This window comes from Rhodovulum sp. FJ3, assembly GCF_032918305.1.
In the GTDB taxonomy this organism is placed as follows: Bacteria; Pseudomonadota; Alphaproteobacteria; order Rhodobacterales; family Rhodobacteraceae; genus SAT37.
Window position 1 is genome coordinate 1 of sequence record NZ_JAWJUU010000003.1, and the last position, 57,671, is coordinate 57,671.

Annotated in this window: 54 protein-coding genes and 1 tRNA gene (1 of these 55 running past the window's edge); 25 read left to right on the forward strand and 30 right to left on the reverse strand. The window is 59.1% G+C overall.

Annotated features, from left to right (window positions below; translation table 11 throughout):
- Positions 1-213: 213 nt before the first annotated feature.
- Entirely contained in the window at positions 214-1,845 is a 1,632-nt protein-coding gene (locus R1W00_RS09025) for an alpha-D-glucose phosphate-specific phosphoglucomutase (RefSeq protein ID WP_317262415.1), read from the reverse strand.
- 309 nt (positions 1,846-2,154) lie between these two features.
- Between R1W00_RS09025 and R1W00_RS09030 the strand changes: the two genes are divergently transcribed.
- Entirely contained in the window at positions 2,155-2,793 is a 639-nt protein-coding gene (locus tag R1W00_RS09030) for a hypothetical protein (RefSeq protein WP_317262416.1), read from the forward strand.
- Positions 2,794-2,863: 70 nt separating this feature from the next.
- Here R1W00_RS09030 and R1W00_RS09035 read toward each other — a convergent pair whose 3' ends face one another.
- From R1W00_RS09035 to R1W00_RS09050, 4 genes are all read right to left on the reverse strand, one after another.
- Complete coding sequence (locus R1W00_RS09035; protein ID WP_317262417.1) at positions 2,864-3,121, reverse strand: acyl carrier protein; 258 nt, start codon at positions 3,119-3,121, stop codon at positions 2,864-2,866.
- A gap of 21 nt (positions 3,122-3,142) precedes the next feature.
- Positions 3,143-4,534, reverse strand: coding sequence for a fatty acid--CoA ligase family protein (locus R1W00_RS09040; RefSeq protein ID WP_317262418.1), 1,392 nt, complete (start codon positions 4,532-4,534; stop codon positions 3,143-3,145).
- Between the two features lie 196 nt (positions 4,535-4,730).
- Positions 4,731-5,924, reverse strand: coding sequence for a serine hydrolase domain-containing protein (locus R1W00_RS09045; RefSeq protein ID WP_317262419.1), 1,194 nt, complete (start codon positions 5,922-5,924; stop codon positions 4,731-4,733).
- A gap of 97 nt (positions 5,925-6,021) precedes the next feature.
- Complete coding sequence (locus R1W00_RS09050; protein WP_317262420.1) at positions 6,022-7,041, reverse strand: helix-turn-helix transcriptional regulator; 1,020 nt, start codon at positions 7,039-7,041, stop codon at positions 6,022-6,024.
- A gap of 183 nt (positions 7,042-7,224) precedes the next feature.
- Between R1W00_RS09050 and R1W00_RS09055 the strand changes: the two genes are divergently transcribed.
- From R1W00_RS09055 to R1W00_RS09085, 8 genes are all read left to right on the forward strand, one after another.
- Positions 7,225-7,710 carry a hypothetical protein gene (locus R1W00_RS09055; RefSeq protein ID WP_317262421.1) on the forward strand — a complete coding sequence of 162 codons (486 nt, stop codon included), beginning with the start codon at positions 7,225-7,227 and terminating at the stop codon, positions 7,708-7,710.
- Positions 7,711-8,029: 319 nt separating this feature from the next.
- Positions 8,030-8,884 (forward strand): hypothetical protein, encoded by an 855-nt coding sequence (locus tag R1W00_RS09060; RefSeq protein ID WP_317262422.1) that lies wholly within the window; start codon positions 8,030-8,032, stop codon positions 8,882-8,884.
- Complete coding sequence (locus R1W00_RS09065; protein ID WP_317262423.1) at positions 8,871-9,302, forward strand: hypothetical protein; 432 nt, start codon at positions 8,871-8,873, stop codon at positions 9,300-9,302. Before R1W00_RS09060 ends, R1W00_RS09065 begins: the two co-directional genes overlap by 14 nt.
- 1,078 nt (positions 9,303-10,380) lie before the next feature.
- Entirely contained in the window at positions 10,381-11,547 is a 1,167-nt protein-coding gene (locus R1W00_RS09070; protein ID WP_317262424.1) for a tyrosine-type recombinase/integrase, read from the forward strand.
- Complete coding sequence (locus R1W00_RS09075) at positions 11,547-12,284, forward strand: hypothetical protein (protein WP_317262425.1); 738 nt, start codon at positions 11,547-11,549, stop codon at positions 12,282-12,284. The genes R1W00_RS09070 and R1W00_RS09075 overlap by 1 nt, the downstream gene beginning before the upstream one ends.
- 72 nt (positions 12,285-12,356) lie before the next feature.
- Positions 12,357-12,536, forward strand: a complete 180-nt coding sequence (locus R1W00_RS18210; RefSeq protein ID WP_410901543.1) for a helix-turn-helix transcriptional regulator — start codon at positions 12,357-12,359, stop codon at positions 12,534-12,536.
- Between the two features lie 16 nt (positions 12,537-12,552).
- A complete protein-coding gene (locus tag R1W00_RS09080; RefSeq protein WP_317262426.1) occupies positions 12,553-12,918 on the forward strand; it encodes a hypothetical protein in 366 nt (121 codons plus the stop codon).
- Positions 12,915-15,200, forward strand: coding sequence for a phage/plasmid primase, P4 family (locus R1W00_RS09085; RefSeq protein WP_317262427.1), 2,286 nt, complete (start codon positions 12,915-12,917; stop codon positions 15,198-15,200). The genes R1W00_RS09080 and R1W00_RS09085 overlap by 4 nt, the downstream gene beginning before the upstream one ends.
- Positions 15,201-15,834: 634 nt before the next feature.
- On the opposite strand, the gene R1W00_RS09090 is transcribed toward R1W00_RS09085, so the two are convergent.
- The 3 genes from R1W00_RS09090 to R1W00_RS09100 form a co-directional block, all read right to left on the reverse strand.
- Positions 15,835-16,311: a YybH family protein gene (locus tag R1W00_RS09090; protein ID WP_317262428.1), complete on the reverse strand. Its 477-nt coding sequence runs from the start codon at positions 16,309-16,311 to the stop codon at positions 15,835-15,837.
- A 35-nt stretch (positions 16,312-16,346) separates the two neighbouring features.
- On the reverse strand, positions 16,347-17,156 hold the full coding sequence (locus R1W00_RS09095) for an RNA polymerase sigma factor (RefSeq protein ID WP_317262429.1): 810 nt from the start codon (positions 17,154-17,156) through the stop codon (positions 16,347-16,349).
- Between the two features lie 105 nt (positions 17,157-17,261).
- Complete coding sequence (locus R1W00_RS09100) at positions 17,262-18,158, reverse strand: LysR family transcriptional regulator (protein WP_317262430.1); 897 nt, start codon at positions 18,156-18,158, stop codon at positions 17,262-17,264.
- Between the two features lie 66 nt (positions 18,159-18,224).
- Between R1W00_RS09100 and R1W00_RS09105 the strand changes: the two genes are divergently transcribed.
- The gene (locus R1W00_RS09105) at positions 18,225-18,614 is read left to right on the forward strand and encodes an MAPEG family protein (protein ID WP_317262431.1); all 390 of its coding nucleotides are present in this window, start codon (positions 18,225-18,227) and stop codon (positions 18,612-18,614) included.
- A 54-nt stretch (positions 18,615-18,668) separates the two neighbouring features.
- Positions 18,669-19,181: a DinB family protein gene (locus tag R1W00_RS09110; RefSeq protein WP_317262432.1), complete on the forward strand. Its 513-nt coding sequence runs from the start codon at positions 18,669-18,671 to the stop codon at positions 19,179-19,181.
- 194 nt (positions 19,182-19,375) lie between these two features.
- Here R1W00_RS09110 and R1W00_RS09115 read toward each other — a convergent pair whose 3' ends face one another.
- The 6 genes from R1W00_RS09115 to R1W00_RS09140 form a co-directional block, all read right to left on the reverse strand.
- On the reverse strand, positions 19,376-19,837 hold the full coding sequence (locus R1W00_RS09115) for a DUF6194 family protein (protein ID WP_317262433.1): 462 nt from the start codon (positions 19,835-19,837) through the stop codon (positions 19,376-19,378).
- Positions 19,827-20,513 (reverse strand): YafY family protein, encoded by a 687-nt coding sequence (locus R1W00_RS09120; RefSeq protein WP_317262434.1) that lies wholly within the window; start codon positions 20,511-20,513, stop codon positions 19,827-19,829. Before R1W00_RS09120 ends, R1W00_RS09115 begins: the two co-directional genes overlap by 11 nt.
- Positions 20,514-20,516: 3 nt before the next feature.
- Positions 20,517-20,906 (reverse strand): hypothetical protein, encoded by a 390-nt coding sequence (locus tag R1W00_RS09125; protein ID WP_317262435.1) that lies wholly within the window; start codon positions 20,904-20,906, stop codon positions 20,517-20,519.
- Between the two features lie 298 nt (positions 20,907-21,204).
- On the reverse strand, positions 21,205-22,269 hold the full coding sequence (locus R1W00_RS09130; protein ID WP_317262436.1) for a hypothetical protein: 1,065 nt from the start codon (positions 22,267-22,269) through the stop codon (positions 21,205-21,207).
- Between the two features lie 715 nt (positions 22,270-22,984).
- A complete protein-coding gene (locus R1W00_RS09135) occupies positions 22,985-24,592 on the reverse strand; it encodes an FRG domain-containing protein (RefSeq protein WP_317262437.1) in 1,608 nt (535 codons plus the stop codon).
- A 680-nt stretch (positions 24,593-25,272) separates the two neighbouring features.
- Positions 25,273-25,359: transfer RNA gene (locus R1W00_RS09140), tRNA-Leu, on the reverse strand.
- Between the two features lie 120 nt (positions 25,360-25,479).
- Here R1W00_RS09140 and lipB point away from each other — a divergent pair.
- The 6 genes from lipB to R1W00_RS09170 all read left to right on the forward strand — a co-directional run bounded on the left by lipB (position 25,480) and on the right by R1W00_RS09170 (position 31,096).
- Positions 25,480-26,172: a lipoyl(octanoyl) transferase LipB gene (gene lipB / locus R1W00_RS09145; protein ID WP_317262913.1), complete on the forward strand. Its 693-nt coding sequence runs from the start codon at positions 25,480-25,482 to the stop codon at positions 26,170-26,172.
- A gap of 222 nt (positions 26,173-26,394) precedes the next feature.
- Positions 26,395-28,065 carry a cytochrome c oxidase subunit I gene (gene ctaD, locus R1W00_RS09150; RefSeq protein WP_317262438.1) on the forward strand — a complete coding sequence of 557 codons (1,671 nt, stop codon included), beginning with the start codon at positions 26,395-26,397 and terminating at the stop codon, positions 28,063-28,065.
- Between the two features lie 68 nt (positions 28,066-28,133).
- Positions 28,134-28,637: a hypothetical protein gene (locus tag R1W00_RS09155; RefSeq protein ID WP_317262439.1), complete on the forward strand. Its 504-nt coding sequence runs from the start codon at positions 28,134-28,136 to the stop codon at positions 28,635-28,637.
- Positions 28,638-28,646: 9 nt separating this feature from the next.
- Complete coding sequence (locus tag R1W00_RS09160; protein ID WP_317262440.1) at positions 28,647-29,159, forward strand: DUF2244 domain-containing protein; 513 nt, start codon at positions 28,647-28,649, stop codon at positions 29,157-29,159.
- 108 nt (positions 29,160-29,267) lie between these two features.
- The gene (locus R1W00_RS09165) at positions 29,268-30,092 is read left to right on the forward strand and encodes a hypothetical protein (protein WP_317262441.1); all 825 of its coding nucleotides are present in this window, start codon (positions 29,268-29,270) and stop codon (positions 30,090-30,092) included.
- Positions 30,093-30,301: 209 nt separating this feature from the next.
- Positions 30,302-31,096 (forward strand): SDR family oxidoreductase, encoded by a 795-nt coding sequence (locus tag R1W00_RS09170; protein ID WP_317262442.1) that lies wholly within the window; start codon positions 30,302-30,304, stop codon positions 31,094-31,096.
- Positions 31,097-31,166: 70 nt separating this feature from the next.
- Here the strand turns inward: R1W00_RS09170 and R1W00_RS09175 are convergent, their stop codons facing one another.
- Positions 31,167-31,622: a GatB/YqeY domain-containing protein gene (locus tag R1W00_RS09175; RefSeq protein WP_317262443.1), complete on the reverse strand. Its 456-nt coding sequence runs from the start codon at positions 31,620-31,622 to the stop codon at positions 31,167-31,169.
- A gap of 172 nt (positions 31,623-31,794) precedes the next feature.
- Between R1W00_RS09175 and carA the strand changes: the two genes are divergently transcribed.
- Positions 31,795-32,946 carry a glutamine-hydrolyzing carbamoyl-phosphate synthase small subunit gene (gene carA, locus R1W00_RS09180; protein ID WP_317262444.1) on the forward strand — a complete coding sequence of 384 codons (1,152 nt, stop codon included), beginning with the start codon at positions 31,795-31,797 and terminating at the stop codon, positions 32,944-32,946.
- A 186-nt stretch (positions 32,947-33,132) separates the two neighbouring features.
- Positions 33,133-34,956, forward strand: a complete 1,824-nt coding sequence (locus R1W00_RS09185) for a glycosyltransferase family 2 protein (protein ID WP_317262445.1) — start codon at positions 33,133-33,135, stop codon at positions 34,954-34,956.
- A 3-nt stretch (positions 34,957-34,959) separates the two neighbouring features.
- Here the strand turns inward: R1W00_RS09185 and R1W00_RS09190 are convergent, their stop codons facing one another.
- The gene (locus R1W00_RS09190) at positions 34,960-35,613 is read right to left on the reverse strand and encodes a GntR family transcriptional regulator (protein WP_317262446.1); all 654 of its coding nucleotides are present in this window, start codon (positions 35,611-35,613) and stop codon (positions 34,960-34,962) included.
- Between the two features lie 110 nt (positions 35,614-35,723).
- On the opposite strand from R1W00_RS09190, the gene R1W00_RS09195 reads away from it, so the two are divergent.
- The 3 genes from R1W00_RS09195 to R1W00_RS09205 all read left to right on the forward strand — a co-directional run bounded on the left by R1W00_RS09195 (position 35,724) and on the right by R1W00_RS09205 (position 37,980).
- Positions 35,724-36,368, forward strand: coding sequence for a pyrimidine 5'-nucleotidase (locus R1W00_RS09195; RefSeq protein ID WP_317262447.1), 645 nt, complete (start codon positions 35,724-35,726; stop codon positions 36,366-36,368).
- A gap of 127 nt (positions 36,369-36,495) precedes the next feature.
- On the forward strand, positions 36,496-36,708 hold the full coding sequence (locus tag R1W00_RS09200) for a hypothetical protein (RefSeq protein ID WP_317262448.1): 213 nt from the start codon (positions 36,496-36,498) through the stop codon (positions 36,706-36,708).
- 72 nt (positions 36,709-36,780) lie between these two features.
- Complete coding sequence (locus R1W00_RS09205; protein WP_317262449.1) at positions 36,781-37,980, forward strand: UbiH/UbiF family hydroxylase; 1,200 nt, start codon at positions 36,781-36,783, stop codon at positions 37,978-37,980.
- Here the strand turns inward: R1W00_RS09205 and R1W00_RS09210 are convergent.
- On the reverse strand, positions 37,977-38,441 hold the full coding sequence (locus tag R1W00_RS09210) for an Lrp/AsnC family transcriptional regulator (RefSeq protein WP_317262450.1): 465 nt from the start codon (positions 38,439-38,441) through the stop codon (positions 37,977-37,979). The genes R1W00_RS09205 and R1W00_RS09210 overlap by 4 nt on opposite strands.
- On the reverse strand, positions 38,438-38,896 hold the full coding sequence (locus tag R1W00_RS09215; RefSeq protein ID WP_317262451.1) for an Lrp/AsnC family transcriptional regulator: 459 nt from the start codon (positions 38,894-38,896) through the stop codon (positions 38,438-38,440). The genes R1W00_RS09210 and R1W00_RS09215 overlap by 4 nt, the downstream gene beginning before the upstream one ends.
- A gap of 147 nt (positions 38,897-39,043) precedes the next feature.
- Here R1W00_RS09215 and ilvC point away from each other — a divergent pair, with 147 nt between their 5' ends.
- Positions 39,044-40,066, forward strand: coding sequence for a ketol-acid reductoisomerase (gene ilvC / locus R1W00_RS09220; RefSeq protein WP_317262452.1), 1,023 nt, complete (start codon positions 39,044-39,046; stop codon positions 40,064-40,066).
- A 77-nt stretch (positions 40,067-40,143) separates the two neighbouring features.
- Complete coding sequence (locus tag R1W00_RS09225; RefSeq protein WP_317262453.1) at positions 40,144-41,067, forward strand: DMT family transporter; 924 nt, start codon at positions 40,144-40,146, stop codon at positions 41,065-41,067.
- A gap of 122 nt (positions 41,068-41,189) precedes the next feature.
- On the opposite strand, the gene glmM is transcribed toward R1W00_RS09225, so the two are convergent.
- From glmM to R1W00_RS09270, 9 genes are all read right to left on the reverse strand, one after another.
- Positions 41,190-42,533, reverse strand: coding sequence for a phosphoglucosamine mutase (gene glmM / locus R1W00_RS09230; protein ID WP_317262454.1), 1,344 nt, complete (start codon positions 42,531-42,533; stop codon positions 41,190-41,192).
- 4 nt (positions 42,534-42,537) lie between these two features.
- Positions 42,538-43,542 (reverse strand): dihydropteroate synthase, encoded by a 1,005-nt coding sequence (folP, locus tag R1W00_RS09235; RefSeq protein ID WP_317262455.1) that lies wholly within the window; start codon positions 43,540-43,542, stop codon positions 42,538-42,540.
- Positions 43,543-43,582: 40 nt separating this feature from the next.
- Positions 43,583-44,515, reverse strand: coding sequence for a dihydroneopterin aldolase (locus tag R1W00_RS09240; RefSeq protein WP_317262456.1), 933 nt, complete (start codon positions 44,513-44,515; stop codon positions 43,583-43,585).
- Positions 44,516-44,609: 94 nt separating this feature from the next.
- Complete coding sequence (locus R1W00_RS09245) at positions 44,610-45,281, reverse strand: cell wall hydrolase (RefSeq protein ID WP_317262457.1); 672 nt, start codon at positions 45,279-45,281, stop codon at positions 44,610-44,612.
- Positions 45,282-45,443: 162 nt separating this feature from the next.
- Entirely contained in the window at positions 45,444-48,014 is a 2,571-nt protein-coding gene (locus tag R1W00_RS09250; protein ID WP_410901544.1) for a putative PEP-binding protein, read from the reverse strand.
- Between the two features lie 87 nt (positions 48,015-48,101).
- Positions 48,102-50,306, reverse strand: coding sequence for a glycine--tRNA ligase subunit beta (gene glyS / locus R1W00_RS09255; protein WP_317262458.1), 2,205 nt, complete (start codon positions 50,304-50,306; stop codon positions 48,102-48,104).
- 12 nt (positions 50,307-50,318) lie between these two features.
- Positions 50,319-51,110, reverse strand: coding sequence for an FkbM family methyltransferase (locus tag R1W00_RS09260; protein WP_317262459.1), 792 nt, complete (start codon positions 51,108-51,110; stop codon positions 50,319-50,321).
- Positions 51,111-51,122: 12 nt separating this feature from the next.
- Positions 51,123-51,656: a DUF6446 family protein gene (locus tag R1W00_RS09265; RefSeq protein WP_317262460.1), complete on the reverse strand. Its 534-nt coding sequence runs from the start codon at positions 51,654-51,656 to the stop codon at positions 51,123-51,125.
- Complete coding sequence (locus R1W00_RS09270; RefSeq protein ID WP_317262461.1) at positions 51,653-52,597, reverse strand: glycine--tRNA ligase subunit alpha; 945 nt, start codon at positions 52,595-52,597, stop codon at positions 51,653-51,655. The genes R1W00_RS09265 and R1W00_RS09270 overlap by 4 nt, the downstream gene beginning before the upstream one ends.
- 171 nt (positions 52,598-52,768) lie before the next feature.
- On the opposite strand from R1W00_RS09270, the gene R1W00_RS09275 reads away from it, so the two are divergent.
- Positions 52,769-54,532, forward strand: coding sequence for a serine protease (locus R1W00_RS09275; protein WP_317262462.1), 1,764 nt, complete (start codon positions 52,769-52,771; stop codon positions 54,530-54,532).
- 84 nt (positions 54,533-54,616) lie between these two features.
- On the opposite strand, the gene R1W00_RS09280 is transcribed toward R1W00_RS09275, so the two are convergent.
- The 3 genes from R1W00_RS09280 to metZ form a co-directional block, all read right to left on the reverse strand.
- Entirely contained in the window at positions 54,617-56,065 is a 1,449-nt protein-coding gene (locus R1W00_RS09280; protein WP_317262463.1) for a TrkH family potassium uptake protein, read from the reverse strand.
- 63 nt (positions 56,066-56,128) lie between these two features.
- Positions 56,129-57,211, reverse strand: a complete 1,083-nt coding sequence (gene folE2, locus R1W00_RS09285; RefSeq protein WP_317262464.1) for a GTP cyclohydrolase FolE2 — start codon at positions 57,209-57,211, stop codon at positions 56,129-56,131.
- 98 nt (positions 57,212-57,309) lie between these two features.
- On the reverse strand, positions 57,310-57,671 hold the final stretch of the coding sequence (gene metZ / locus R1W00_RS09290) for an O-succinylhomoserine sulfhydrylase (protein WP_317262465.1). 817 nt of this gene lie beyond the right edge of the window; 362 of the gene's 1,179 nt are visible here — the last part of the coding sequence; the start codon falls outside the window, past its right edge; its stop codon occupies positions 57,310-57,312.

Sequence of the window (57,671 nt, forward strand, 5' to 3'; positions counted from 1 at the left end):
CCGCCGTGCGCCTCAGCGCCGCCGGTGAAGGGGTATCTACGGCCACAAACAAACACCCGCAACCCCTTTTTGCACATTTCGACAAAAAAAATGCCGGTCCAGCGCGGAATGCCTGTTTTTTAAGGGCATTCGACCTGAACTTTTGGGGGTATGCCCCCTGCCTCTCTGCGCAGGTTCTCGGTCATGGCCCTGCGCAGCGGTATAGCGTTACCGTCAGGTGATCACATCGGGCGATTCACGCCCTGTTCGCACCGTGATTCCGGCCAATTCACCGGCGGCCTGAATGACTTTTTGCAGCTGAACCTGCGGATCGACGTCAAACTTCCCCGAGTCGGTCTCATATGATTCCAGATAGACCCGCAGAGTCGCCCCATCCGTGCCGGTTCCAGACAGACGGAACACCACACGAGCCCCGCCCTCAAAGAACACGCGGATCCCCTGCCCCGCCGAATGGGACCCGTCGACCGGATCGTCATAGGCAAATTCATCCGCCGCCGTGACGGTCAGACCCGCCGCCGTGGTGCCCGCCAGATCGGACAGGCGGCCACGCAGATCATCCATCAATTCATTGGCGGCATCACTATCGACACCCTCATAGTCATGGCGACTATAGTAGTTGCGCCCATAGCGGCCCCAGTGGTCCGCCATGATCTCGGCCACCGACACCTTGCGCACGGCCAGAATGTTCAGCCACAACAGAACCGCCCAGAGCCCATCCTTTTCCCGAACATGGTTCGAACCGGTGCCCGCGCTTTCCTCACCACAAAGGGTGGCGCGCCCATCGTCGAGCAGGTTGCCAAAGAACTTCCACCCTGTGGGTGTCTCATAACAGGTGACGCCCAGCGCCTCGGCCACACGGTCCGCCGCGCCCGATGTCGGCATGGACCGCGCGATACCGGCCAGACCGTCCTTATAGGCGGGGGCAAGATGCGCATTCGCGGCCAGCACGGCCAGACTGTCGGACGGGGTGACATAGCAGCCCTTGCCCACGATCATATTGCGATCCCCGTCCCCATCGGACGCGGCCCCGAAATCGGGACCATCGGGCGACATCATAATGTCCATCAGGTCCTTGGCCCAGATCGGGTTCGGATCGGGATGGCCGCCACCGAAATCGGGGCTGGGCACGGCATTCACCACACTGTCCTCTGGCGCGCCCAGCGTATCGACAAGGATATGGCGCGCATAGGGGCCGGTCACCGCGTGCATCGCATCGAACCGCAAGGTAAAGCCTCCCGCGAACAGGTCGCGGATCGCATCGAAATCAAACAGCTCGGCCATGAGGTCGGCGTAATCCGAAACGGGATCGACAACCTCGACCACCATATCGCCCAGCGTCGTTTCCCCGATCACCGACAGATCGACATCCTGTGCCTCTAGGATCTGGTATTCGGAGATGGTTTTGGTCGCCTCGAACATCCGCGCGGTCACGGATTCCGGTGCGGGGCCACCATTGGCCACGTTATACTTAACCCCAAAATCGGCCTTGGGGCCGCCAGGATTGTGGCTGGCCGACATGATAATGCCCCCATCCGCACCCCGCAGGCGGATCATATGCGACGCGGCGGGCGTCGACAGGATCGCGCCCTGCCCCACGATCACCTTGGCCGCACCGGATGCGGCGGCCATGCGCAAAATCACCTGCGCCGCGCGATCCCCGAAATAGCGCCCATCGCCCCCCAGAACCAAGGTCTTGCCCTCCACACCATCAATGGCGGTCCAGATGGATTGAACAAAGTTCTCTAGATAGTGGGGCTGCATGAAAACGGCTGTCTTCTTGCGCAAACCTGACGTTCCGGGTTTCTGACCTTCAATCGGCGAGGTCGGCACGGTGGTCACGGTCATGGGGGCTCCTTTAATTGCCATGTCCCAACTATGGCCTTTGCGACGGGACAGCCAAGGCAAACACGCACAAAAAATGCCCATTTGCAAAAAATTCACACAAACCCGCCTGTTTTTTGATCAAGCCAGAAACCACGCCTGCGCAAATCAAATCCCGCCCCGTTTTGCGCCGTAGGTGACAGTTTCCGCGCGTTTTCGCGCAACGCTCATGTACAAAAGGCCACATCCCCCACCCTGCCCCTTGTCAGCCTCAGAAACGCTGGGTTAACGTCCGATCAACTACGCGTGAACATGATTTAGTGGAGTACTCTTATGGACGGCTCAGAAGCCAAAAAACCCTCGCACGAAGGCAATATTTCCAGTTTGGTGCGCAAGAACTGCTCACAGCTGTTCTTGGTCTATGCGGGTCTGTGGCGCGATTTCATGCCGTCGGCACCGGATTTCCTGCGCCAATGTGGCCTCGGCGATCGCAACATGACGATCCTGCGCGACCCGTCGAACTCGTTTTTTGAGAACGGCGTCAGTTCGGACATCAACTCGGTCGAGGCGCTGCTGAAATGGCATTATGACTTCCTGACCGAGCAATCCCACATCGACGAAGTCTACAGCATGGGCAACTCGGCAGGTGGCTATGGCGCGATCCTTTATGGCTGCATGTTGGGCATCGACAAGGTCTATGCCTTCTCGCCCTCGGGTCCGCTGCGCCTTGAACACCTCCAAGGCATCATCAACCACGCCGATGGCCGGACCGAGGTCAACGTCTTCTACGACCCCAAACACCGCCGCGACGCGTTTTTCGCCGAGGCTCTGGGCGAATGCAAAGGCGTGATCCTGCACCCCTCGCCCGAACACATCGACGATGGCCACTATGTCTTCATGGGCATGATGGAGCGCGGCGAACTGCCCAACATCTTCCCGCCGTTCAAGGGGTCTGGCGACGCTGCCGCCTGAGACCCACACAGGTAAAACAACAAACGCCGCCCACGGGGCGGCGTTTTCATTTTAACAACGGGCGCCGCGATCAGGCAGTGCGCAGACGCTCGATCACCTCGGCCAGCTTTTCCATCGAGGCAAAGTTCTCGGGCATAAAGTCCATCTCGGAAAACTCGATCCCGTAGGCCTGCTCGACATTGCCGACCATTTCCACCACGGCGAAACTGTCCATCTCCAGACCGCCATCGAAAAACGGCGTCTGCGGCGTCAGGGTCGCGGTATCCACGTTGATCCCCTGATGGTTGCTCAGGATCTCTTTGAGCTTCTCGATAATCTCGTCTTTCATCTGTCTCTCGTCTCTTTGAAATTACAACGCGGCCAGTTCGGCGGCCTGCGCGGCCAGCGCCATCCGGTCGCTTTTCCCGTTGTCCAAGCGCGGCAGGGTCTCGACCACCTTGATCACATCGGGCACGGCGCGCGACGGCAGGGCGTTGATGCAATGGGCTCGGATGTCGTCCTCGCTCAGCGCGGCGGATTTGGCGATCACGCAAAACGCGGTGATCCCCACCCCGCGGCGCGTTTCACCCGCGGTCACGACAACGGCCTCGGCCACGGCGTCGATACCGGCAAGGCATCCCTCAACCTCGGACAGGTGCACAAACAGACCATCGCGTTTGATCGCGTGATCCGCGCGGCCCATCACACGGACATACCCGTCCTCGGAGATATAGCCGACATCGCCGGTCGCGTAACATTGCGGGGCCACGTCGGTGGGCGCGCCGGTCTCATCCGCATAGCCGATGAAATTGCCCGTCGCCTTGAACGCCAAGGGGGTCGGTTCCTCTGCGGTGCCCTTTTCCGGCGCGCAATAGCGCACGCCGTCGATCAAGGGGCCGGTGAATTCATGGCGCGTTTCGGCGTCCATCGACGGGCGCGCGGCGGCAATCGCGCCCAGTTCGGTACAGCCATAGAGGTTCAGAACCGGACCATGCAGCCCCTCGAACTTCGCGGCCTCTTCAGCGGACAGACGATCCCCTGCCACAACGATCTGACGATAGGCGCGCGGCTTACGGCGCATCGCCATCAGGGACCGGCACTGGCTCGGCACCATAAAGGCCATGTTGGGTTCGAAATCCCGCTCGGCCTGAAACACGTCCAGCGGATTGCCCCGCGACACAAGATGGATTGCGGCCCCGCCAAGAATGCTGGGCAACAGACCCGCGCCCAGACCATACATATGGTTGATCGGCACGGGGATCATGACGCGGTCGTCCTCGGCGATCTCCAGACGGTCGATACAGCTCTCCGAGGTCGCCACCAAAAGGTCGGCGTGATGCACACACCACTTGGGTTTACCCGTGCTGCCCGAGGTGCGCAGGTACACACGCGCCTGTTCCACGTCATGGGCCGTGCGCCCCGCGATCTTGGTGATCTCGACCTCGGGCGTATCACTATCTGGGGCGACGGTGACGCGTACGACCGTGTCCGCGAAATCAGGGCACGCGGCGTCAACATCAATCGCACCGGGCAACAGCGCACAGGCCAGACGCATATCGAGCGCCGCAAGCAGCGCGGCCAGCGACCCGATATCATTGTTCAACGGCAAAACTACGCATTTACCGGTCAGACCGGCGGCGGTCAGATGCTCTTTGACCTGATCGGCCAGATCGGCCACCCCGCCATGCGTGCGGGTCTGTGTGACGTCCGAAATTGTACCGCCCGGCGTCCGGTCGCGATAGCGCATCATTTTACAAAGCATGTACTCGTATTCCCATAGTCGTGTCGGGGCATCCCACTCCCGTTGTCACCATACACAATGGTGTGAAGACACCCAGCCCCAAAAGCGGAAAATTTGCCATTCCGCGACAGGTGTGACCACGATTTGCACAGGAAAACGAAAAACGCGGGGACCCGTTGCCAGATCCCCGCGCAGATTATGGTGTTTTCTGCGTGCCTTAGGCCGCTTTGGCCGCCGCAATGGCCTGATACACGGCGGTCTCTAGATCGATATAGCCGGGGAAGGACACGCCATCCGCAAAGGGCAGGATCTGCGTCGCCCAGTACCCGCCGATCCCGTTCTGACGGTCGATCCAGTAATAGCTGTTAGCCAGACCCGCCCAACCGATGGACCCCGCCGGACGCCCCGTCGGGGCCTCTTCGGCGTTGACCATAAAGGTATAGGACCAATCCTTGGCCAGACCCGGAAAGAATTCCGCGTCATTGGACAGGGACGGGATCACACCAGGCAGCATGGTGACCTTTTGCGGCGGAACCAGACCGCCCTTGACCGCCCATTCCACGGTTTCAGGCTTCAGAACACGACCGTTCGGACCGGCCCCATCGTTCAGCCACATGCGGATGAACTTCATATACTCGGGCACCGTGCCATAGAGGCCGTGACCGCCCATATCGACCTCGGGGTTATCGGGCAGCGCAAAGTCATCCAGCGGCGTCAGCGATCCGTCCTCACCGCGCGCGTGGATCGTGGCGGTGCGGGCCTTCATCGCATCGGTACGGGTAAAGGCGATCTCGTCCATGCCCAGCTGATCAAACACGCGTTCGCGCATGACCGCGCCAAGGCGCTTGCCACGGACGCCTTCGACCACCTGACCGACCCAGTCGATGTTGGTGCCGTATTCCCAACGCTCACCCGGATCGAACAGCAGCGGCGTTTCGATCGACGCGCGCGAGGCGGTCACGACCGAGGGCTGCCCGTGCTCTTCGGCCAGACGCTTGTAGACCTCGTTAAAGAAGTCATAGCCAAAGCCCGCCGTATGCAGCAGCAACTGACGCGTGGTGATATCGGATTTGGGTGCACGCAGACGCGGGTTGCCGTCGGCGTCAAAGCCTTCGATCACCTGTAGATTGCCAATGGCGGGGGCGTATTCCTTGGCCGGCGCGTCGAGATCCAACAGACCCTCTTCGACACATTGCAATGCGGTCGTGCCCGCAATCGCCTTGGTGGTCGAGAAAATCGCGAACACCGTGTCTTCGGTCATCGGGTCGCCACCGATGCGACGTTCCCCGGCGGCACCACTATAGATGTCGCCGTCGCGGTCGGTGACCATGGCCACCACACCCGGCACGCGCGACGTGCCCGAGACCAGCCCGTTCAGGACCGCGTCGAGGTTTGCTTTGATATCTTTCATGTGATCCTCCCTTGATCGTATCAAGAGAGACTAGCGATCCCGCCCGCCCCGATCTGTCCGCGATCGGCACGCCCTATCCGCAATCGGTAGGAAAATGTCAGATGCGCGCGGACTTGGCACGGGCCAGCGTGTGCGACGGCAACTCGCCATAGCGTTCGCGATAGCGCCCCGCCAGCGCGCCAAAGTTCACAAAGCCCCAGTCGGCGGCGATCTCGGCCACGGTCAGATCGCCCCGCGCCGCCAACAGATCGGCCCGAAACCCGTCCAGACGACGCGCCGCCAGAAAATCCCGCGGGGACTGGCCACGGAACCGTTGAAACCCACCCGACAGGGTGCGCGCAGACACGCCCACGCGCGCCGCGACCTCGCCAATCGTCGGGGCCTCACGCGCCTCATCGGACAGGATTTCCTCGGCGCGACGCACGTACCCCGGCGCCGCCGCCCGCGCACCCTCGTTCAGGCGCAGACCCGCCGCCCCCGCCCATTGGCGCAGCAACTCAACACAGATCGTTTCGCCCAGATGACGCGCCATGGCCGCATCGGCAGGCACCTGCCCCGCGCGGGTCAGAGACCGCGCCGCATAATCCAGCAGCGACAGCCACGCGGAATTCGGCCCGCCAAATTTCACCCGCTTGGTCCAGAGCGTATCGTCCGGCACAAACCCGAACCAGCGCTCTGCGGTTTCGGCCATCGTCTGGTGCGAAATCGTCAGGTTCAACTGCATATGGTCGCGCGCACCTTCCAGCCAATAGTCGGCCCGCGAACAATCAACGACGAAACTCTCGCCCGCGCCCGTCCCGACCGACCCGCCATCCGTCTGATGGTCCAGCGACCCCGCCAAGGTGTTCAGCACCAATATATTGCCCGCCTCGGGGTCGAACTGATCCAGAAAAATCTCGGTCCCATAAGAAAACCGCGTCATGGTCACGGGGCCCGCATCGGCGGAAATCATCGTCGCATCGGGGCGCGCATGTCGATCCATCGGGCGCACCCGATAGGGCATGTACACCGCGCTGCAAAAGGCCTGAACCTCATCCCAGTCCTGCGACTTGGTAAACGTATGATCACGGTGAACCGGCGTCCCCCCCGCATCCACCAAGAGTGCGTCCTGCCACAAACCTCGCTCCTCCCTGCGATGTCCGACGGCGGCAGGTTAGCACGTTTTGCGCGAAAATCGCCATATTTTGCACGCTGCCAGCGCGCGTGAAGGATCACATGGATTTGACCCGTCGCCCTCTGGCGCAGGATTGGGGAATTTGCACACTGCGCCAGAACCTTGGGCAATTCCGGACGAAAACAGATGGCATTTACGAACCTCACCACGGCGACATTGGCCCTTGGCGTGCTTGCGACACCCGCGCTGGCCTTTGACATCAACGTATCACAATACGACTTGGTGCGTTCCAGCGGCCATGACATGGTCATCGACCTACAGGTTGGTGAGAGCACAACGATCGAAGAAGGCTGGCTGTGCCACAAAGATGGCGGCATGTATCTGGACATGTTGGCGATCTATGAATGGCAATCGGAGGAGCTTATTTCGGTCACCCGCCAAAGCGCGGATACCGTCGCACTCGAATTTACTGTCAAAGGAACGCCGGCGAATAAGACGGATTTTTACACGATCCTGCCGCGCTTTACCTATATCCGCACTTGTGAGGACTACATCCAGTCCTACGCCGTCGCCCCCGATCAACTGGCCAAGGTCACAACGATAAACGACGCACCCGACCTGAAAACCCTGATCGCGCCCGTGGCCAAGGTCTTTGGCCCCGACGCCCAATAGGCGAAACGGCGTCACCCGCAACACGGGGGCGCCAAACACATCTGTCTGTTGGGAAGGTTACACCGCAGTGGTGTAAATGGTGCGGTCGAGATGACACTTTAAATAAATGTATTTCATACATTTAGTCGAACACATGCGTAGTAATTCTATTGCATGAACAGCCCGGAAAATTAGCCATAATTAGACGCTAAAGCCCCGAATCTACGCAAGATGGACGAATTATTTGAAACTTTCAGGACAGGTTCGCTCCCAAGGCTTATAGGGTTGCCGAATCTCCCTATAGTTGCAAAAATCTGCCGTCACTTCAGTAGGGGTTATCATGGGTAAAGAACACCGCTTCGATCTTTTTCGGCTTAGTCTTCGAAAGCGAGAACAGATTGATATATTCGAGGCAATCGACCCCATAAGTAGAGAGGAGTGGATACGTAACCTTTTCACACAGAAAACATCGTTCCGTCACCATGGTACGAACTACGTTTACGTTCCTCTCGATCCTAGGCACACCACACCGTACATCGTTGGAAGAATTGGACGCGAAGTATCGGAAATCGAGAATACTTCCCCCGAAGACGGATACAGGGAATACGTTCATGACGCATGGAAAGCCGCTGTGGTGGTTGTCGACCCTTCAGAGCATCAAGATGGACAGAAACTCGCCATCCAGTTCCATCCCAATGTTGGGAAACCTTCAACTCTGGCTCCGCGACTCCTTCAGGCAATGGAAGCTCAGCAGGATTGGCCCCAATATCTTACCGCCGTTCATCCGATCACCAACACCGAAGCGTTTTGGGAGTTCGTCAAGAGAAATGAAGGTAAAATCACCTACATACGTTTTGAACTTGAAGTCCCGAACATGTTCGGCGGTGACGATCAATATGCAGAAGACATGAAAGCCTATCGGGACAAAGAGAAAGCTCAAAACGTCGCAATCGAAATCAGAAGCCCAGATGGCATTGATGCCGACACAGATCGGGTTCGCTATACAGCGGAAAAGGCAATGGGACAGGGAACCGGGAACGTTCGGGCCAGGGCTGTCGGAAAAAATAATAAGTTTTCCTCGAAAAAACAACAGGAAAGCGCTAGGATTCCAACAGAAGAGGAAGGTGAACGCAGGCCGCTCATTGAGCGGGCCGCAGATCTGGCAAGCAGGATATTAGGACGTGAGCAAGATTGATTCATGGATGTTTTTTTTACTCGCCTGTTCCTTCATGTTCGGGACTGCCTTTATGTATCCGGAGTCCGTCGGCGATGAAAACGCTTTCCTTAAAGGCTTTGTGAACCACGAGTTTCTGAACTTTATGGGGGTGATCGTAACGATCACTCTAGCTTCGACTGCGAACATCCACATTGAGCTTCGCAAAAAGGAACGTGAAGCTGAAGAGGAGTTCCTAGACAACACCCGTAGATCAGTAAAACAATCGGCGTTTTCGCTGATCTGGGCGCTTTTTTTGGCTTTGGTTTTGGTCGTGGTGAAACCGATACTGCCAGAAGCAGAAGTTTGGCAAGCAATAGCAAACACTTGTTCAATCGCAATAATCCTTTGGGGCATCTTGGTGATCCTAGACATTACGAAACTCGCGTTCAGGATGTAGTAAATACCTAACCCCAAAAGGAGCCGAAAGAACGTCAGCCGTACAGTTTTCACTATGGAACATGCGACTGCCCAACTGGAAACACCGACAAGCTCGACGCACTCCTACAACTATGAGCTTCGGGCAATGCCTCGCCAGCTCTTGCAACATCTGCTTGGCAATCCTTCCGGCAGCTAAAGCGACGCTCAAATTCTTTGTTTCGACGACCCAAAGATTTGCACGGTTCTCCGACGTGAGCGACCTCACCGGGTGATTTTAGGTAAAGTCGACGACTTTGGTGGAATCCACATCATCACCGCGCGAGCCAACGCATGACCGTTTGACCTAGTTTCCGAACTTCAGCGTGCCCTCTTTTTCCCTATTGTATTAAGCAGTACGGTCCTCAGCATGGGCTTCCGATCCAGCTTCCAAGTTGTAGATGATATGCGCCCTTTCGCCACCAATACATTTACCGACGGCCTAGAGTTCACTTTATAGAAAACGCTTAACGGTTGTCTTGCGGATAAGGTGAGTCGCCTGTCGTATCCAATAGAGCATATATTTTGGCGTAAAACGGTCTCTCGCCCGAGACTATATGAACCAGGACCAGGGGCCAGGCTGACGATTGAAAGAAAACCGAAAGCAGCAGTCCGCTCGCAAGCCTAGCGACGAGGGCTCACGTACATACCTGGTCACGTGCACCGAAGACCCGGACGCATAGATCGATCGAAATGACGAGGACACGATGCACCGCGCCAAAGCAGTCGGCCGGAGCGAGCGGCTTAAGTCTCTAACTTGTGCGTAGTTTGTGCGTAATTTGTGCGTAGCGAAAAGCTCGCCGTTTCAAAAAGCCACTGAAAGCCTTGAACTTTTGGAACACCAAACCACACACAACAAGGCAAAAAGCCTGCGCAAGTCATTGTTTTTAAACATAAAGAAATTTGGTGCGGTCGAGATGCATTGAATGGCTGTTTCGTTGAGTTTCAACACGCGTCAAAATTCATTAATTTCAGCATATTACAAGCTACCACCTGTGTCACCTTGTTGCATTTAGCTCCACCACATCCCACATCTTGGGGTGGATAGAGAGGTGGATTGAATGACAAGGGCATTGAACAAGCTTTCCGCAGCTTTTGTGCGAACGGCCCCGCAAGGGAAACACTCTGACGGTGGCGGCCTGTGGCTCCACCAGCGGCCTGATGGGGGAGCGCAGTGGTTTCTCAGGGTCACAGTGCATGGCAGACGCCGGGAGATGGGCTTGGGACCACTATCGCAGGTCTCCCTCAAACAAGCCCGCTTAGAAGCCGAGAGATGGCGTGCGGTGGCACGTGAGGGCAAAGACCCTATCAAAGAGCGTGAGAAGGAGCAGCGCCACCGCGAACGCAATATGCACCTGCTGGAAGACGTGGCCCGCGATTGCTTTGAAACGCGCAAAGCGGAACTCAAGGGCGATGGCAAAGCCGGGCGTTGGTTTTCACCTCTGGAGCTTCACGTTCTCCCCAAACTGGGCAAGGTGCCGATTGCAGAGATAGATCAGCACGACATTCGCAACACGCTTGCACCGATTTGGCATTCCAAGGCCGCAACGGCAAAGAAAGCGATTGAACGCCTATCTGTGTGCATCCAGCACGGGGCGGCTCTGGATCTCAATGTAGACATGCAAGCCGTGGCCAAGGCGAAAGCCTTGCTGGGTGCCCAGCGCCACAAGGTCGAGCATACGGCTTTCCTGCCGTGGCAGGAGGTTCCAGCGTTCTACGCCTCTTTACAGCCCGATACAGTGACGCATCTGGCGTTGCGTCTGCTTATCCTGACAATCGGCACACGTTCAGGCCCGTTAAGACAAATCCACATAGATCAGATCGAAGGGGATATTTGGACGGTTCCCGCTGCACAGATGAAAGGGAGGCGCGACTCTGGCCAAGATTTTCGTGTCCCGCTTTCTCGCCAAGCGCTGGATGTGATCGAACGGGCGAAACCCTATGCACGCGATGGGTTCCTGTTTCCCAGTGTGCGAAAGGGCGTGATTTCCGATGCAACCATGGCGCGGCTGATGGAACGGCGCGGGATGGAAGCAAGGCCACATGGGTTTAGGTCCAGTTTCAGAACGTGGTGCTCTGAGGAAGCCAATGCACAGTGGGAGGTTGCCGAAGCCTGTTTGGCGCATAGCACAGGGGGCAAAGTCGAGCGGTCATACAAGCGGACAGATTTTTTAGAGCAGCGGCGCGAACTGATGCAGCGCTGGGCGGATTTCGTGGGGGCGGGTTAATGGCAAAACGAGGCCCGAAAGGGCGCTATATGCCCACATACGGTAGTCAAGGTGGCTGGCTACCTCCGGATGACAAGGAAAGCATCGAGGATATTTTTGATAAGGAGATCACGCCAGAAACGTGGAAAAGGCTTCAAGACGCTAACGGAAATTTGAATAGCCGTCCGGCTATCTTTCTGACGATTAGAGAGTGGAAGAGGCGTAACAGTGATCTGAAAAAGAGAAGCAGAGAAAACCAAGATCCTATCCTGCGCGACGAGATCGACAAGCAAGTCTACGATGTCGCGAGAGCTTACTGTGGTCACCTCGCGGAAACGGACTGGGACGTCATAAATCAAATGCAGAAGCTAATTCTAAGAGACGAAAAAAAGTATAAAGAATTGAAATCCCAAGGATTGCATGAAGAGTTCGATGATTTAGGGAATCCGGTGAATGATTTTTGTTGGTTAGAGGGCATGCATCCGGAAACCGAAGCAATTTTGTCATTTTATTACATATTCGAAGATGCTGGTTTCAGCCCGACAATCTCCGACCTAAACGAACGCGAGAAACCCGACGAAGAAATAATGCCCACCGCATTTGAGAATTTCTGTTTCGTATATGTTTTTTCTAAGTCAGTAAGGGAAGTGTTCGACGAGAAAGTAAAAGATGGCGAACGTGGGAACCTAAGCTTCAAATATTTCCAGAGGATTAGAGCCGCCCTCGAATGGCGCGGGCGAGTGCCACCAAAAAGTTGACAAATATCCTTCTGCCGTTAGCGCCTTTGTTTTGCGATGCTCTGAGTCACAACACGGAACACGGAGCACAACATGGCACAATATCTCACGAGTAGAGACGTTCAGAAACGCTACAAACTCAGCCGGTCTTCATTGTACAGATATAAAGAAGATCCCCAAATCCGCTTTCCAAAACCAATAAAAATCGGCCACCGCATCCTCTGGCGTGAGGCCGACCTAGACGCGTTCGACCAGCGTATCGCAGCAAAATAATCAAAAGGACAATCTAATGGCTAAAGAAACAGGCTTGCCTGAACAATCCCGCTATGTCTTCGAACGGCAGACCGGCGTTCTAGAGACATTACTCCCCTACTGCCTGCAACGACAGAAAGATGGGCGCTGGCTCGTTCTGAACAGGAACTATCAGCCGATTTGTCATCTTAATAACGATCGCACAGAGGTACGAACCCTGTTCTGCCTCAAGGGCCTCGGGCCCAAAACCCGGCAAAAACTGTGCGTTCACGGATCCGGCGGGGTTATAATTCACCTCTACAACGGCGGATGCCATCCAATGGACAGCCGAGACAACCGGGATAAATACCTGAAAAAGCTGGAAATTCTTGCGCGATTCGAGACACGGGAGGAACGATATTGATCCTTCCGGACAGATTTATTTTGTATCGTCGCGAGTTCATCACTGACAAAGCCAAATGGCAAAAGATCCCTTGTGACACGCAAGGCGACAACATTGACCCTCACAAGCCCCAGCACTGGATGACCTACGCCGAAGCGCAGCGACATGCCACTTGGGACGAAAACAAGCCCAGCGCCCCTTATGGCGTCGGGTTCGTCCTAAACGGGGATGGCTGGTGGTTCCATGACCTCGATAATTGCTTGGGTAAGGACGGACAGTGGGAGCCTTGGGCAGAGGCCGCTTTCTTATCCTTCAAGGGTGCGCTGGGCGAAATTTCCACAAGTGGGAATGGACTGCATATTCTTGGGCGCTGTGACCCCAAGCAATTGGCAGACCGAAAACGCAAGTGGGGAAAGAGCCAAGGCCAGGAGCAAGAGTGGTATCACGACAAACGGTTTGTAGCGTTGTCCAAAGCTGGGTTGACTGTCATTGGTGGCGGCGACTACGTGGACAAAGACTGGACAGATCAGCTCTTGAAGATTGTTCCGCAGCGTGACCACATCGGGGAACTCGCCGAAGAGATTGACCCTGCTTACACAGGGCCAGAGGACGACGATCAGCTTATTGCAATGATGCTCCGCAGTAGAAGCGCAAAAAATGCATTCGGGGCCGGTGTAAGCCTCAAAAACCTCTGGGAAGCCGACACAGAAGCGCTTGCGCAAAAATATCCTGCATTTGATGGGAATGGCGGTTTCGATCATAGCAGCGCCGATGCGGCGCTCATGACGCACCTCGCATTTTGGACGGGCAGAGACATGCCCCGCATGGATCGACTATTCAGGCGGTCTGCGCTGATGCGTGACAAATACGAAAAACGCGCAGACTATCGGCGCAACACAATCCAAAATGCAGCGCGGCGTTGCGAAAAAGTCTATGACCGTGCGCCGCGCAACGTGTCGAGTTTGGATCAATGTCACGCGGATATGGGCCACGACGACCTTGCACACCATATCTTCGCCCAGCGCTGGGCGGGCAATATGCTCTACGTGCCGGAACGCAACCGCTGGGCCGGGTGGAATGGAAAGCGATGGCAGCTGGCCAAAGACCCAAATGAGCAGATCACACGTTTGCGGCAAGACCTGCGTGAGGTTCCCGGTGCCGAAGATCCGTCAAAACGAAAACGCCTTGGCGACAACAAAAACATCATGGCTGTGAATGCACTGATGAAAACCAATGAGGGCGCTGCAAGGAGTATTAAAGACTGGGACACCGATCCTTTCCTATTAGGGACGCCAACGAAAATCGTGGATCTACACACCGGCGAAGTTCGGCCCCGCACGTCAAGCGACTACCTTCTGTGTTCCTCAAGGTTTGATCCGGCGGAAAAGGGGTCCATTCCGCTGAACTGGATCAGTTTTCTTAGAACGATCACAGGTGGGGATGACGCGCTTGTGGATTTTCTACAAAGGCTTTGCGGGTACGCTGCAACCGGCTCGACGAAAGAACATAAGCTGTTCTTTGCGTTTGGAACGGGGCGGAACGGTAAGAGCACATTGCTGAACACGCTCGATGCTGTTCTGTCGGACGACTATGCGCGGGTTATCCCACCAAAGTTGCTTCTGGACAAAAAGACGGATCAGCATTCCACGGATCTGGCGCATTTGGCGAACGCAAGATTTGCGAGAGCTTCTGAGTTACCTGTCGGTAAAGTTTGGGACGAAGGGCTGTTAAAGCAAATCACCGGGGGCGACCAGATCACAGCGCGGCTCATGCGGCAGGATAACTTCACGTTCAAACCGCAATGCACGTTGATTGTTGATGCAAATAACGCCCCATCGATACGTGGCATTGACGAAGCATTCAGACGGCGCATGTGCGTGATCCCCTTCAATGTTACTATCACAGAGCAACAGGTCGATCCCGATTTGCCCGACAAGCTGCTAGCAGAAGGCCCAGCCATAACCCGCTGGATCATCGAAGGAGCTGCAAAATGGAACAAAGACGGATTGTGCATTCCGCCTTGTGTTAAGGCAGCGACGGCAGACTACCTAGACCAAGAGGACACCTTTGGGGCTTTCTTGAATGAGCACTTTGAGGATGATCCCAATGGAGTTGTTCTCAACGCAGAACTTCATCAGAAGTTCAAAAACTACATGGAGAGTTTAGGATTACCGCCATGGGGTGCAGCGTCGATCAGTAAAGAAATGAAAAAGCGCGGATACGAATCTTTCAAATCGGGCTCATCAAGAGGGTTTCGCGGCATTTCGGCAAGGAAAAGCTCACAGTTGGCGGTGTTGCCTTAATAATAGGGACACATGGGACGGTGCTTTCCTTATAGAGCACATAGGGATTTTGTTCTTATGTGCTCTATAGTCTTGCCAGTGTCCCACCTGCCCCATGTTCGTAAAATTACTCTATCGCTAGAAGATCCGCGAGGTCGCGCGTTACCCGCATATGATTATGCTTTGGGAGGACCCGAAAGCAAAGTGGCAGCGCGTTCGATCTATAACAGCGTTTCCTGTGAAGCATTTTTGATGACCGGTTTCACCCCCAAGCGGACATGATCTGTGCAGCCGCAGCAACAGAGGCTTTCCGAAGAGAGGGCGGGAAGAAGACATTCGCTGCGGTTGGCCCTAAGGTCCGATTTGCGGACGAAGTGTGCATTCGCTGCGGGTGCTCGAATGGCAGCTCTTGGCTTGTCGCGTCGGCGATCTAATGCTGGCCGAGCGATTTCAGGACATTCAGCAACAATACGAGTCGGTCACTTTGGAGGTCGATCAGTCGGTATCCGAATTGAGGTGGACCCAGTTATCGTCGGCGTCTCCGCAAGTTCGGTGCAAACGATGCGCCCTGAGTCATAAAGAATGGGGTGAAGGTAGACAGGCGCATTGGATGCGCGTGCAAAAGGGCCCGACGAGATCGCCGGGCCCATTCGTATTAGTGGTCTTGTGCCAAGAGGCGCCCGCCGTGCGGGTTATCGATCACCATCTTCCATCCGCCATCGGGCTGCTTGCGCAGGACCGCTACGGACAGTCCCGATTGCTCGACAGTCTGGCCATCCGGGCTTTGGGCCTTCATCGCCCAAGGTGCGATGTGCACCGCGATATCGCCACTCACGATGACCTCATGCCCGGCGGGGTAGGTGAACTCCGGCCCTAACGCCGCCATTCCTGCGAACATCTGTTCAAGCTGAGCCGCATCCGAAACAGGGGCCTCGGGCTCGAACACCACGGTGGCCGCCGCTTCATAACTTTGCATGACGGTCGAAATATCGCCTGCCTGAAAGCCGGCCGTCATGGTTTCGATCGCGGCGAGCACGCCTTGTTGATCCTGCGTCATTTTTTGTCCTTCTGCGATTGAGATACTCGGGAACGTGACGGCAAGCGCTACCAGCCACGCAAATGCGTGTTTCATGTCTTCTCCTTTGGTTGGTTTGGGTTACTTGGGGCCTAGCCGGGTGGGTTCACGATCTTCAGAACCTCAGCGGCGTAGTCGTTGAGTGGCGTCAAAGGGCCGGTGGCCCGCTGCAGTTTGGCGGCATTCAGATTTGTCTGCGTGCGCAGTGCCTGCTTTTCGACCTCGGCGAACGCAGGGGCCTCTGCAAACTCGGCAGAGGGCGCGGTGCCGATCCGCCTCATCTCCATCGCCGCGGGCAGACGTTTTCGGCAGGTGCAGCGGGCGCCTTTGCCCGCAAGGCCACAATGCGCGGCGGTAAAATCCTGAACCAACGCCCGCGCGCGCGACAGGCGTTTGCGAAAATTCGCGGGGGTAATGCCAAGCGCCTCCGCTGCCTCTGCATGATCGAACTCGATGATTTCGCCCAGAACATAGGCCGCGCGATGCGGCAGATCGAGGCAGAGCAACATGGCCATCGTGCAGCGCAGCCGCAATTCGTTGAGCATGATGTGGTCTTCGGGCGCCGCCTGCGCCTCGTCGGCCAATCCGCCCAGCAAGTCGTCACCAAACATCTGAAATGAAAGGCCGGGATCATTGGCGATGACCTTGCGGGCGGTCAGCAGGTAGTTTGTCGCGACCCGATAAACCCAGGTCTCAAACTGACTGTCCTCACGGAACGTCGAGAGCTTAGTCACAATCCGAATAAGAATTTCCTGCGTGGCGTCTTGCGCAGCCGAGGGGTTGGCCAACATCCGCAGAGCCAATCTATACACCCGGTCCTGGATACGACGCACGAGCGTTTCAAGGGCTTTCGCGTCGCCCTGCTTTGCGGCGGCGATGTCGGCTGTTTGTACACGGTCCATCTGTCGGTTTGCGCCTCTCGTTGTCTTGATACTTCGTTAGACAACTGCCCAAGGCAATGTGTGACAAGAAATTTTGCCTATGATCGAACGAATTGAAACCGACACTCAACCTGCGTTCAATATTTTGCTTGCGTGATCGTGGATTGCCGCCGCGACCGCCGCGATCACTTTCGCCCCACGACTGTCCTGATTGCGAAGCAGCCAGACAGATCGCCCGGCGCTGAGCGGGGTCTTCTGGCTGGGCACAGCGCCGCGCAACCGGTCGCCCACAACTCTTGGCAGGGCCGCCACCCCGATCCCGTTATCCACGGCGCACGCCAGAGTCGAGAAATCATCAACGACAACAACTGATTGAAACCTATCCGGATCCACCGGCCATATCTGACCGTGGCGCTGCGCCCTCATCCGAATAAGGCTAAGCGCGTCGTACTCGCCATGATCCAATGCCGCGATTTGGTCCGGATGACCAAAGACCCCTACGGACAGGGCACCTACCTGTCGACCCAAAAGATCTTCTGGCGGAGCATCGGTAAAGCGTAGAGCAATATCCGCCTTGCCGCTCTGAACGTCCACCGGATCGTCGCCAGAGATCAGATCGAAGGACAATGCGGGGAACCGGCGGCGAACGGCGGCCAAGGCCGGAAGAACCAACAGATCGAACCCCCAGGTATTACAGGCGATGGACACGCGGTCGATGACATCGGGGTGTTCGCGGCGCGCGAACTGCGCCATCTCGTCAACCACAGCGCTCATCCGGTCCGCATGATCGCAGATGACTTTTCCCTTCTCGGTCAAGGTCCAAGGGTGGCGCTCCCGATTGACAAGTCGCAGCCCCAAAGCACGTTCCAGCGCGGTGATGCGGCGCGACACCGTTTGATGGCTGAGCCCGAGCGCGCGCGCGGCCGAGGTCGCACCACCATAGGCGCGCAGCACAAGAAGGACGCGCAGATCGGACCAGTTGAGACCGTTTAGAACGTCCATTTTTGCACCTTCTTTGTTCATTCTATTCCATTTTTGCACCAAAGGCACAGTGATAGACAGAGAAAAAGAAAAGGAGCTGCTATGTGTATGTCAGTTGTTTTGATAATCGCAGGTCTGTTTCACCTGATCCTCTTGATCGGTCATGGCTCTCAGATCGCATTGAGCCATGGGGTGTCTTGGGGCACGGGGCGGCGCACGACCGCACCTATTCTAAGCGATCTTGACCGGCGGTTTGACAGAACAGTCACGAACAATACTGAAAGCATGATCGCCTTTGTGCCCGTGACCGTTGCGGCCCTGTACCTTGGCGCCGATACGGTCGTCGCTTTGTTTGCAGCGCAGGCTTTCATAGCCGCGCGTGTTGCGTTTGCCGGGCTGTATCTTCTCAACATTCCTTATGTACGAACTTTGGTCTGGTTTATCGGAAATCTGTGCATCGCAACCATCGCGTATGAAACAGTCGCCGTTGTGGGCTAGTGATGGCAAATGAGCGTCATTGCGAAACCCAAACCGCAAAGGAGGGAATAAAACATGATTTCAACCCGCTATGTAGATGAAATGTCAAAATACGCGCGCTGGCAAAATGACATTATCTACCAGCTATGCGAAGACATTGGGCAAAGTCAGCGTGAGCGGGATCGCGGATTGTACTTCGGCTCAATCCACAACACATTGGACCACATATGCGTGGTAAATCGCGCGATCCTGACGTTCCTGAATGGCGCTCTGCCAATCCAGAACCCGCCTGGCCATGTCGTTTGGCCAAACTGGGAAGACCTGAAATCTGTTCGGCTCGCGCAAGACAATGAACTGTCGGCGGGCGCCGGTGAATGGACAAAAGCATGGCTGGCAGAAGAAACTGTAACGTACGACCGGAGCGCGCCCGACTTGCCCGCAGTTCCGCGCTGGATCATGGTCGTACAGCTATTCAACCACCAGACCCACCATCGAAGCCAAGTGACCAGTGCCCTTCACGCGATGGGGGTTGATTATGGAACAACGGACATTCCGTGGCGCCCCGGAGCGGGGTTCTTCGTCGCATGACACCAAGCGCTTCCGTCGCGGTCGGATCTACTGGTCACGGTAAAGTGCGGTTCACGATCTTATGCGCTTTCTGCAGGAATCGAGATTCTTGGGCTCATTTTTTTGAATTCGCAGCGGTTTGCACAAACTCTAACTATGCGGGACGAAGTGCGCTTTCGCTGCCGTTGCGCCAATGGCGGCCTAGCCGGGCCGCGTTATCGGGTTTTCTTCTCAAAGGATGCCTTAGCTTTACCGAACGCTGCTTCCACTATCTCCGACATGTCGGTCAAAGTCTCGTTTGACGGGTTCAAAACGGCGACCCAGCTCATCCAGCCATAGACAGGATGCGGAGTGAGCGTGTCGGCGGCGGTGAAGTCCCACTGACCATCGACCACCCCGCCCTTACCGGGGCGTGAAGGGGGCGGACCGAACCGTTTCAGAAACAGCGGCTTCGTTGTCCCAACGTTTAGGCGAAACACGCCCGCGCGGTCCAGGTGAGAGGCCTTGTCGTTCTCTCCGTCCTTTTCCTTGACGGTTGCAAAATAGACCCCGCGCGGCAGCATGAGGCTGGGGTTGTAAAAAATCGACCGTTCTCCCCAGGCCTCCACCACGCGGGTGCCCTCAAAACGATCCAGCAGATACGCGATGATGCTGTCGGGGGTAGGATCAGTGCTCATTCTCTGCGATCCTTTTCAAATAGTCCGTGAAGGTTTTGCCGGGTTCAAGACGGTATCCGTCCTCTGTGAGTTGGACGTTCTCCATGCGATCCAGCCGAAAGGCCCGAAAATCCTGCCGATCCTCGCACCAGACAGTAAGGGTCAAAACGCTTTCCCAAACTTGAACTTCCAAAGGGCGAACATAGCGCGTGGACCGCTCCTGTCGCAGCGACAGATAGTCAAACCGCACCTTCGTCCGAGCCAGTATGCCGCGCCGAACAACCTCAAGTGTTTCACGTTCGGCATCAGAGAACTTGGTATGGTAGACACCAATGCTCCCGCGATGCGGGTCGAGCATTTCAGGACGCGGCAGCACGGCACGCACCTTGTCGCCTAAGGTCTCGGCATCTGCTGAAATGACCTTGCCAAAGGACGCCTGAACCAGAGCGAGCCCGAGCTCAAGAACCTCAAGCTCGCCCTGGGTGATGTTGAGCGGGGGCAGAAACACCGGACCTTGCATCAGGTATCCCACGCCGCGTTCGCCCGTAATGGGGACGCCGGAGGCCACAAGCGTGTCAATGTCGCGGTAGATGGTCCTGAGAGAGACCTCCATTCGCTGCGCCAGTTCTTCGCCTTTATGGAGCTTTCCATCGCGAAAAACCTGAAGAATATCAAACAGTCGGTCCGTGCGTCTCATGCCTCATTCTAGCACAATCGGTACCTGATAGGTCAAAGTCATCGTTTCAGGATCGACGGACATCATGAAGGGAAGCAAAGCCTCATTCTCCATCGACGCGGCCATGGCAGCTTGCGCTGCTTCAGTATCTGTCCATCTCACATGATCAGTCCATGACTCATCTTCGCCCTCAGACAAAACCCGCCCTATGAAGCCATTCATGGTGCAGAGTATTGGCATGGTGCTCGCCGCTGCCGCAATGAATTGATCTCGGTCCACGCCGTCTGCCAAGCGGAATTGAACGATCTCGACAATGCCAACCTCGGCGTCGCCGGATGCAGTGCAGTCCTGCGCAACAGCGCCCGTTGCGAAGGTCGCGGTCATGACACCCGCCAAGAGAAAAGGTTTAGTCATATCTTGCTCCAGAGTTTCGATGGCACTCTGCTAGCAGAAGCCAACTGACACGGTCTGTCAGTTACGAGACGCAACCGAGTTCCACCTCCCGCAAGCCTCGACCAATTCAATGTCGGACATTGGTCGCGTTGCAGAAAGTTTGCCGTTTGGGCTCTGAGCAGTCGTTAGCGTAAAGTCGCTTCGACGTCGGCTATGGGCCGGGAGCGATGGCCGCCGCTGCCTGGCAGGCGCAAGGCCCGTTGCGCCGCCGCATGACCGGTTCGATCCCACCTAGACCTAAGCTATTTTTGAAACGCATCTATCTGTCGAGCATTCCACGTAGTAGTCGGTTCATCATCGCACCGTCGGGCATGGTTTCACTTCGGTATGGGATATTGAAGTTAATCAACTCATCGGACACGCGTGAAGCTTCGACGCCAATGCTCTCAGCCATGTCCTCTAAAATGTCACCAAGGGCCTCGAAGACATCCAAACCTTCCCACTTCCCAAAGTCACCCCAAAGCGCCTCATGCACCTTAACGAGGCGTTCGTAAAATGGAGAAAACCACTCAAAATCAGCCCCTTGAGTTAAATCGGCAGGATGCGTTTCCGGAGTTTCTCGCGCTGTAACCGCACCCAAGAAGTACGATGCATACTTCAGTAGCTCTCCAATACGTCCATACACTTCTTCTGCAACCTGTCCAACATCTCCGTGCGTCCGGTACGCCTTGATCATCTCGTAAACTTGACCTCTGGTAGTGCCCAACACCTTGACCAATGTCTCGAGGTAACCGTCTACGGGATCATACCCGAACGAGCCGACAATGCGGCATGCTGCGTACTCATCCCACGTTGCCAGAATTACCTGCCAGCGCATGTGGTCTAGGATGTTATTGTATTTTTTCTGTAGAAGAATTTTCGGGAAAGATCTGTCAAATGCAGCAGTCACCTCGACATGCGCACACTCGTGAGCAACCAAATGAAGTGATTGTCCAAAGTACTCGGTTTCCTCCCCTGGTTCCTCAAGAATGCTGAGTGCGTAGTTTGCGTTGAGTACAAGGTGGGTCTTGATCACACCGTCACGGATCACCGTCGGGGCCATTGCGACACCGATAGCGACGCCTTTCGTTGCGGAGAGCTTGTAGGTGGTCTCATATCCACGATCCAGCTCCGCTAGCGCTTCGTCATAGTCGAATGCAACTGTCACGCCATCCAGATTGGTCAGATCAATGGACTGGCTGATGACGCTGAGGACGGAGTGCAACTTGTAGATTGCCTCCTTTGCATAGTCCTCATTCGCGAACCCCCTAGCGAAGAACTGAAGATTGCTTGGGATCGAAACGTTATCTGGAAGTTTGTCGGCAGTACCCTCTTCACCCTGCATGTTACTCAACCTTCCGTTGTAAATCTCAAAATTACCGCCGCGAATCCATATATGGGTGAAGCCTGCCGAAACGCAACCGCATCTGGGGGGAGTGATTTGGCGGTTGCGCGGTCGCCCGCACTATAGAAATGCTACAAGATAACCACACGGACTAAGCCCGTTACCTTAAGCTGCTTAAAGGGCACTGAAGCAACCATTGGTGCAGGCTTAGCGAAGTGGCGCTTCGTCCGCACTGCAGACCTCGGGTCCCTGAACTATGCTGCGGCCTGTATGAATGGCCGGTTTGGTGAAGCTGCGCCGCAGTAGAGCCAACTTGGCGAATGTCCGGAGAGGGCCGTCCACTCATCGCGGATCCGGCTCAATTGGATGAGGAACCTGCTGCGCCGCCGCATGACCGTTTCTGAGCCAAACTGACCATGACCATGCCACGGCTTCGCTGCGGGTGCATACGTCCTCTCCAGCCCTCTTGCGACATTCCCGCCCGGCGAAACGCTCGACGAGGCGCTGACGCCCCGGCATGGCGAAGCCGCCGTTTGCTGCGCCGAGCACCGAGGGCCGGAGTGCTCACAAGCCGGACGCAACTCTTGGCACGCTGTGGCCCATACTCCTCGTACATCCGACCCGTTTGCCGCATATCAGGTTCGGAAAGCCGACTGCAGGAACGTTGCCCTTCGAAGAGACGCATGACTAAGCGGAATAGGGGAGCGCTTCAGTGTTAGATTCCGTAGAGTGGAAACTGATTGCCCGTGCCGATCTTAGAGATCTTCAGCAGTTCGCGATAAACGAGATCCGTATCGGCAGCTGGAAACAGATCCTCGATTGCGATTTTTGACTGACCCGCCAGGCTCGGATGAAGTCGCAACTTCAGACCGATGTAGCGCGCCGCATAGTTTCGGGCGAGAAGCCCGCCACCACCAAGTAGGCCGCAATGTTGACGCAGTACCCGGGTCGATACGTCGTCGGAATTCAGTCGAGTCGACTCGACGATCGGATGAAAGCGCGGCGAGAGAATGAAGCAGTAGATTGTCGGCCAACGGTTTAGATCGTCACCACCCCAGCTGTGGTCTCTGTACAGCGGCGATGAGCCCGCGCCCTCAAATTTGTGAGTCGCGAACCAATGCGCGATATCGATCGACGAGGTAACGTCGAGGAACGGCGTCGGGCAGCCATATTGCTGGAGAAGCAGGCCTCGCTGCCACGCGGACTTGGCAAATGTCGTATGACGCGTCCTGCCACCTACGACATTCCCATTTTTGTCATAAGCTAACTGTGTCGACGAGAGTTCCAGCCCGTCGCCGAATTCGGCTTCGGGGAAGTCACCATAGAGCGGCACATCGACCCATGCCGGTCCAAAAACTGTCTCTGCCGCACTTTCCCAAGCCATGATGTCGATCAGAAACTTGCGATAAGCCGCGCGCTCTCCACCAAACTGACCAGCGTTGCGATATAGCGACGTGACCAAAGACGCGTCTCGGACATTGGCATAGGGTAGGCATCCTTGCGCAAATGCCGCGCTCCGGTCGAGGGTCAGGTATTCGGACACCTGACCGCGGAACCAGACCTTACTGTTTCCGTTCGTGAGCGCGAGCTTCTGTGTGAGTGCAGTCGCAAGGTCACGGAGCTGGTCCATACTATCGATACGCAGTTCGGCCGGAGTCGCCTGCGCCAATGCCGTGCGCCCGAGGTCGTCGACCAAGTCCGACCAGAAGAGCCTGGCCGCTTCGGCACCATCACCCAAGATGCGCGATGGATCGCGGAGATAAGCTAGGATCTGGTCGCCGATTACGGCCTCTCTGCGCGGGAGCCAATCCATGGTGAATGAGGCATGGACCCAGCGTCCGCCAACCGGAACGATCGCCAACCCGTAAAACGGATCACAGAGGAATGGTCGTGCGAAAGCCTCGCCCAGACCCATCTCGGTAAAATAAGAAAGTCCAAAATGCTCGCGAAGGGCCTCTGGATCGATCCAGCATAGCCCGAGCTTGTCGATCCCGATCTCGGCGATCGGTTGAGGGCAGCCATGAGTGCGATCTTCGACACTCACCTCGCTCTCGGGCAGCATGATCGTGTCATACAACATGGCATGGGACTCGACCGGGTTCATCAAGCCTAGGGACTTGAGTTTATTGCGTGCAAACCGGCGATAGGATGCGTCGGAACTGAATTGATCGGATGTATATACCTCAAATACGCTGCGGCTAGAAAGCAAGCTCGCGCCTATCGGATCGGTTTCATTGATTTGAGACATGATTCCACCCACCATTTGATAACTGCCACGCCAAAAAGCTGAAAGCAGCTGAATTCCATATAGGCGACTATCCATGGCGTAGTTCGAGCGCTGATGGAAGCTGCATGTCGAAAGATCGGGTGGGGAGCGACTGCTTGTTCCTCAAGCCCTGCCTTTCCTGTGGGTCTGGGCTAGCCAGCCCCGACTGTCCGCTTCGAGGCGCGGCATTCTAGATGACGACAGTTAAAGGGCCCTTCGAGGCCTCCTGGGGCTACGGCCCCAAGGGCAGCTATCTGCGCATTACCGACGCACGACCCGCTGCAGGCTGCACGTGCAGCGAACGGCAGGAAAGTCCGCGCTGCTGACCATGGCGTGCCTGACATTGTTACACGATGCCATGGATGGCCGGTTTGGGGAAGCTGCGCTGCCGCGGAGCCAGCTTCGCCAATGTCCGGAGAGGGCCGTCCTGCCCATCACCGTAGTCCTGGCGCTAGGACTTTGCAAAGGTCGCTTCCTGCGCAAAGCAGCCTTTCGTAACCTTCCAAGGCGAACGGCAATAGGGACGGCAGTCAGAATAGATGGAGAGCGCCAATCGATCAGATGGCATTCTCCGGCGACCATCATGACGAAAAATATGGCACGGCCACACAACCGAACAGATCGGCGCACATCAACAAAGTTGCGCATGCCAAACACAAATAGGTGGATGAAAGGGTGGGTAAAAATATGCCGAAAACGCGCAAGACATTGATTTAAAATCAATTATCTTGATAAAATGGTGCGGTCGAGAAGACTCGAACTTCCACTCCGGTTAAGGAACAGCGACCTCAACGCTGCGCGTCTACCAATTCCGCCACGACCGCACGCCGTGTGTCGCGGTTCATAGCGAAACCCAAAACCGATGTGAAGCGGATTTTTCGTCTTTTTTCGCCCCCCTGCCCGTGCGGGACGCTGAACCCTTTAAATCCCTGACAAAGACCCGTATTTCGGGGGCAGAACCCACGCATGACAAAGGTGAGCCCATGGTGGAATGGCGGATTTCCGACGGACTGGTCGACTATGAGACAGCTTTGGCCGAAATGGAGGCCCGCGTGGCCGACATTGCCGAGGGCAAGGCGGAGGAGCTGATCTGGCTGCTGGAACACCCGCCCCTATATACGGCGGGCACATCTGCGCGGATTGAGGATCTGACCGACCCCGACCGTTTTCCCGTTTATGAGGCGCGGCGCGGCGGACAATATACCTATCACGGTCCGGGGCAGCGGGTGGCCTATGTCATGCTGGACATCGGCAAACGCGGACGCGACGTGCGTCAATTCGTTTGCGCGATGGAGGATTGGGTGATCAAGACCTTGGCCGAATTCAACGTCCGCGGCGAGCGGCGCGAAGGCCGCGTTGGGGTCTGGGTCACACGCGAGGACAAGCCCGCCAACATCGACGGCACCCCCCGTGAGGACAAGATCGCCGCCATCGGCGTGCGCCTGCGCAAATGGGTCAGCTTTCACGGCCTGTCGATCAACGTCGAACCGGATCTCGAACATTTTGAGGGAATCGTTCCCTGCGGCATCCGCGAACATGGCGTGACCAGTCTGGTCGATCTGGGCCTGCCAGTGACCATGGATGACGTCGACAACGCGCTGCGGCGCAGCTTTGACACCGTCTTTGGTGGTAAATAACCCCCCGCATGTCAGATACATGTTGCCTTTCGCGGGCGTAGATGTAGGTATCGCGCCGATTTAGTATGCGTCGGTATGCGGCAATCGGTCGTGGTTTAAATTCCAACTGCGGCATATCAGAGCATTGCTCTGGGCCAAGCGGCGCACTAAAACTGCCAAAGGGAACGTGCGGATGAATACCGTCGTATTCACCGCTTAGACTGTAATAACGGGAGGCATCAAATGGCCGACGCAGCCATTCATGGCCACGAACATGATACCCGCGGGTTCTTTACCCGTTGGTTTAAATCAACGAATCATAAAGACATTGGCATCCTGTACCTGTTCACTGCTGGTCTGGTAGGCTTCATCTCGGTCGCATTTACGGTGTACATGCGCCTCGAGCTGATGAACCCGGGCGTACAGTACATGTGCATGGAAGGCATGAGCCTCGTTGCTCAGTCTGCTGATGCTTGTACCCCGAACGGCCACCTGTGGAACGTTCTGATCACCGGCCACGGCATCCTGATGATGTTCTTTGTGGTTATTCCTGCCCTGTTCGGCGGGTTCGGTAACTTCTTCATGCCGCTTCAGATCGGCGCGCCGGACATGGCGTTTCCGCGTCTGAACAACCTGTCGTATTGGCTGTATGTCACCGGTACCACGCTGGCGGTTCTGTCGGTGTTCTCGCCGGGCGGTAACGACCAGCTGGGTTCGGGTGTTGGCTGGGTTCTGTACCCGCCGCTGTCCACGAACGAAGGCGGTTACTCGATGGATCTGGCGATCTTTGCTGTGCACGTCTCTGGTGCAAGCTCGATTCTGGGTGCGATCAACATCATCACCACCTTCCTGAACATGCGTGCGCCGGGCATGACCCTGCACAAGGTTCCGCTGTTTGCGTGGTCGGTGTTTGTGACTGCGTGGCTGATCCTTCTGTCGCTGCCGGTTCTGGCTGGTGCGATCACCATGCTGCTGACCGACCGTAACTTTGGCACCACCTTCTTCCAGCCTGCTGGTGGCGGTGACCCGGTTCTGTACCAGCACATCCTGTGGTTCTTTGGCCACCCCGAGGTGTACATCATCATCCTGCCGGGCTTTGGTATCATCAGCCACGTCATTGCGACCTTCTCGCGCAAGCCGATCTTCGGCTACCTGCCGATGGTTTACGCAATGGTTGCGATTGGTGTTCTGGGCTTTGTCGTATGGGCACACCACATGTACACCGTCGGCATGTCGCTGACCCAGCAGTCGTACTTTATGGTTGCGACGATGGTCATCGCGGTTCCGACCGGCGTTAAGGTGTTCAGCTGGATCGCCACCATGTGGGGCGGGTCGATCGAATTCAAAACCCCCATGCTGTGGGCCTTTGGTTTCCTCTTCCTGTTCACCGTTGGCGGTGTGACCGGTATCGTTCTGTCGCAGGCCGGTATCGACCGCGCGATGCACGACACCTACTACGTGGTTGCACACTTCCACTATGTGATGTCGCTGGGTGCGGTGTTCGCGATCTTTGCCGGTATCTACTACTACTTCGGCAAGATGTCGGGCCGTCAGTACCCGGAATGGGCGGGCAAGCTGCACTTCTGGATGATGTTCATCGGCGCCAACCTGACCTTCTTCCCCCAGCACTTCCTGGGCGCACAAGGTATGCCGCGTCGCTACATCGACTACTCCGAGCAGTTCGCGACCTGGAACTACTGGTCCTCGATCGGTGCTTTCATCTCGTTCGCTTCGTTTGTCTTCTTCATCGGCGTTGTTTTCTACAGCCTGTTCGCAGGTCGCCGCGTGAGCGAGGCCAACTACTGGAACGAGTATGCCGATACGCTGGAGTGGACCGTGGCCTCGCCGCCGCCGGAGCACACCTTTGAAATCCTGCCCAAGCAGGAAGAGTGGGATAAGGGCCACGCGCACTAATTTCCCCCTTGCCTAAAGACCCAAGGCCCCGGATATCTCCGGGGCCTTTTTTATGAGGAGAGCGCGCAATGTATATTTTCACCATCCTGCCCTTGGTCGTCATCCTGATCGTCATGATCGCCCAGTGGAAAGGCGCCAATATCACCGGCCTTCTGGGGGCTGCCACAATCGGGTTTGTCACTGTGGCCCTGTTCCAGTCGCTGGCGATGCAGGGCGTGGTGCCCGGCGCGATGGCCCTGCGCCACAGCCTGCGCGACGTGGCCTCGGGCCCCTTGGGGGGCGGGTCCATGGGTCCGGCGATCCTGTTCGGGTTGATCTGGGTCCTGCACATGGTCGAGGCGCGCTTTGCCACCCCCGTCGCCGCTAAAACCCGCGTTCTGATGTTCTGGGCGATGTTGATTGCCTTGCTCTTGCCGGGGATCATGTTGGGCCTATTTTCGACGAATAACCCCAACGCGCTGAATGACATTGTCTCGCTGGCGCGGGTGATGGGCATGATCGTTCTGACCGGCCTGCTGATTTTGGTCGGTCTACCGTTGGTGTCGCTGGCCCGCGCGGTGTCCAAATCCTGAGGCACGCCCATGCCCTATGAATGGTTGCCCCCTGAAACGCCGGACGGGCCCAAGGTGCTGCACCTCTGGCCCTACCGCTCCCTGCCCCGTCGCGGGTTTGTGGTGTTTATCGGGATCACCTGTGGGCTGCTGTTTCTGCCACTGATCGCCGTTCTGGGTTCGCCCATCCTGTGGGGGCTTTTGCCGTTTCTGGTGGGCGTGGTCGCCCTGACGTGGGTCATGATCGAACGCAGCTATAAGGACGGCAGTATCCTAGAGGAGCTGCGCCTCACCCATGACGAGGTCACCCTGACCCGCCACAACCCGCGCGCGCCGCGACAGAACTGGTCGGCGAACCCCTATTGGGTCAGTGTCGAGATGCACCCCCGTGGCGGTCCGGTCGAACAATATCTGACCCTGCGCGGCAGCGGGCGCGAGGTGGAAATCGGCGCTTTCTTGACACCTGACGAACGGTTGACGCTGCGAGATGAACTCCAACAAGAGCTGTTCGCCGTAAAAACCCAAGGCCCGCCTGCACTTTAGTACAGACTCGGCCAAATGCCCCAAAAAGGGCACAATTCCTGCATAGCAAATTGGGCGTATTACGATCTTTTGCGCCTTTTGTGGGCGCCGTTATGACAGGGATGGACCATGACACAGCATTTCAAAACCACACTCAGCGCGCTGGCCCTTTCGGTATTTGCCATTGGTGGCGTCGCAGCCGGCGTCACCCTGATGTCCGCAGACGCGGCCATCGCCAAAAGCGATAACGCCGGCGGTAACGGTGGCGGAAATGGCGGTGGAGACGGTGGCGGCAACGGCGGCGGGAACGGCGGCGGTAATTCTGGCGGCAACGGGAATGGCAATTCCGGTGGCAACGGCGGCGGCAATGCCGGTGGCAACGGTGGCGGCAACGCCGGTGGCAATGGCAACGGCAACGGCGGTCTGGCCTCGGAACTGGGTGGCCTGAACGCCGCCAAGGCAAACCCCAACGCCCTGAAGAACGCCAACCCCAACAGTCAGGTCGGCAAAATCGCCGCCTATCAAGAGGCCGCCTTTGAAACCAAGGACGCCTATTCGGAATGGCAGGACGCCTATGCCGATTACCTGGCCCACAAGGACAGCTATTCCGGCCCCTCGTCCGACGAAATCCAAGGTCAACTGGACGCGGCGAACGCCAAGAACGCCGATCTGGACGAGCAAATTTCGGATCTCGACCCTGCGGATCCCGATTACGAGGGCAAGAAATCCGCGCTTGAGGACCAAAAGGTCGACACCGCCGGTCTGGAATCCGATCTGGCCACCGCGACCGAATACGAGGACAAGCTGGACGAGCTGACCGAGGCCTCCAACGCTGCCGGTGAAGCCTATGAAGACGCGCAAGAGGCCGAGGCCGATGCGCTGGACACCGCCGCCGGTGGGCGCGATCTGTCCGACGCGGCGGTTGAGGAACTGCGCGACACGCTGGGCCTCTGATCCCCACAGAATACAAAAACAGGGCCGTCCATCTGGGCGGCCCTTTTCGTTTGCCCCTTGATCCGCGCGCGGGTTGCCCCCATGTCGGGTGGGTCAGACGGAGTAAAGACAATGGATCACAGCCGCCGGTAATCCGGACACCCTGCTGAACCACGGCGCCCGCAGATGCGGTTGGCGCCTTTGATCCATATTTACCCATAGGACATTCCATGCCCAAACTGACCGACAAAACCGCCCTGATCACGGGGGGCGCGCGTGGTATTGGCGCGGCCATCGCCCGCCTGTTCGCGCAAGAGGGGGCCAAGGTCATCCTGACCGACATCGACGTCGACACCGGAACCGCCACCGCCGCCGAGATCGGCGCGCTTTTTATCCCCCTCGACGTGTCACGAGAGGAAGACTGGGACGCTCTGGCCGCCCGCGTGCCCGTCCTCGACATCATGGTGAACAACGCAGGCATCACCGGATTGGAACCCCGCGACGATGCGCCCCTGCCCGCCCATGACCCCGAACACGCGACATTAGCCGATTGGCGCGCGGTGCATGCGGTGAATTTGGACGGCACGTTTTTAGGGTGCCGCTATGCCATCGGCGCGATGCGGGCGCGCGGCGCGGGATCGATCATCAACATCTCGTCGCGCTCGGGCCTTGTGGGGATACCGGCGGCGGCGGCCTATGCCGCGTCCAAGGCCGCGATCCGCAACCACACGAAATCGGTCGCCCTCTATTGTGCGGCGCAGGGGTTGAACATCCGGTGCAATTCCATCCACCCTGCCGCCATCCGCACGCCGATGTGGGACCCGATGCTGGGCGATGGGCCGGAACGCGCCGCGCGTGAGGCCGCAATCGTTGCGGGCACCCCCCTGCGCCGGTTTGGCGAACCCGAGGAGGTCGCAGCACTTGCCCTGCTGCTGGCATCCGACGATGCGCCCTATATCACCGGATCCGAGTTGAACATCGACGGCGGGTTGCTGGCCGGATCGGCGGCCACACCGGGCGATTAGGCAGAGAAAAACCGCCCGCACCATCACAGGCGCGGGCGGCTCTTTGTTCGAAATTCGGGCGGTTTGGCGCTTAGCTCAGCTTGTTGCGAACCATCGGGCCGACCAGAGAGAAGTCCATCTGACCGGTAAATTTGGATTTCAGCGCGCCCATAACCTTGCCCATATCGCGGATGGAATCGGAACCGGTTTCGGCAATGGCCGCCGAAATCGCGCCGTCGATTTCATCATCGCTCAGCTGTTTTGGCAGGAATTCCTCGATAATGGCGATCTCGGCCATCTCGCGCTCGGCCAGATCCAAACGACCGCCTTCCTCATAGGTGCGGGCGCTCTCTTTGCGCTGTTTTACCATACGTCCCAGAATTTGCAGGATTTCTTCGTCCGAGACGGGGATATCGGCCCCCTCGCCTCCGCGTTTGGAAATCTCCATGTCCTTGATCGCGGCATTGATCAGGCGCAGGGTCGACAGGCGCTCAGCCTCTTTGTTTTTCATGGCCTCTTTGAGGGCCGTAGCAATGCGGTTGCGCATGTAGTTTTCGCTTTCTTGTTCCCCAGATGCGAGAGCCCGCAACCTACTTGTTAGCGCCCAAAGGTGCAAGAGATCGCCCATCCGTGTAATATACGCAGAATCCGCATCTTTGGCCTTGAACCCAAAGGGAGCCGCGCGTAGTTTCGCGCCGATTTGAGCACCGGAGCCTGCCATGCCCTCGACCACGACCCGTCCCACCGCCTGTCTGACGCTTGCTGATGGAACCGTATTCTACGGCAAGGGCTTTGGGGCCGTTGGTGATACGGTGGCCGAGCTGTGTTTTAACACCGCGATGACCGGCTATCAGGAAATCATGACCGACCCGTCCTACGCCGGTCAGGTCGTGACCTTTACCTTCCCGCATATCGGCAACACCGGCGTCACCCCCGAGGATGACGAGACCGCCGATCCCGTTGCCGCCGGTATGGTGGTGAAATGGGACCCGACCACGCCCAGCAACTGGCGTTCGGTTGAATCGCTGCAGCCGTGGCTGGAACGCCGTGGCCGGATCGGCATCGGTGGCGTGGACACCCGCCGCCTGACCCGCGCGATCCGTCAGCAAGGCGCGCCGCACGTGGCCATCGCCCACAACCCCGACGGCGTGTTCGACGTTGAGGCCTTGGTCGCCAAGGCCCGCGCATTCAGCGGCCTTGAAGGTCTGGATCTGGCGAAGACCGTCACCTGCGCGCAATCCTATCGTTGGGACGAACAGCGTTGGGCATGGCCCGATGGCTATACGGCCCGCACCGAACCCGGTCGTCGCGTTGTGGCGATTGATTACGGCGCGAAACGCAACATCCTGCGCTGTTTGGCCAGTGCCGGTTGTGACGTCACCGTCCTGCCCGCCACCGCAACCGCTGAGGATGTTCTGGCCCTGAACCCCGAAGGTGTGTTCCTGTCCAACGGTCCGGGCGATCCCGCCGCGACCGGCGAATACGCCGTGCCGATGATCAAGGGCGTTCTGGAAAAGGACCTGCCGGTTTTCGGCATCTGCCTTGGTCACCAAATGCTGGCGCTGGCGCTTGGGGCCAAGACCATCAAGATGAACCACGGCCACCACGGCGCGAACCATCCGGTCAAGGATCTGGACACCGGCAAGGTCGAAATCACCAGCATGAACCACGGCTTTACCGTGGACAGCCAGACCCTGCCCGAGGGTGTCAAAGAGACCCACGTGTCGCTGTTTGACGGCAGCAACTGTGGCATCGCAATGACCGAACGCCCCGTGTTCTCGGTGCAATACCACCCCGAGGCCAGCCCGGGTCCGCAGGACAGCTTTTACCTGTTTGAGCGTTTTGTAGACGCGATGAACGCCCGCGCCTGATCGCGCGCCCAGCGACCATCGAAATTTACCTTTCGTTAACTATCCCTGCCTAACAGTGGGGATAGTTTTTTTATGGATATTTCGATGTCGGCGATTGTTGCGCAATTTCAGACATTTAAAAAACGACCTTTACCTGCTGGACCACGCCCGTCGAACAACGGACGTCGGCCGCTGGGGGAGATTTTGTTGGCCAGTGGGGCCTTGCGCCCTGACCATTTAGCCCGCGCGATTGCGCTCCAAACCCGTCAGAACCTGCGGCTTGGCGATATCCTGTTGGCGCATGACTGGATCACCGAGGGCGACTTGCTGGACGCGCTTTGTGTTCAGTTCGGCACCGATCCCATTGATCTGGAAACACAATCGCCCGATCCACGCCTGTTGGACCGTATCGGGGTCGAGGCCTGTTTGCGCCAAGGGATCCTGCCGATCAAACGCATCGGCGGCGGTGTCGTCATCGCCACCTGTCGCCCCGATCAGTTCGACAAGCTGACCCTGCCCGCCTCGTTTGGCCGTCCGATCATGGCGATTTGCAGCGAAAGCGCCCTGCACCACGCGATCCTGAACCTGCGCGACCGACAGCTGATCGAACGCGCCGAAACGCGGGTGCCGGACGAGATGGCGTCGCGTTATTGGTACAAGAACCGCCCGCGATTTATCCTGACGACGGCCTTGGTGATGCTGGCGGCCCTTGGCGTGGCGCGCCCCCTGTTGACCTTTAATCTGTTGGCGCTTTGGGCATTGGTGTCACTGGCCTTCTGGACGGCCCTGAAACTGGCCACGCTCTGCACCAAACCGCAGGAGCACGACCTAAGCCCGACTGCGGGGCCTGCGCAAAAGCTGCCCGTGGTGTCGATCCTTGTCCCCCTGTTTCGAGAAGAGGACATCGCCCAGCGTCTTGTCACGCGTTTGGGGCGGCTAAACTACCCCAAGGAATTGCTGGACGTCTGCCTGATCACCGAGGAAGAGGACGCCGACACCCGTGATCGCCTGATCGCGGCCCGCCTGCCCCATTGGATGCGCGTGATCACCGTTCCGGGTGGCAGCCTGAAAACCAAACCGCGGGCGATGAATTACACGTTGGATTTCTGCAAGGGGTCGATCATCGGGATTTACGACGCCGAGGACGCGCCGGACCCCGATCAAATCCACAAGGTCGTGCGCATCTTTAACACCGCGCCCGAGAACGTCGCCTGTCTGCAGGGCGCGCTGGATTTCTACAACACCTCTCGCAACTGGATGTCGCGCTGTTTCACGGTGGAATATGCCACGTGGTTTCGGGTTCTATTGCCGGGGATTTCGCAACTGGGTCTGGTGGTTCCCCTTGGCGGCACCACGTTGTTTTTCCGCCGCAAACCGCTTGAAGAGATCGGCGCGTGGGACGCCCACAACGTGACAGAGGACGCCGATCTGGGCGTGCGTCTGGCGCGGGCGGGATATCGCACGGAACTGGTCGACACCGTCACGGGCGAAGAGGCGAATTGCCGGATGGTGCCGTGGATCAAACAACGCTCACGCTGGGTCAAAGGGTTCATGATGACCTATGCGGTGCATATGCGCGACCCGATGCGGCTGTGGCGGGAACTGGGCCCGCGCCGGTTTCTGGGGTTCCAGATCCTGTTCGCGGGGTCCCTGTCGCAATCCCTGCTGGCGCCGCTGATGTGGTCGTTCTGGGTGGTCCCGTTTGGCATCGCCCATCCCGTCGTCACGGGGATGAGCACCCTGCAATTCGTCGCCATGTGCGCCCTATTCGCGCTTTGTGAGGGGTTGAATATCGCAACCGGCGTCATCGGCCTGAAACGCGCGGGAAAATCCGCCTATCGCTGGTGGGTGCCGACCCTGTACGCCTATCACCCGATGGCCAGTTTCGCAGCCTATAAGGCCCTTTATGAGATGGTCACATGTCCGTTCTATTGGGACAAAACCCAACACGGGATCGCCGACGACATGGATCACGACCCCCACGGCCCCGACATCATCCCAGGACCGGCGGGCCTGCGCCTCGTTCACTAAGGGTCAGAGTTCGTTGGCAAAACTCGTCGCGTCCAGACGCAAACGCGCCTCGAACGCGGTCGAGATATGGGATTTCAACGCCTGATAGGCCCGATCCCCGTCGTGATCAGCAATCGCCTCGACAATCGCAGCATGCTCTTCCAGCGCCTTTTCCCCGCGCCCTTCGGCGGCCAGAGACGTGGTCGCCATCAGGGCCATCGACCGGTGCACAAGGTCCAGCTGTTGAACCAGAAACACGTTATGGGACGCCAGATGCACCTGTTTGTGGAACCGGCGGTTCGCCCGCGACATGCCCGACGGATCGCCCAGCAACGCGCGATCCTCTTCGACCATGGCCCGCAGGACATTGATTTCCTCATCCGTGGCGTGACGCGCGGCCAGACGGGCCGCCAGCCCCTCAAGCTCTCCCCGCACGACGTATAGTTCGGCCAGTTGATTGTGGTTCAGCGAGGCAACAATCAAACTGCGCCCGTCGCGCACCAACAGGGACTGGGTCTCCAGACGCTGCAACGCCTCACGGATGGGCGTGCGCGAGACGCCGAACCGCTCGGCCAGTTCGCTTTCGACCAAGCGATCACCGGGGCGATACACACCCACATCGATCGCGTCCAAGATCAAAGCATAGGCGTCTTTTTGCGAGTTTTTCGCGTCTTTCATGAACTGTTCCCTAAAAATCCCGCTCTAACTATCCCTGTGAGCGCTCACGAATCAAGCCATTCTACACCACAGCCGTTGCGCCAAACGCCGCAGCCCGCTAGGGATTTCCCATGGTGAAACAAGATTTTGACGGGGTGCGGGACTGGATCTTTGATCTGGACAACACCCTTTATCCGCCCGCCGCGCGTCTGTTTGATCAGATTGAGGTGCGCATGACGGCCTATGTCATGGACGCGCTGAACGTGCCGCGCGATGAGGCGAACCGCCTGCGCAAACACTATTGGGCGGAATATGGCACGACACTGGCAGGGTTGATGGACCTGCACGGGGTCGATCCCGCGCCCTATCTGACCTCGGTGCATGACATTGATTTCAGCGCGCTGATCCCCGACGCCACGCTGGCCAACCGGATCAAGGCCCTGCCTGGACGCAAGTTCGTCTATACCAACGGCAGCGCACCCTATGCGCAAAACGTGCTGGCCGCGCGGGGTCTGGACGGGCTGTTTGACGGGATTTACGGGGTCGAGCACGCCAATTTCCGACCCAAGCCCGAGCACCGCGCCTTTGAAACCGTGTTCACCGCCGCCGGCATCGACACCTCCCGCGGCGCGATGTTTGAGGATGATCCCCGCAACCTGTCCGCGCCGCATGCCATGGGGATGCGCACGGTTCACGTCGCCCCCACGCCCGAACCCGCGCCCCATATCCACCATCATACCGACGATCTGTCCGGCTTTCTGGCCATTCTGATCTGAACAGATTGCCGCACCCCATGGAAATCGCGGCGTTTTCTGGGATGTTTTGACGCAGTGCGGCAACCTGTGCCCTGTTGCCCGCGCCCGCCCGTTTCTATGTCGCCTCCGACCAAAGCGGAGAGACACAATGGCAACCGACACCACCATCACCACCCCAACCCACGACGTAGCAGGCACGATTTCCAACAGCACCTTTGCCTTTACCCTGTTTCTGGTGGTGGCCCTGATCGCGCTGTGGGGAATTTCGTTCCTGACCTTTGGCGTGCCGGGCCTGTACATCCCCGCCGTGGCCTTTGTGCCGGTGATGTTCGTGATCTTGCTGGTCATCACGCGCGGATGATGCGGGGATGACGATTTGCCCCTTGGATCATCCGGCCGTTTCGCCCTATCTGATGATCCAAGGAGCATTGCCATGGACCACGTTCAAACCGACATCCTGATTTCCGGCGGCGGCGTTGCGGGGCTTGCCTCGGCGGCGGCTTTTGGCGCGGCGGGGTTTTCCGTTCTTGTCGTGGACCCTGCCCCGCCCGTGACCGACGAAGGCGCGGCCGGGGCCGATATGCGCACCACCGCGTTTTTGCAGCCCTCGGTCGATCTGTTGATCGCCGCCGGTTTGTGGGAGCGGCTAGCCCCCTTTGCCAGCGACCTACAGGTCATGCGCATTGCAGATGCCGGTGGCCCCGATCCCGTGGCCCGCATCACCAAGGATTTCGACGCCTCGGATATTTCCGACCGGCCCTTTGGCTGGAACCTGCCGAACTGGTTGTTGCGGCGGGAAATGGTGGCGCGTCTGGATGATCTGCCCAACGTCGAATTCCGCGCGGGCGTCGCGACGCGCAATGTCCTGACGCGTGAGCGTGAGGCGCGCGTGACCCTGTCCGATGGCACGCCGGTGCGCGCACGCCTGTTGATCGCCGCCGACGGGCGCAATTCGCCCGTGCGCAACGCAGTCGGGATCGACGTGAAAACAACGCGTTACGGGCAAAAGGCACTGGCCTTTGCCGTGACCCATCCCGAACCGCACAACAACGTCTCGACCGAGGTGCACCGCAGTGGCGGGCCCTTTACCCTTGTGCCGCTGCCCGACCGCGACGGGAAACCCTGTTCCGCCATCGTCTGGATGGAAAGCGGCCCCGAGGTGATCCGCCTGTCCAAACTACCGGTTGACGACTTCACCACCGAAATGAACGCCCGTTCTGCGGGTCTTTATGGGGAACTGACACTGGCCAGCCCCCTGTCCGTCTGGCCCATCATCAGCCAGATCGCCGAACGGTTTTACGCCGAACGTACCGCACTGATCGCCGAGGCCGCCCATGTGGTGCCCCCGATCGGCGCGCAGGGTCTGAACATGAGCCTTGGGGACACCCGTGTCCTGTTGGAACTGGCACAGGCCGATCCGGCGAACCTTGGCTCGGTCGAGATGCTGAGCACGTTTAACAAACGCCGCTGGCCCGAGGTGCGCGCGCGTGTGACCGGTATCGACATGCTGAACCGTGCGTCGATGATGGGGGCGCAGGGGCTGCGCGATATGCGGGCGAACGCGCTGAACGCGCTTTATTCCGTGTCGCCGGTGCGCAAAACCCTGATGAAGGCCGGTTTGGGCATGCGTTAACCGACGCCCAGCGGTCCGGGGCGATGTTCCTCGGACAACAGGACATTGGCCTCGACATTCCCGACACCTGGCAAGGTCATGATCCGGCGGCGCAGCACCCGTTCAAAGTCGCTTAGGTCCCGCGCAACGACCCGCAGACGGTAATCATACAGGCCCAGCACGTGCTGAACCGTCTGCACCTCGGGGATGGCCGTGGCCGCGCGTTCGAAATCCTCAAGGCTGACCCGTCCCTTGGTGGCCAGCTTGATCCCCAAAAACACCGTCACCCCGAACCCCAAGGCCTCGGCGTCCAGATCAATGCGGCGACCGGCGATGATGCCCGCGTCCTCCATCCGGCGAATCCGTCGCCACGTCGCCGGTTGCGACAGGCCCAGCGTCCGGCCAATCGCCCCCGCGCTTTGACCCGCATCGGCCAAAAGGGCGCGCAGAATCGCGCGGTCCTGGTCATCAAGGTCGATCATAACGGCAGGGCCTCGTGCTTTTTGATGTCGGACACATGCATCAGCGCCTCAATATCCGCGATATGGGGCAGCGTCAGAATGCGGTCGCGATAGATCGCCTGATAATGCGCCATATCCCGCGCCAGAATGTTCAGACGCACATCGACCTGCCCCAAAAACGTCTGTATTTCATAGGCTTCGGGCACATCGCGCGCGGCGGCCAGAAATTCGTCAAACGCGCGGGGGTTGGTTTTGTCCAGCGTGACGCGCAAACTGACCTCAACCTCATAGCCCAAGGCGCGCCAATCGATGCGCACGCGGGTCGCGCGGATCACCCCCGCCTGACGCAGCTTTTCCAGACGCCGCGTACAGGTCGCCGCCGTCATCCCCGCCCGCTCGGCAAGGGCGGCGTTGGAAATGTCCGGTTCCGCCTGAAGATGGCGCAACAACCGCCGGTCGGCATCGGTCACTTGCATGATTTCACCAAATATCCACTAGATCGCGAATTATATCTCCGACATTTGACGGAATTCTGCGCATTTTGCAACGCATCATCACGATGCACTTCGTATGTTGCCCCTCAGAATAATCGCCCGAACGGGCCTCAATGGAAGGACTGCGACATGCGCGTCTATTACGATCGCGATTGCGATGTGAACCTGATCAAAGAAACCAAAGTTGCCATTCTGGGCTATGGCTCGCAGGGCCACGCCCACGCGCTGAACCTGCGCGACTCGGGTGCGAAAAACGTTGTTGTCGCTCTGCGCGAAGGCTCGCCCTCGGCCAAGAAAGCCGAAGCCGAAGGCCTGCAAGTGATGGGCATCGCCGAAGCCGCTGCTTGGTGTGACGTGATCATGTTCACCATGCCCGACGAACTGCAGGCAGAAACCTACAAAAAATACGTCCACGACAACCTGAAAGACGGCGCAGCAATCGCGTTTGCTCACGGTCTGAACGTGCACTTTGGCCTGATCGAACCCAAGCCCGGCGTTGACGTCATCATGATGGCCCCCAAAGGCCCGGGTCACACCGTACGCGGCGAATACGTCAAAGGCGGCGGCGTGCCCTGCCTCGTAGCCGTCCACCAAGACGCAACCGGCAAGGCGCTGGACGTAGGTCTGTCCTACTGCTCGGCCATCGGTGGCGGTCGTTCGGGCATCATCGAAACCAACTTCCGTGAAGAGTGCGAAACCGACCTGTTCGGCGAACAAGCTGTTCTGTGCGGCGGTCTGGTTGAACTGATCCGTTGCGGCTTTGAGACCCTGGTCGAAGCTGGCTACGCACCGGAAATGGCTTACTTTGAGTGTCTGCACGAAGTGAAACTGATCGTTGACCTGATCTATGAAGGCGGCATCGCCAACATGGACTACTCGATCTCGAACACTGCAGAATACGGCCAGTACGTCACCGGCCCGCGCATCCTGCCCTACGAGCAAACCAAAGCTGCGATGAAGGCCGTTCTGACCGACATCCAACAGGGCAAGTTCGTTCGCGACTTCATGCTGGAAAACGCTGTTGGTCAGCCGACGCTGAAAGCATCGCGCCGCGCCAACGACGAGCACCTGATCGAAGCCACCGGCGAGAAACTGCGCGGCATGATGCCGTGGATCTCGGCTGGCAAGATGGTCGACAAAGCGAAAAACTAATCGCCCAGTTAAATAGCGATTGCACATTTCAACAGCCCCGCCATTGTCGCGGGGCTGTTTCTTTTTGCGGTGATGTGATGACCCCGACCCCCGAAATTACCCGTATGTCATGGCTGATGATTGCCGTCCTCGGCTTTACGTGGGGATCGACGTTTCTGGGCATTTCCATCGCGCTGGAGGGGATTCCGCCGTTCTGGCTGGCCACGTTGCGGCTGGCGATTGCGGCGGTGTTGCTCGGCGCGCTCTGGGCGCGGCGCGGGTTCCGCCTTGCGCTTGATCCGGACCGCAAGCCGACGCTGATCGCGCTGATCTGGACGGCCGCGGTGGCCTGTGGCGTGCCGTTCCTGTTGCTCAACTGGGGGCAACAGCACGTGACCTCGGGCTTTGCGGGCACGTCCATGGCGACCGTCCCCCTGATCGTTCTGCCGATGGCGCATTTCTTGGTCTCGGGTGAACGCCTGACCCCGCGATCCGTGATCGGCGTCGGGATGGGGTTTCTGGGGGTCTGGATCCTGCTCGGCCAAGACGCCCTGACCAGCAGCGGCAATGAATTGGAATTCTGGGGCCGCCTCGCCTGCGTCTCCGTCGCGGCGTGCTATGCGGTCAATTCAATCACCATCCGCCGCCTACCTCCGGTCGACACACTGGGTCTGGCGACCCTCATGATGGTATTCGGCGCGCTGATCACCTTGCCCGTCGCCCTGATCTCCGAGGGCCTCCCGCCGATGCCCGGACCACGCCCGATCCTCGCCCTGCTGTTCATTTCGATTTTCTCTACGGCGGCAATGAACATCTTGCGCGTGGCGGTCATCCGATCTGCCGGTCCGACCTTCATGACACTGGTCAACTATCAGGTGCCGGTCTGGTCAGTGGTGCTGGGCAGCATCGTTTTGAACGAACCCCTGCCACCCGGATTGCTGGGCGCGCTCGCCCTGATCCTCGCCGGTGTTGCCCTAGGTCAATGGGGCGCCCTGACACGGTTGTGGCGCAAAGCGGCATAGACGATTTCGACATAAACTTACTAAAAGCGCAAAATAGGCTGCATGAACAATGCGGCCTATTTTTCCGTTTAATAAAAGTTTTTCACGACAGCCCTGAAACAGGACCTATACAAATCGAACAATCAGGTGTTTTCCTGAATAACGGCGCAGATCCCATCGACCGTCTCGGTCAACATGCCCTCATCCTCACATTCGGCCATCACACGGATCAACGGTTCCGTCCCGGACTTGCGGATCAACAAACGTCCCTTGCCCACCAGACGCGCCTCGGCATCGGCAATCGCGGCCTGTACCGGCGCGCTGTCCAGCGGAGTTTGACCCGCCGTGAACCGCACGTTTTTGAGAAGCTGCGGAACCGGATCAAACCGGCGGGCCAACTCGGACGCGGTCTTGCCCGTTTCGACCATCGCGGCCAGAAACTGCAACCCCGCCAGCAACCCGTCCCCCGTGGTCGCGTAATCGGTCATCACGATATGGCCCGACTGTTCCCCGCCAAGGTTCCAATTCCCGCGCCGCATCGCCTCAACCACATAGCGGTCACCAACACCGGTCCGCTCCAGAGACAGGCCCTGTCCCTGCAAATACCGCTCTAGCCCAAGGTTCGACATCACCGTCGCGACCAAGGTGCCGCCGCGCAGACGATCCTGCTCGGCCCACCGCGATGCGAACAGGGCCATGATCTGATCCCCGTCGGCCACCACGCCGTTTTCGTCGATGATCATCACGCGGTCCGCATCGCCGTCCAGACAAATCCCCACATCCGCGCCATGGGCGACCACGGCGGCGGCGGCCTCTTCGGGGTGGGTCGAGCCGCATTTTTCGTTGATGTTCGTGCCATTGGGCGAGACGCCGAACGGGATCACCTCGGCGCCCAGTTCCCACAGGACCTCGGGCGCGGTACGATAGGCCGCGCCATTGGCGCAGTCGACCAGAACCTTGAGGCCTTCCAAACGCTTACCGGAACTCAACGTCGCCTTGACCCGCTCATAGTAGCGGAACCGGCCATCGTCGATCCGCTTGGCCCGACCGATGTTTTGCGCCTGTGCGGGCTCTACGCCCGACAGGGTCAGGGCCTCAATCTCGGCCTCGGCCTCATCAGACAGCTTAAACCCGTCAGGGCCAAAGAATTTGATGCCGTTGTCGTGGTGTGGATTGTGGCTGGCCGAGATCATCACGCCCACATCCGCGCGCATGGATGTGGTCAGCATCCCCACGGCGGGCGTCGGCACGGGCCCCAGCAGAAACACGTTCATCCCCGTCGAGGTGAACCCGGCCGTCAGCGCGTTTTCAAACATATAGCCCGACAGGCGCGTGTCCTTGCCGATCACCACACGGTGCGCGGCCGACCCGTCGCGACGGAAATACCGGCCCGCCGCCGCCCCAAGGCGCAGCGCCATTTCCGCCGTCATCGGATATTGGTTGGCCAGCCCCCGCACACCGTCGGTTCCAAACAGCTTGTCCGCCATAGCTCTACCCCCACATAGCCTGTGTCAGGCGCAGGGCCTGACGGGTTGCGGCCACATCATGCACCCGCAAAATCTGAACCCCTTGTGCCGCAGCCGCCATAGCGACCGCAACCGATCCCGGCATCCGGTCGGCGGCTTCTGGCACATCGCCGATCACGCCGATGAAACGTTTGCGCGACGCCCCAAGCAGGATGGGACAGCCCAACCCGTGGAAAATCGACAGGGATTTCAGCAATTTGATATTATGTTCCAACGTCTTACCGAACCCAATGCCCGGATCGACGGTGATCTGGTCGCGGCGCAATCCGGCGGCGACACAGGTTTCAACATATCCCGACAGCGCGTCATAGACATCCATGACCACATCGTCATAGCGCGGATCGGATTGCATGGTTTCGGGCGTGCCTTGGGCGTGCATGACGCAAACCGGCGCGTGCTCGGCCACGGCAACCGACAACAGTTCGGGGTCAAAGGTGAACGCCGCCACATCGTTGATCAGATCGGCCCCCGCAGCCATCGCCGCCGCACCCACGGCGGCCTTGCGCGTGTCGATTGAGATCGGCGTCGTCACACCGGCACCGCGCAGGGCGGCAATCACCGGCGCGGTGCGCGCGATTTCCTGATCCACGGGGACCTCTGCCGCACCGGGGCGGGTAGATTCCCCGCCGATGTCCAGAGTATCCGCACCGCCATCGATCAGGACCTGCGCCTGTGTCATCGCGGCGTCGGGCGCGTTGAACTGTCCCCCGTCGGAAAAGCTATCGGGTGTGACATTCAGAATGCCCATGATCCGCGGGGTATCCATGGCCATCCCCGCAATATCGGCGCGCGGGGCGCACAGGCGGGTCAGGATCGCATCATCAAGGCTATGCGCGGGAACAACGGTCGGGGCGGCATCACGGCGCAGCACCTCAACCTGATCGAACCAGCACCACCCGCCGGCCAGCGTGAATGCCGTCACAGGGCGTGGCGCGTCGGTGCGCGCGAGGGGACGAAAATAATCGGTCATACCCGTGGGTTTTTGGGCAAAACACCCGCTTTGGCAAGGGTCAGAGCGCGTCAGCCGCCGATTTCAGCGACAAAACCTCTACCCCCTCTGGGGTGTCCGTGGCGGGGGCGTCGTCAATCACCACCATGCGTCGCGCCGAGACCTCTTTCCCGAACCACAGGGCCAGTGCCATCGCATCATTCGGGGCGCTTGACGGGCCATCGACCGCATCCAGAACGATTTTCGACGGGGCCCAGACGCAAATCTGGTCGTGTTTCATCGCCCAATCGATTTCGGTACGCGTGTTGGTCACTACGCAACGCGGATCGCGCGCGGCCAAAACCCACGCGTTTTGTTCAATCGCCAACAGATCAATGCGGCGTTGCGCCAAGGGATGTGCGGCCACAGGCGCAGGCGTGTCCCCTGCCCCAACGCAAAGGATCACCGGCGCATCGCCCGCCGCCAGACGATCCACCCACGCGCTCAGGTCGCCCGAAGCCATCGCCGCATTGGACAGGTAAACCACGACGGGATGTTCAGCCGCCTGTTCGGCGGGGGTCTGGGTCAGTTCGGGGCGACGGTCGCGCACGATCTCGACCCCCAGCGCACCGGGACCACGGTCCAGCTTTTCCACACGGACAAAGACGCGCATCGGCTGGGGTTCGCGCAACAGGCGCAGCGCAATCCGTTCGGCCAGCGTTTCCAGCAGGTTCAGACGTTCAGACGCCAGTTCGCTCGCAATCGCCTCGGTGATCGTGTCATAGGACAGGATTTTATCGACATCGTCATCGACCGGTCCCGTTTGCGGGCGCAGTTCGACCACGACGTTGAACCGGACACGCTGGGTCTGGCCGCGCTCGGACTGAAACGCGCCGATCTCAACCTCAACCACATGGTCGCGCAGAGACAACCGGTCGCGCGGTTCATTCCCGCGCGCCAACGCTTCAGAGCGTTCAACGGGATGAGCAAAAGCTAGGTGAATGTCGCTGGTCATGGTCGGCCTCTATCGCGTATGCGCCATTCTTGCAACGTCCGACCGGCGCGGGCCGGTCAGAAACGTCATCTGGTCCGACAACTGCGACGGATGCTTAATTCAGCGACAGTTGCAGCGGCTTGCGGTAGAAATAGTGCTGGCCGATGGTCGCGGTGCGCTCAAACTTGCGCGCCCAGGACGGGTTCACGGCCTTGGTGTGATAGAAGGTGGCACCGCCCGTCAGGGTCCGGCTTGCCCCGTCCAGCATGATGCGGGCGACCTTGCCCACGCGCTCGAACGCGGCGGGTTCGTGGATCACCTCGGCGTGGCCGTCACAGGTATAGGTGAACTGGCACTGATAGCGTTTGCCGGTGCCTTGGTTGATCACACCACAGACGCTGTCGGGATAGCTGCGGGAACTCACACGGTTCAGGATGACCTCGGCCACGGCGAACTGTCCCTTCAGGGTCTCGCCACGGGCTTCGAAATACAGGGCCTCGGCCAAGCACGCCCATTGCTCACCACCGGTGGCCGCGGGCTGTGTCGACAGCCATTCGGCATCATAGCGCAGATCGGTTGCCGCAGGGGCCGGTAGGGCTAGGGCCTCAAGCCGGCGCTGGTTCACAGCGCTCAGACCTTGGCGTTCAGCTCCCAAAAGACGCGACAGACGTCCATCGATTTCCTCAATCGGATTGGTCGATGTAGATACCGTGACGTCCGCATTCGCACCCAGTGCCATTGCCAAACCTGTCACAGCCGCCAAAGCGCCTTTTTTGAACCAAGCCATGCGTCTTCCCCATAAGGCACGGCCAGAGCGTGGCCGCCAAGCGGGGCGTTTAGACCAAACGGCCCGAACTGTCCACCCACGCGGGAATCAACGGCGGCGCACGGTGCATAGAACGCCCACAGCTCGCAAGCAGATTTTGCAAAAAATCGATAAAAACTTGGTTTAATCCCAAGCTTTTAGAACCGACCGCCCGCCACAGGGCATCAGGGCCAGCTGTGCGGCAGCAAGTCGCGCCACGGGCACCCGAAATGGCGAACATGAGACGTAATTGAACCCCTGCTGTCGGCAAAAGGCGATAGATTCGGGATTACCCCCGTGCTCGCCACAAATCGACAGGGTCAGGTCGGGGTCGACCTCACGCCCGCGCGATGCACCGATGTGCAAAAGCTCACCCACGCCGTCCACATCCAGTGAATGGAACGGGTCCTCGGGGAAGACGCCCTGCTGGACATAGGACCCCATAAACCGCCCCGCGTCATCGCGCGACAGACCATAGGTCATCTGGGTCAAATCGTTTGTCCCAAAGGACAGGAACGCGGAATGCTGGGCGATGTCACCGGCGCGCAGGGCCGCGCGCGGGGTTTCCACCATCACGCCCAGACGGAAATCGAAATCCGTGCCGGTTTCGGTTTTGACCCGCGCAGCAATCGCGTCGATGCGGGTTTTGACCAGTTCGACCTCACGCTTGGCACTGACCAGCGGGATCATGATCTCGGGCACAACGGGGGTGCCGCCCTTGCCCGCCTCGACGGTCGCCTCGAAAATCGCGCGGGCCTGCATCTCGTAAATCTCGGGGACCGTGACCCCCAAGCGCACACCGCGCATACCCAGCATCGGGTTGAATTCCGACAGGGCCTCAATCCGGCGGGCCACATCGGACACGGGTTTGTCCAGCGCCTCGGCCAGTTGGCGCACGCCTTCGCGGTCATGGGGCAGGAATTCGTGCAAGGGCGGGTCGAACAGACGGATGCACACGGGCGTTCCCGCCATGATCTCAAACAGGCGGGCGAAATCGCGCCGCTGCATCGGCAAGAGCTGATCCAACGCCGCCGCGCGGTCCTCAGGCCGGTCGGCAAAGATCATTTCGCGCATCACCGTCAGGCGGTCGTCCTCAAAGAACATGTGCTCGGTGCGGCACAGGCCAATCCCGTCCGCCCCGAAATCCCGCGCAATCCGCGCATCCGCCGGTGTATCGGCATTGGCGCGCACACCCACGTCGCAAATATCCTCGGCCCAAGACAATAGCGCGCGAAACGCATCGTCCAGCGCCGGTCCCAGCATCTTGGCCTCGCCCGCAATCGCGACCCCTTTGGAGCCGTCGATGGTGATGATGTCGCCCTCGGCAAAGGTGCGCCCGTCCTTGGTGCGCAACACCCGCGCGCGGGAATCCAGCGTGATCTCGGACACGCCCACCACGCACGGCACCCCAAGGCCGCGCGCGATCACCGCTGCGTGGCTGGTGATGCCGCCGCGTTCGGTCAAGACCGCGCTGGCGGCATGCATGCCGCGAATGTCCTCGGGCGTGGTTTCACGCCGCACAAGGATACAGGCCTCATCACGCGCCGCAGCCGCCTGTGCCGCGCGGGAACTGAACACGATCCGGCCCACCGCCGCACCGGGGCTGGCCGCAATCCCATGGGCAAACACATCGTGGCGACCGGTCTTGTCCACCTGACTGTGCAACAGTTCGTTCAGGGCGCGCGGTTCGATCCGGCGCACGGCCTCTTCGCGCGGGATGATCCCCGCATCGGCCATGGACACGGCAATGCGCACCGCCGCGCGGGACGAACGTGCCACGCGGATCGCGTCCAGCACATAAAGCTGTCCGTCCTCGATGGTGAACTCGATCTCCATCTCTTCGCGCAGACGTTCGCGGCACACTTCGCCCCAGCGCAAAAGGGATTTGAACACCTCGGGACAGCGTTCCTCAAGCGAGGGGCCGCGCGCGTCCTTGGTCAGATACAGAATGCCGTCGTCCCCGTCCGACAGGGCGGCGCGGCCTTGGCTCTGGCCGCGATAGCGCCCGCGGATCTGGAAATGGCCGGTTTCGGGGTTCACGAAATGGATCACGCCCGAGCCGCTTTCGCCCGGGCCAAGACCAATCGCCATTTCCTGCACCACAAGGCCCAGACCCGCATCGGCAGGCGCGCCTTTGGCCTGACGCAACAGACGGGCGGTCGTGCCTTCCCATGCGCGCGCCATAGACCGCAAAACGGATTCCAATTGCGCCACCGCGTCGGTCGGGAACGGCTCATCCGCCTCGTCCTCATAGGCGGCAAGGGCACGGGCGATGGCGTCGGGGCTGGCCTCATCCTCTTCGAACAGATCGGGGTCAAGGCGCGCCACCTCAACCGCGAAGGTCTGGATGAACCGCAAATACATAGCGTCCGCAGCATCGGCGCCGAAGTTGTCTTTCAGGCGCGCATGCACGGCGGCATTCATCCCGATGTTCAGGATCGCCCCAGGCCCACCCCAATCAGGATCCTGACTGGACGGACGCACGGACAGCAGGGGCATGTCATTGAAAACCGTCAAAAGCGGCCCAAGATCAGGCACTTGCCCCGTCGCGATCCGGTGCACCGCATCGAAATCAAGCGCCACGGTCGCCGGCACAGGCATTCCCAAACGCACCAGACGTTGCAAACATTTCGCACGCCCGCCATGGCGGTCCGGCGACATGTCGGCGGTTTCGGTGATGACGGTATAGCCTTCGAGACCGGAATATTTCTGCACTGCGGCACCCCTGTTATTGGGGTCAGAATACGCCCATTGCGGCCCCACGCAAGTGATCCGTGGCGCCGCAATTCAGGTTTCTGGGATTTATCCGTCGATCTTGGTCAGATCGGCCACCTGCAAACAGATCACGCGGATACGCCCCAGCAGGTTCAAACGGTTACGGCGCACGATATCGTTGTCCGCGTTCACCTGAACCGCCTCAAAGAACGCATCGACCGGACCGCGCAGCGTGGCCATGGCGGACATGGCAGCGGCGAAATCTTCGTCCTGCATCGCGGGTTTGATCGCAGCCTCGGCGGTGTCCAGCGCCGCAAACAGCGCCTTTTCCTCGTCCGTTTCGGCGAATTTGATATCGGGGCCAAAGCTGTATTCGACACCGTCGTTGGTTTCGGCCTGTGTCAGGATGTTGTTGGCGCGCTTGAACCCTTGGATCAGGTTCGCGCCATCCTCGGTGTCGAGAGTCGCCTGCAGCGCGCGGGCACGGGTCACCAGCAAGGTGATATCATCCGCCCCGTCCATCGCCAGACAGGCGTCGATCACATCGTGACGCACACCTTCGTCGCGCAGAAGCACTTTCAGCCGGTCATGAAAAAAGGAAAGCAAAGAACTTGAAACGGAGCGCTTTTGCGCTTCAATCTGCTTGGTCAGTCCGCGGCTTGTCATCAGCCATTTTGCTTCTTCGGCGGAGTCCGGCATACTTTCCCCAGCTTTTTGCTCCGCGGCAATCCAATCGGTTCGCAACCGCAAGCAAACTGGTTCAAACTTTTCTGCCCAATCGCCGATGACATCGGAAACAGACAATCTAAGCTCATTCATGACTAGCAAGCGAATTACGCCCAATGCCGCGCGGCGCAGGGCGTAGGGGTCTTTGGACCCCGTCGGCTTTTCATCAATCGCCCAGAACCCCGTCAGCGTGTCCAGCTTATCGGCCAGCGCCACGGCCACCGACACCGGATCGGTCGGAACGTCGTCCGACGGCCCAAGGGGGGAATAGTGATCACGGCACGCATCGGCCACGGCAGCGGGCAGGTCGGCGCGCAGAGCGTAATAGCGCCCCATGATCCCCTGCAGTTCGGGGAATTCATAAACCATCTCGGACGACAGGTCGGCCTTGGCCACGCGCGCGGCCAGTTCGGCCTGATCCGCATCCGCCGCAACGGCCGGTGCCAGAGCACGGGCCAGTGCCGCAATCCGGTCGATCCGCGCGGCCTGCGACCCCAGCTTGTTGTGGAAGGTGACATTGGCCAGAGGTGCGGCCATGGCCTGCATCCCCTCACGCGCGACGGCGCGGATGTCGTTTTCCCAAAAGAATTTCGCATCCGACAGACGCGCCGCCAGAACCTTTTGGTTCCCGGCCAGAATGGTCGCGCCATTGTCCGTGGTTTCGCGGTTGGCGACGGTCACGAACTTCACGATCTTGCCGGATTTCGGGTCGCGCACGGAAAAGAATTTCTGGTGCTCTTTCATCGAGGTCTGCAGAACCTCGGGCGGCAGCTCAAGGAACTGATCGTCGATATTGCCCATCAGGACCACGGGCCATTCGACCAGACCCGCAACCTCGGCCAGCAGGCCGCGATCCTCAACCACCTCAAGCCCTTGGGCAAAGGCCATGTTGGTGGCGTCATGCCAGATGGTCTCGGCCCGCTCAGCCGGATCCAGAACGACCGACGCGCGTTTCAGCTTGGTCTGGTAATCCTCAAACGAGGTGACGGTGAAGGCATCCGGCCCCATGAACCGGTGCCCGCGCGTCGTATCGCCCGAGGTGATCCCATCCACGTCCAGCGGCACAACAGTCGCGCCATCCTCGCGCACCATGATGCACAGGATCGAATGCAGCGGACGCACCCAGCGCAGCGACCCCGCGCCCCAGCGCATGGATTTCGGCCAAGGGAAGTTGCGGATCGCACCCTCCAGAACCTCGGCCACGATATCGGCGGCAGGACGGCCCTGTTTCTCGATCACGGCGAAATACACCTGACCCTTTTTGTCGTCGCGAACCTCAAGCTGCTCCATGCTGAGACCGGTTGAACGCAGGAACCCCTCAACCGCCTTTTCGGGCGCGCCGACCTTGGGGCCTTTGCGCTCTTCTCGGGTGTTGGGGCTTTCTTCGGTCAGACCGTCAATCGTCAGGGCCAGACGGCGCGGCGTGGTGAACGCGGCCGCGCTTGCATAGGTCAAACCGGCCTCAACCAAACCATCGGTCACGATTTTCTTGAGATCTTCGCCCGCGCGTTTTTGCATGCGGGCGGGGATTTCCTCGGAAAACAGTTCAATCAGCAGATCGGGCATCAGTCTTTCCTATTATCCACGTTTTGCCATGGTGATTTTGCGGCGTTCGCCATAACCGGGCAAAATTTCAAATCCGTACTCCGTCAGGATACGAACACAATCCTCTCGGGTCTCTTCGCCCAGACGTTCGGGGCCGGTGTCAATCGCCACCGCCGCAGTCCGCGCAAGGGTCGCCTTGCCGCCGATCAGAACCTCGGGTTCGGCCCCTTCGGCATCCATTTTCAACAGTTTGACCGCGCCGATCCCGTGCTTTTCGGCCAGCGCGTCAAGGGTTGTGGCCTGTGCGCAAAAGGCCTTGGTCGCGCCTTTGGGGGCCAGGAACACAGAACTGTCCGCGCGTCCGGGCGCGCTGTAAAAGGTCAGTTCGGTTTCCTCTTTCCACAGAATGGCGCAATCGGTGGTGATCGCGTCGATCTCGGCGGTGTTGCGGTTCAGACAGGCCACAACATCGGGATCGCCGTCAAACGAGAAGACCCGCGCCCCGGCCATGGCCGCCGCGATGGAAAAATCCCCCATATTTGCGCCGATATCGATCACTGTATCCCCTTTGGACACCGGAAACTGATGGGCCAATCCGAACTCGCGTTTCAGACGGTCCTGACGTGCCTCCCATCCCCGCCGGTAGGACCGCCACAGCAAGGCCGAGGGCACCACCACATCGCGTTGATCAAGATGCAGGACAAACCCGTCCCTATCCGGTGTAATCGAGAGCCGTTTCAACCGATCCACCCCGAACCGAGCGACAAAGTTATGCACCCTGAGATGCAACGCCTGCTTGGCGGTTAAATCGAGAACGGCACCCATGTCCAAAACCCCTTACTTTGCCTTGTCGGGCGGAGGCGGACATCCATCGGGCGCGTCCTTGCCCGAGAATACCGCATCGCCACATTCATTTAACACCTGCCACGCGAACCCGCGCCCATCGGGCAGAACCGCGACGATCCTGTCGACGCCGTAATCGGTGGTTTGCTCGGCCTCAAACGCGACGGCCTCGCCGCTGGTCAGGGCGCGGTCGATCTCATCGGCGTCAAAGCAATCAAACCAGCCCGGCGTGACCAAGGGAACCGCGTCCTCGCGGATTTCATAGGTCTCGGTCAGGGTCGCAATCGACAGGGGCACGGTGAAACAGGCGCGGAACCGCATGGGCGAGGTGTCTGTGTCAACGCCACGGAAGTCCTCAACCGGAATGTCCTCACCCGCACCGGTGCTCAGCGACACCAGACGCATCACCGCCTGTTCATCCGTGGCGGCGACGTCATAGTAATAGGCGTGAACCTGTGTGTAATAGACGCCGATCCCTGCGGCGATGGCCATAATCACGGTAAATGCTGCCAATAGCTTGCCGGTCACGATGCCTGCTCCGCCGCCTCGGGGGTCCAGCCGCCCGCTTCGGTCATCACAAAGGCATCGGCGCATTTCTTGGCCAACGCCCGCACACGCCCGATATAGGCCTGACGTTCGGTGACCGAGATCACGCCGCGCGCGTCCAGGAGGTTGAACAGGTGGCTGGCCTTGATGCACTGGTCATAGGCGGGATGCGCCATGACGATACGCTTGCCGGTTTTGGGATCGTCATAGGGCTGATCCAAAATCGCCTGACACTCGGCCTCGGCCTCTTCGAAATGCTTCAGCAACACTGCGGTGTCGGCCACGTCAAAGTTCCAGCGCGAATATTCCGCCTCGGTCTGACGGAAGACATCGCCGTATTTCAGGGCAATCGCGGTGTCGGGATCGTTATAGGGCATGTCCATCACGTGATCGACGCCCAGAACATACATCGCCAGACGTTCCAGACCATAGGTCAGCTCGCCCGAGACGGGTTTACAATCGTGGCCGCCGACCTGTTGGAAATAGGTGAACTGGCTGACCTCCATGCCGTCGCACCAGACCTCCCAGCCCAGACCCCACGCGCCAAGCGTCGGGCTCTCCCAGTCGTCCTCGACGAACCGGATGTCGTGCAGGTCCATGTCGATGCCGATCGCCTCAAGGCTGCCAAGATAGAGCTCTTGCAGGTTCGGCGGGCTGGGTTTGATCAGGACCTGATACTGGTAATAGTGCTGCAGACGGTTGGGGTTTTCACCATAACGCCCATCGGTCGGACGACGCGAGGGTTGCACATAGGCCGCCGCCCAAGGCTGTGAGCCGAGGCTGCGCAACGTGGTCGCGGGGTGGAACGTACCGGCGCCGACCTCCATGTCATAGGGCTGTAGCACGGCACAGCCTTTGGATGCCCAATAGTTCTGCAATCGCAGGATGATGTCCTGAAAGCTGCGCGGTTTGTCCATGCTCATCGTAGTGTTGCCCTGTTGCCCTTCGCAAACAGCGCCTTCAATAGGCGCGCACGAAGCTGTGGTCAATTGTTGTAGGCGTCGTTAACAGGTTTCGCGTGCAATCGCATGTGACTTTGGTACCAATATCAAAGATTCAGCAAGAAAAGACGCCCTAGGTGAGAAGTGGACGGCATGGTTAAGCTCTTAAAGGTAATTCTAAGTTTGATGGTTCTGGCATTGCCGGTTCAGGCGCAGGACACGTCCTGGGTTCAGGTTGAGGCCCAGCCGACCCTACGCGAGGCCCAAGAGCGTGCCCGCGTGTATGCCGCCCAGTTCGGCGCGGCTGTGAACGGGTTTCAATTGTCCTCGGGGTGGTACGCGATTGCGATTGGCCCCTTTGGCGTGGATGAGGCCCCGATTGAGCTGCGCGATATGCGCCGCGCCGGTCAGATTCCCGGCGATTCCTTCGTGGCCGACGGCAATAGCTATCGCCAACAGTTCTGGCCCGTGGGCGCATCCGCCGCTGTCACCCCGACACCGGTAGAACCCGCTGAGGCAACCGAGGTTCAAGAGATCGTCGAAGAGCAGATCGAAGAGGCCGTCGAGGAAACCATCGAGGTCGTCGAAATCGTTGAAGAGACCCCCGCCGAGGCACGGCGCAGCGAGCGCGAGTTGGACGCCGATGGCCGCAAGCTGTTGCAAGAGGCGCTGCAATGGGAAGGGTTCTATAACGCGGGCATCGACGGCGCATTCGGCCCCGGCACGCGCCGCGCCATGTCCGAATACCAAGGGTTCAAAGGCTATGAGGCGACCGGCATCCTGACCACGCGCCAGCGCGCGGAACTGGTCGATGGCTATCGCGCGCAGATCAATGCGCTGGGTCTGAAAACGGTTGAGGACGCCAATGCCGGTATCCGCCTGACCATGCCCACCGCGATGGTCAGCTTTGACCGGATTGAACCGCCGTTCATCCACTACACCGGCACCGCCGAAAACGGCGTCAACGCCCTGTTGATCAGCCAAGAGGGCGATCAGGCCACTCTGTTTGGTCTTTATGACATCATGCAAACGCTTGAGATCGTGCCGATGAACGGCGAGCGCAGCCGCGACAGCGATAGCTTTACCCTGACCGGTCAGAACGCCGATCTGCACAGCTATACCTATGCCGCGCTGGAAGACGGGGCGATCAAGGGCTTTACCCTGACGTGGAAGCCCGCCGACGAGAAACTGATGATGCGCGCCGTTGAGGCCATGCGCAGCAGCTTTGAGCCCACCGCCGGTGTGCTGGACGAGACCCTTGGCGATCCGAACGGGCCGCAAAGCGTCGATCTCTTGGCCGGTCTGGAAATCCGCCGCCCCGACCTGTCACGCAGCGGGTTCTTTATCGACGGTGCGGGCACGGTTCTGACCACGACCGCCGCCATCGCCCAGTGTGAGCGCGTGACCATCGGCGATGACACCGAGGTCAGCATCGCCGCGCAGGACGACGCCCTTGGTCTGGCCCTGTTGAAACCGCAGGCGACTCTGGCCCCGCTGGCCTATGCGGCGTTCCAGACCGGCCAGCCGCGTCTGAACAGCGAGGTGGCCGTGGCCGGCTACAGCTATGGTGAGGTTCTGGACATGCCGGTTCTGACCTATGGTCAGCTGTCCGATGTCAAAGGTCTGGCCGGTGAGGACACCATCAACCGCCTGACCCTTGCCGCCCTGCCCGGTGATGCCGGTGGTCCCGTGTTTGACGCATCTGGCGCGGTGATGGGCATGCTCTTGCCCCGCGCCGAGGACGGGCGTCAGTTGCCAAGCGACGTCAGCTTTGTCGCCGCTGTTCCGGCCATTGCCGAGTTCATCAGCACCAGCAACCTGAGCGTTGCCGCGTCGGACGCAAGCGGGTCGATCGCGCCTGAGGACCTCAGCCTGCTGGCCGCCGATATGACGGTGCGGATCAGCTGCTGGAACTAAACGGGTATCAGGATTGAAACGATGAAAACCGCGCCTTCGGGCGCGGTTTTTGTTTGAGTATTTTTGCCAAGATGAAGGGGGCGATCAGTCCAGCCAGAACCGCTTGGTCAGCAGGGCGTAGACCACCAGCAGTTCAAGTCGTCCGACCAGCATAGCGCCGGCGAGCAGCCATTTGGCCGTGTCGTTGAGCGTCGCAAAGTTGCCAGCGGGGCCGATGATATCCCCAAGGCCCGGACCGATATTGGCCAGCGCCGTGGCCGCGCCCGAGAGCGAGGTCACAAAGTCGAGGCCGGTCATGGAGAGCAGGATCGACAGGATGCCCAGAGACACGATGAACAGCACAAAGAAGGCCATGACCGATGACAGCACGTCTTCGGACACCGGACGGCCCTCGTATCGGGGTTGGAACACACCGTGCGGCGCGTAGATCAGGCGGATTTGCGAGCGGATGGAGGCAAAGAGAAGCTGAAAGCGGAAGATCTTGATCGAGCAACAGGTTGAGCCCGCGCAGCCACCGATCAGGCCGAGGAAGAAGAACATCACAACCGGAAGCGTGCCCCAGAGTTGGTAATCAACGCTGGCAAATCCTGTGCCCGTCATGATCGAGGTGACGTTGAACAGGGCCTCGCGGAAGGCGTGTTCGTAATGGTCATCGTTGGCGATGATGCGATAGGCGGTGATGATCAGTATCAGCGCGAACATGGTCACCATAAAGGCGCGCACCTGACTGTCGCGCAGCAACGGGCCGGTCGAACCGCCAATCAATTGCACATAGCGCACGAACGGCAGGCTGGCCAAAACCATAAAGACCGAGGCGACATATTCCGGCGGGCCCTGAAACGTGCCAAACGAGGCGTCATAGGTCGAAAACCCGCCCGTCGACACCGTGGTCAGGGCATGGTTCACCGCATCGAACACCCCAAGGCCAAAGACCAGATAGGTCAGGAAACAGATCACCGTGAGCGCGGCATAGATCACCGTAATGCGCGAGGCGATCTGGGCGGCGCGCGGCAGGACCTTGCCCGCCGTATCAAACGCCTCAGACCGGAAGATTTGCATCCCCCCGACCTTGAGTTCGGGCAGAAACACCATCGCCACCACAATGATGCCGATGCCGCCGAACCATTGCAGCATGGACCGCCACAGCAACAGACCCTCGGGCAGGTCATCCAGGCCGGAAAACACCGTCGATCCGGTGGTGGTCAAGCCCGACATTGCCTCAAAGAACGCATCCACAAGACGCGCCTCGGTCGCGCCGATCAGAAACGGGATGGCGCCAAAGATGGGCAGGACGATCCACACGCCCGCCGTCAACAGGAAGGTCTGGCGCAGGGTCAGGCCGCCGTCAACGCCGCTGGACGTGGTCATGGCAAGAACGGCGCCGATCAGACAGGTGACCGCCATCGCCTCAAGGAACACAGGCCATTCGCCATTGCCAAGCGCCAGATCAAGCCCTAGGGGAAAGACCATTGTCGCCCCCAAAGCCGTCACAAGCAGGCCGATCACATATCCAATGGGGCGAAAATCAATCATGATCGCAGGCTTGGCGCGGGCACGCGGTCCTGTCAAGCGCAGAGCGACATCGCCGCGGCCCGTTTAGCCGCGGTGGATCAATGTCCCAAACAGATGCGGATCGATTGAGCGCGCGTCAAACGTGTCACCGTGGGTCAGGATCGACACGGCGTCATGGCTGTGCAGGCTTTCCTGATGGCTAGCCACAACGCGGAAATCGCCAATGCGCGGATCGGCCGCCAGACGTTCGCAGAACAGCCGCGCGGCATCCTCGACAAAGATCGGGTTGGCGGCGTTCAATTCGGCAAAGGCCTGTTCGTCCTCGCGTTTGACCATGACCTGCGTTTCGGTCGGCACGGCGGCGCGGCACATGTCGATCAGGTCCTCGAACCACAGGCGCGGGGCGTCCTCGGTCATCTCGACCGAAATACGCGCAACCGATCGTTGGGCGTGCGGCGTGGCCAATTGACCACGCGTGGCGCGGGCATGCTCGGAGAGTTCCAGAGAACAGGGGCAGGTCGACGAATAGACATAATCGAGATGCATGATCTTTTGGCGCACCCCGTCGCGCTCCACCAGTTCCAGCGCGATATCGTAATACTGATACCCCGACAGGCCCGAGCGCAGCGAGGGCACCAAAACCGGAAACGAGAACCGCATCTGGATGCGGGCGTCGAAACTCTCTAGATCGCGTTTGTAGTCATCCAGTGCGGCGGCGATCACATCCGTGCTGAACGAGCGGTCCGCATGGGCGTAAAAGCTGCGCATGATGCGCGACATGTTGATGCCTTTTTTCTCGGCCTCAAGGCTGACCGTGCCAGTGACCGAGGTCTCCAGCGTCAGATCGCCATTGTCGCGGGTGCGATAGCGGATCGGCAGGCGAAAGTTCGAAATCCCGACGTGTTGGATGTCCTGTTTGGCGCCACGGATCAGGCTGGCCGGACCGTTTTGCAGATCGGGCAGACCGGCGCGGTACGCGTCATCCACCGTGAAATCCTCGGGATATTCGCGGCTGAGCACGGCCAAGGCAGCGGGCGAGAACTGACGCAGCAATTCTTCATCCACCGAGGTCTTTTCGGCATCGCTGGCACCGGCAAGCCACCGGCGAAGCACGTCAATCGCGCGCTCTGCGTCGCTGCGACTTGGCTCTGGACTATGTACGTTCATCGCGATCTCCCTTCGCGCCACCTACCGCGCAAAGATGTAGACACGGGCGGGCCCGTGTCCAACTTTTTTCACGAATTCACACCAAATACCGTCTGATATCAGACGTTTTTCAGCGCGTTTTCGACGTCGGCCAAGATATCTGCCGGATCTTCCAGACCCACGGACAGACGCACCAGACCAGGGGTGATGCCGTTGGTGGCCTTTTGCTCATCACTCAGGCGCGAGTGGGTCGTGGTGCCCGGATGGGTGATCAACGTCTTGGAATCCCCAAGGTTATTGGTGATCGTGATCAGTTCCAGCGCATTCAGGAACCGGAACGCACCCTCTTGGCCGCCCGCGATGTCAAAGGCGATCATCGTGCCGCCCGAACCGGTCATCTGCATGGCCAGATCGTGTTGGGGATGGCTGGACAGACCGGGGTAGATCACATTGGCGATCTTGGGGTTGTCCTGCAGCGCCG

What these genes read in the sequence shown, in the direction of transcription:
- R1W00_RS09100 (WP_317262430.1), bottom strand. Translation starts at nt 18,158, where the DNA reads ATGAACAAAGAAGGTGCAAAAATGGACGTTCTAAACGGTCTCAACTGG.
- R1W00_RS09260 (WP_317262459.1), bottom strand. Translation starts at nt 51,110, where the DNA reads ATGGGTGCCGTTCTCGATTTAACCGCCAAGCAGGCGTTGCATCTCAGG.
- R1W00_RS09205 (WP_317262449.1), top strand. Translation starts at nt 36,781, where the DNA reads ATGGACCACGTTCAAACCGACATCCTGATTTCCGGCGGCGGCGTTGCG.
- R1W00_RS09075 (WP_317262425.1), top strand. Translation starts at nt 11,547, where the DNA reads ATGGCAAAACGAGGCCCGAAAGGGCGCTATATGCCCACATACGGTAGT.
- R1W00_RS09175 (WP_317262443.1), bottom strand. Translation starts at nt 31,622, where the DNA reads ATGCGCAACCGCATTGCTACGGCCCTCAAAGAGGCCATGAAAAACAAA.
- R1W00_RS09070 (WP_317262424.1), top strand. Translation starts at nt 10,381, where the DNA reads ATGACAAGGGCATTGAACAAGCTTTCCGCAGCTTTTGTGCGAACGGCC.
- R1W00_RS09215 (WP_317262451.1), bottom strand. Translation starts at nt 38,896, where the DNA reads ATGCAAGTGACCGATGCCGACCGGCGGTTGTTGCGCCATCTTCAGGCG.
- R1W00_RS09280 (WP_317262463.1), bottom strand. Translation starts at nt 56,065, where the DNA reads ATGATTGATTTTCGCCCCATTGGATATGTGATCGGCCTGCTTGTGACG.
- R1W00_RS09155 (WP_317262439.1), top strand. Translation starts at nt 28,134, where the DNA reads ATGTATATTTTCACCATCCTGCCCTTGGTCGTCATCCTGATCGTCATG.
- R1W00_RS09195 (WP_317262447.1), top strand. Translation starts at nt 35,724, where the DNA reads ATGGTGAAACAAGATTTTGACGGGGTGCGGGACTGGATCTTTGATCTG.
- R1W00_RS09165 (WP_317262441.1), top strand. Translation starts at nt 29,268, where the DNA reads ATGACACAGCATTTCAAAACCACACTCAGCGCGCTGGCCCTTTCGGTA.
- R1W00_RS09270 (WP_317262461.1), bottom strand. Translation starts at nt 52,597, where the DNA reads ATGAGCATGGACAAACCGCGCAGCTTTCAGGACATCATCCTGCGATTG.
- R1W00_RS09045 (WP_317262419.1), bottom strand. Translation starts at nt 5,924, where the DNA reads ATGAAAGATATCAAAGCAAACCTCGACGCGGTCCTGAACGGGCTGGTC.
- folE2 (WP_317262464.1), bottom strand. Translation starts at nt 57,211, where the DNA reads ATGAACGTACATAGTCCAGAGCCAAGTCGCAGCGACGCAGAGCGCGCG.
- R1W00_RS09090 (WP_317262428.1), bottom strand. Translation starts at nt 16,311, where the DNA reads ATGAAACACGCATTTGCGTGGCTGGTAGCGCTTGCCGTCACGTTCCCG.
- R1W00_RS09025 (WP_317262415.1), bottom strand. Translation starts at nt 1,845, where the DNA reads ATGACCGTGACCACCGTGCCGACCTCGCCGATTGAAGGTCAGAAACCC.
- R1W00_RS09135 (WP_317262437.1), bottom strand. Translation starts at nt 24,592, where the DNA reads ATGGATAGTCGCCTATATGGAATTCAGCTGCTTTCAGCTTTTTGGCGT.
- R1W00_RS18210 (WP_410901543.1), top strand. Translation starts at nt 12,357, where the DNA reads ATGGCACAATATCTCACGAGTAGAGACGTTCAGAAACGCTACAAACTC.
- R1W00_RS09275 (WP_317262462.1), top strand. Translation starts at nt 52,769, where the DNA reads ATGGTTAAGCTCTTAAAGGTAATTCTAAGTTTGATGGTTCTGGCATTG.
- R1W00_RS09105 (WP_317262431.1), top strand. Translation starts at nt 18,225, where the DNA reads ATGTCAGTTGTTTTGATAATCGCAGGTCTGTTTCACCTGATCCTCTTG.
- R1W00_RS09055 (WP_317262421.1), top strand. Translation starts at nt 7,225, where the DNA reads ATGGCATTTACGAACCTCACCACGGCGACATTGGCCCTTGGCGTGCTT.
- R1W00_RS09210 (WP_317262450.1), bottom strand. Translation starts at nt 38,441, where the DNA reads ATGATCGACCTTGATGACCAGGACCGCGCGATTCTGCGCGCCCTTTTG.
- R1W00_RS09240 (WP_317262456.1), bottom strand. Translation starts at nt 44,515, where the DNA reads ATGACCAGCGACATTCACCTAGCTTTTGCTCATCCCGTTGAACGCTCT.
- R1W00_RS09115 (WP_317262433.1), bottom strand. Translation starts at nt 19,837, where the DNA reads ATGAGCACTGATCCTACCCCCGACAGCATCATCGCGTATCTGCTGGAT.
- R1W00_RS09120 (WP_317262434.1), bottom strand. Translation starts at nt 20,513, where the DNA reads ATGAGACGCACGGACCGACTGTTTGATATTCTTCAGGTTTTTCGCGAT.
- R1W00_RS09245 (WP_317262457.1), bottom strand. Translation starts at nt 45,281, where the DNA reads ATGGCTTGGTTCAAAAAAGGCGCTTTGGCGGCTGTGACAGGTTTGGCA.
- R1W00_RS09200 (WP_317262448.1), top strand. Translation starts at nt 36,496, where the DNA reads ATGGCAACCGACACCACCATCACCACCCCAACCCACGACGTAGCAGGC.
- carA (WP_317262444.1), top strand. Translation starts at nt 31,795, where the DNA reads ATGCCCTCGACCACGACCCGTCCCACCGCCTGTCTGACGCTTGCTGAT.
- R1W00_RS09125 (WP_317262435.1), bottom strand. Translation starts at nt 20,906, where the DNA reads ATGACTAAACCTTTTCTCTTGGCGGGTGTCATGACCGCGACCTTCGCA.
- R1W00_RS09190 (WP_317262446.1), bottom strand. Translation starts at nt 35,613, where the DNA reads ATGAAAGACGCGAAAAACTCGCAAAAAGACGCCTATGCTTTGATCTTG.
- ilvC (WP_317262452.1), top strand. Translation starts at nt 39,044, where the DNA reads ATGCGCGTCTATTACGATCGCGATTGCGATGTGAACCTGATCAAAGAA.
- R1W00_RS09110 (WP_317262432.1), top strand. Translation starts at nt 18,669, where the DNA reads ATGATTTCAACCCGCTATGTAGATGAAATGTCAAAATACGCGCGCTGG.
- R1W00_RS09130 (WP_317262436.1), bottom strand. Translation starts at nt 22,269, where the DNA reads ATGCAGGGTGAAGAGGGTACTGCCGACAAACTTCCAGATAACGTTTCG.
- glmM (WP_317262454.1), bottom strand. Translation starts at nt 42,533, where the DNA reads ATGGCGGACAAGCTGTTTGGAACCGACGGTGTGCGGGGGCTGGCCAAC.
- R1W00_RS09035 (WP_317262417.1), bottom strand. Translation starts at nt 3,121, where the DNA reads ATGAAAGACGAGATTATCGAGAAGCTCAAAGAGATCCTGAGCAACCAT.
- R1W00_RS09030 (WP_317262416.1), top strand. Translation starts at nt 2,155, where the DNA reads ATGGACGGCTCAGAAGCCAAAAAACCCTCGCACGAAGGCAATATTTCC.
- glyS (WP_317262458.1), bottom strand. Translation starts at nt 50,306, where the DNA reads ATGCCCGATCTGCTGATTGAACTGTTTTCCGAGGAAATCCCCGCCCGC.
- folP (WP_317262455.1), bottom strand. Translation starts at nt 43,542, where the DNA reads ATGACCGATTATTTTCGTCCCCTCGCGCGCACCGACGCGCCACGCCCT.
- R1W00_RS09095 (WP_317262429.1), bottom strand. Translation starts at nt 17,156, where the DNA reads ATGGACCGTGTACAAACAGCCGACATCGCCGCCGCAAAGCAGGGCGAC.
- R1W00_RS09160 (WP_317262440.1), top strand. Translation starts at nt 28,647, where the DNA reads ATGCCCTATGAATGGTTGCCCCCTGAAACGCCGGACGGGCCCAAGGTG.
- ctaD (WP_317262438.1), top strand. Translation starts at nt 26,395, where the DNA reads ATGGCCGACGCAGCCATTCATGGCCACGAACATGATACCCGCGGGTTC.
- R1W00_RS09080 (WP_317262426.1), top strand. Translation starts at nt 12,553, where the DNA reads ATGGCTAAAGAAACAGGCTTGCCTGAACAATCCCGCTATGTCTTCGAA.
- R1W00_RS09060 (WP_317262422.1), top strand. Translation starts at nt 8,030, where the DNA reads ATGGGTAAAGAACACCGCTTCGATCTTTTTCGGCTTAGTCTTCGAAAG.
- R1W00_RS09040 (WP_317262418.1), bottom strand. Translation starts at nt 4,534, where the DNA reads ATGCTTTGTAAAATGATGCGCTATCGCGACCGGACGCCGGGCGGTACA.
- R1W00_RS09170 (WP_317262442.1), top strand. Translation starts at nt 30,302, where the DNA reads ATGCCCAAACTGACCGACAAAACCGCCCTGATCACGGGGGGCGCGCGT.
- R1W00_RS09225 (WP_317262453.1), top strand. Translation starts at nt 40,144, where the DNA reads ATGACCCCGACCCCCGAAATTACCCGTATGTCATGGCTGATGATTGCC.